Annotated in this window: 50 protein-coding genes and 1 riboswitch (1 of these 51 only partly in view); of the genes, 17 read left to right on the plus strand and 33 right to left on the minus strand. The window is 59.2% G+C overall.

Annotation, left to right across the window (positions count from 1 at the left end; all coding sequences use genetic code 11):
* Nucleotides 1-104: riboswitch (TPP riboswitch) on the minus strand; it reaches 1 nt to the left of the window's first position.
* A gap of 302 nt (nt 105-406) precedes the next feature.
* Both QN370_RS04475 and QN370_RS04480 read right to left on the minus strand, forming a co-directional pair.
* A complete protein-coding gene (locus QN370_RS04475; RefSeq protein ID WP_322126415.1) occupies nt 407-1,195 on the minus strand; it encodes a glycosyltransferase family 32 protein in 789 nt (262 codons plus the stop codon).
* A gap of 91 nt (nt 1,196-1,286) precedes the next feature.
* Nucleotides 1,287-2,240 (minus strand): glycosyltransferase family 2 protein, encoded by a 954-nt coding sequence (locus tag QN370_RS04480; RefSeq protein WP_322126414.1) that lies wholly within the window; start codon nt 2,238-2,240, stop codon nt 1,287-1,289.
* 121 nt (nt 2,241-2,361) lie between these two features.
* Between QN370_RS04480 and QN370_RS04485 the strand changes: the two genes are divergently transcribed.
* Together QN370_RS04485 and QN370_RS04490 are read left to right on the plus strand one after the other, a co-directional pair.
* A complete protein-coding gene (locus QN370_RS04485; RefSeq protein ID WP_322126413.1) occupies nt 2,362-5,175 on the plus strand; it encodes a valine--tRNA ligase in 2,814 nt (937 codons plus the stop codon).
* A gap of 24 nt (nt 5,176-5,199) precedes the next feature.
* Complete coding sequence (locus tag QN370_RS04490) at nt 5,200-5,643, plus strand: DUF2147 domain-containing protein (protein ID WP_322126412.1); 444 nt, start codon at nt 5,200-5,202, stop codon at nt 5,641-5,643.
* A gap of 452 nt (nt 5,644-6,095) precedes the next feature.
* Here the strand turns inward: QN370_RS04490 and waaF are convergent, their stop codons facing one another.
* Together waaF and msbA are read right to left on the minus strand one after the other, a co-directional pair.
* Nucleotides 6,096-7,130: a lipopolysaccharide heptosyltransferase II gene (gene waaF / locus QN370_RS04495; protein WP_322127208.1), complete on the minus strand. Its 1,035-nt coding sequence runs from the start codon at nt 7,128-7,130 to the stop codon at nt 6,096-6,098.
* A 70-nt stretch (nt 7,131-7,200) separates the two neighbouring features.
* Nucleotides 7,201-8,937, minus strand: coding sequence for a lipid A export permease/ATP-binding protein MsbA (msbA, locus tag QN370_RS04500; RefSeq protein WP_322126411.1), 1,737 nt, complete (start codon nt 8,935-8,937; stop codon nt 7,201-7,203).
* Between the two features lie 162 nt (nt 8,938-9,099).
* On the opposite strand from msbA, the gene QN370_RS04505 reads away from it, so the two are divergent.
* On the plus strand, nt 9,100-9,915 hold the full coding sequence (locus QN370_RS04505; protein WP_322126410.1) for a glycosyltransferase family 2 protein: 816 nt from the start codon (nt 9,100-9,102) through the stop codon (nt 9,913-9,915).
* Here the strand turns inward: QN370_RS04505 and QN370_RS04510 are convergent.
* The gene (locus QN370_RS04510; RefSeq protein WP_322126409.1) at nt 9,912-10,547 is read right to left on the minus strand and encodes a TetR family transcriptional regulator; all 636 of its coding nucleotides are present in this window, start codon (nt 10,545-10,547) and stop codon (nt 9,912-9,914) included. The genes QN370_RS04505 and QN370_RS04510 overlap by 4 nt on opposite strands.
* Nucleotides 10,548-10,742: 195 nt before the next feature.
* On the opposite strand from QN370_RS04510, the gene QN370_RS04515 reads away from it, so the two are divergent.
* From QN370_RS04515 to QN370_RS04530, 4 genes are all read left to right on the plus strand, one after another.
* Complete coding sequence (locus tag QN370_RS04515) at nt 10,743-11,984, plus strand: efflux RND transporter periplasmic adaptor subunit (protein WP_322126408.1); 1,242 nt, start codon at nt 10,743-10,745, stop codon at nt 11,982-11,984.
* 12 nt (nt 11,985-11,996) lie between these two features.
* Nucleotides 11,997-15,149, plus strand: a complete 3,153-nt coding sequence (locus QN370_RS04520; protein WP_322126407.1) for an efflux RND transporter permease subunit — start codon at nt 11,997-11,999, stop codon at nt 15,147-15,149.
* Complete coding sequence (locus QN370_RS04525) at nt 15,146-16,549, plus strand: efflux transporter outer membrane subunit (protein WP_322126406.1); 1,404 nt, start codon at nt 15,146-15,148, stop codon at nt 16,547-16,549. Before QN370_RS04520 ends, QN370_RS04525 begins: the two co-directional genes overlap by 4 nt.
* Before the next feature lie 186 nt (nt 16,550-16,735).
* Nucleotides 16,736-18,532 (plus strand): bifunctional metallophosphatase/5'-nucleotidase, encoded by a 1,797-nt coding sequence (locus tag QN370_RS04530; protein ID WP_323581680.1) that lies wholly within the window; start codon nt 16,736-16,738, stop codon nt 18,530-18,532.
* Between the two features lie 29 nt (nt 18,533-18,561).
* Here the strand turns inward: QN370_RS04530 and QN370_RS04535 are convergent, their stop codons facing one another.
* The 4 genes from QN370_RS04535 to QN370_RS04550 form a co-directional block, all read right to left on the minus strand.
* Entirely contained in the window at nt 18,562-19,227 is a 666-nt protein-coding gene (locus QN370_RS04535) for a MotA/TolQ/ExbB proton channel family protein (RefSeq protein ID WP_322126404.1), read from the minus strand.
* Between the two features lie 80 nt (nt 19,228-19,307).
* A complete protein-coding gene (locus QN370_RS04540) occupies nt 19,308-21,698 on the minus strand; it encodes a TonB-dependent receptor (protein ID WP_322126403.1) in 2,391 nt (796 codons plus the stop codon).
* Between the two features lie 63 nt (nt 21,699-21,761).
* Entirely contained in the window at nt 21,762-22,502 is a 741-nt protein-coding gene (locus tag QN370_RS04545) for a TonB family protein (RefSeq protein WP_322126402.1), read from the minus strand.
* A gap of 3 nt (nt 22,503-22,505) precedes the next feature.
* Nucleotides 22,506-22,913, minus strand: a complete 408-nt coding sequence (locus QN370_RS04550) for a biopolymer transporter ExbD (RefSeq protein ID WP_322126401.1) — start codon at nt 22,911-22,913, stop codon at nt 22,506-22,508.
* On the opposite strand from QN370_RS04550, the gene QN370_RS04555 reads away from it, so the two are divergent.
* Both QN370_RS04555 and QN370_RS04560 read left to right on the plus strand, forming a co-directional pair.
* Nucleotides 22,912-23,268: a hypothetical protein gene (locus tag QN370_RS04555; protein ID WP_323581681.1), complete on the plus strand. Its 357-nt coding sequence runs from the start codon at nt 22,912-22,914 to the stop codon at nt 23,266-23,268. The two genes, QN370_RS04550 and QN370_RS04555, sit on opposite strands and share 2 nt — an antisense overlap.
* 38 nt (nt 23,269-23,306) lie before the next feature.
* On the plus strand, nt 23,307-23,528 hold the full coding sequence (locus QN370_RS04560; RefSeq protein ID WP_322126399.1) for an AbrB/MazE/SpoVT family DNA-binding domain-containing protein: 222 nt from the start codon (nt 23,307-23,309) through the stop codon (nt 23,526-23,528).
* 128 nt (nt 23,529-23,656) lie between these two features.
* On the opposite strand, the gene QN370_RS04565 is transcribed toward QN370_RS04560, so the two are convergent.
* The 5 genes from QN370_RS04565 to QN370_RS04585 form a co-directional block, all read right to left on the minus strand.
* The gene (locus QN370_RS04565; protein ID WP_322126398.1) at nt 23,657-23,974 is read right to left on the minus strand and encodes a CcdB family protein; all 318 of its coding nucleotides are present in this window, start codon (nt 23,972-23,974) and stop codon (nt 23,657-23,659) included.
* Nucleotide 23,975: 1 nt separating this feature from the next.
* A complete protein-coding gene (locus QN370_RS04570) occupies nt 23,976-24,221 on the minus strand; it encodes a type II toxin-antitoxin system CcdA family antitoxin (protein ID WP_322126397.1) in 246 nt (81 codons plus the stop codon).
* A gap of 69 nt (nt 24,222-24,290) precedes the next feature.
* Nucleotides 24,291-25,574 carry a lipid IV(A) 3-deoxy-D-manno-octulosonic acid transferase gene (gene waaA / locus QN370_RS04575; RefSeq protein WP_322127207.1) on the minus strand — a complete coding sequence of 428 codons (1,284 nt, stop codon included), beginning with the start codon at nt 25,572-25,574 and terminating at the stop codon, nt 24,291-24,293.
* A complete protein-coding gene (gene waaC, locus QN370_RS04580; RefSeq protein ID WP_322126396.1) occupies nt 25,574-26,560 on the minus strand; it encodes a lipopolysaccharide heptosyltransferase I in 987 nt (328 codons plus the stop codon). Before waaC ends, waaA begins: the two co-directional genes overlap by 1 nt.
* Before the next feature lie 13 nt (nt 26,561-26,573).
* Nucleotides 26,574-27,950: a phosphomannomutase/phosphoglucomutase gene (locus QN370_RS04585; protein WP_322126395.1), complete on the minus strand. Its 1,377-nt coding sequence runs from the start codon at nt 27,948-27,950 to the stop codon at nt 26,574-26,576.
* Between the two features lie 118 nt (nt 27,951-28,068).
* Between QN370_RS04585 and QN370_RS04590 the strand changes: the two genes are divergently transcribed.
* Entirely contained in the window at nt 28,069-28,911 is an 843-nt protein-coding gene (locus tag QN370_RS04590) for a symmetrical bis(5'-nucleosyl)-tetraphosphatase (protein ID WP_322126394.1), read from the plus strand.
* Here QN370_RS04590 and QN370_RS04595 read toward each other — a convergent pair whose 3' ends face one another.
* Genes QN370_RS04595 through QN370_RS04620 form a run of 6 tightly spaced genes read right to left on the minus strand, consistent with a single transcriptional unit; the run spans nt 28,912 to nt 33,478 of the window.
* A complete protein-coding gene (locus QN370_RS04595) occupies nt 28,912-29,646 on the minus strand; it encodes a lysophospholipid acyltransferase family protein (protein WP_322126393.1) in 735 nt (244 codons plus the stop codon).
* A complete protein-coding gene (locus tag QN370_RS04600) occupies nt 29,643-30,944 on the minus strand; it encodes a dihydroorotase (protein ID WP_322126392.1) in 1,302 nt (433 codons plus the stop codon). Before QN370_RS04600 ends, QN370_RS04595 begins: the two co-directional genes overlap by 4 nt.
* Before the next feature lie 3 nt (nt 30,945-30,947).
* A complete protein-coding gene (locus tag QN370_RS04605; RefSeq protein WP_322126391.1) occupies nt 30,948-31,907 on the minus strand; it encodes an aspartate carbamoyltransferase catalytic subunit in 960 nt (319 codons plus the stop codon).
* A complete protein-coding gene (gene pyrR, locus QN370_RS04610) occupies nt 31,900-32,412 on the minus strand; it encodes a bifunctional pyr operon transcriptional regulator/uracil phosphoribosyltransferase PyrR (RefSeq protein ID WP_322126390.1) in 513 nt (170 codons plus the stop codon). The genes QN370_RS04605 and pyrR overlap by 8 nt, the downstream gene beginning before the upstream one ends.
* The gene (ruvX, locus tag QN370_RS04615) at nt 32,393-32,794 is read right to left on the minus strand and encodes a Holliday junction resolvase RuvX (protein WP_322126389.1); all 402 of its coding nucleotides are present in this window, start codon (nt 32,792-32,794) and stop codon (nt 32,393-32,395) included. The genes pyrR and ruvX overlap by 20 nt, the downstream gene beginning before the upstream one ends.
* Before the next feature lie 24 nt (nt 32,795-32,818).
* Nucleotides 32,819-33,478: a YqgE/AlgH family protein gene (locus QN370_RS04620; RefSeq protein ID WP_416172113.1), complete on the minus strand. Its 660-nt coding sequence runs from the start codon at nt 33,476-33,478 to the stop codon at nt 32,819-32,821.
* A 125-nt stretch (nt 33,479-33,603) separates the two neighbouring features.
* Between QN370_RS04620 and QN370_RS04625 the strand changes: the two genes are divergently transcribed.
* Nucleotides 33,604-35,118, plus strand: coding sequence for a deoxyribodipyrimidine photo-lyase (locus tag QN370_RS04625; protein WP_322126388.1), 1,515 nt, complete (start codon nt 33,604-33,606; stop codon nt 35,116-35,118).
* 211 nt (nt 35,119-35,329) lie between these two features.
* Here QN370_RS04625 and QN370_RS04630 read toward each other — a convergent pair whose 3' ends face one another.
* The 6 genes from QN370_RS04630 to QN370_RS04655 form a co-directional block, all read right to left on the minus strand.
* Nucleotides 35,330-40,909, minus strand: a complete 5,580-nt coding sequence (locus QN370_RS04630) for an Hpt domain-containing protein (RefSeq protein WP_322126387.1) — start codon at nt 40,907-40,909, stop codon at nt 35,330-35,332.
* Nucleotides 40,910-40,984: 75 nt separating this feature from the next.
* Complete coding sequence (locus QN370_RS04635) at nt 40,985-43,204, minus strand: methyl-accepting chemotaxis protein (protein WP_416172112.1); 2,220 nt, start codon at nt 43,202-43,204, stop codon at nt 40,985-40,987.
* A 52-nt stretch (nt 43,205-43,256) separates the two neighbouring features.
* Nucleotides 43,257-43,886, minus strand: a complete 630-nt coding sequence (locus tag QN370_RS04640; RefSeq protein ID WP_322126386.1) for a chemotaxis protein CheW — start codon at nt 43,884-43,886, stop codon at nt 43,257-43,259.
* The gene (locus QN370_RS04645; RefSeq protein WP_322126385.1) at nt 43,852-44,217 is read right to left on the minus strand and encodes a response regulator transcription factor; all 366 of its coding nucleotides are present in this window, start codon (nt 44,215-44,217) and stop codon (nt 43,852-43,854) included. The genes QN370_RS04640 and QN370_RS04645 overlap by 35 nt, the downstream gene beginning before the upstream one ends.
* The gene (locus QN370_RS04650; protein WP_322126384.1) at nt 44,217-44,648 is read right to left on the minus strand and encodes a response regulator; all 432 of its coding nucleotides are present in this window, start codon (nt 44,646-44,648) and stop codon (nt 44,217-44,219) included. Before QN370_RS04650 ends, QN370_RS04645 begins: the two co-directional genes overlap by 1 nt.
* A 147-nt stretch (nt 44,649-44,795) precedes the next feature.
* A complete protein-coding gene (locus QN370_RS04655) occupies nt 44,796-44,948 on the minus strand; it encodes a rubredoxin (RefSeq protein ID WP_322127204.1) in 153 nt (50 codons plus the stop codon).
* A 110-nt stretch (nt 44,949-45,058) separates the two neighbouring features.
* Here QN370_RS04655 and QN370_RS04660 point away from each other — a divergent pair, with 110 nt between their 5' ends.
* The 6 genes from QN370_RS04660 to QN370_RS04685 all read left to right on the plus strand — a co-directional run bounded on the left by QN370_RS04660 (nt 45,059) and on the right by QN370_RS04685 (nt 50,376).
* Complete coding sequence (locus QN370_RS04660; protein WP_322126383.1) at nt 45,059-45,949, plus strand: hydroxymethylpyrimidine/phosphomethylpyrimidine kinase; 891 nt, start codon at nt 45,059-45,061, stop codon at nt 45,947-45,949.
* Nucleotides 45,950-45,975: 26 nt separating this feature from the next.
* On the plus strand, nt 45,976-47,265 hold the full coding sequence (gene hemL / locus QN370_RS04665) for a glutamate-1-semialdehyde 2,1-aminomutase (protein ID WP_322126382.1): 1,290 nt from the start codon (nt 45,976-45,978) through the stop codon (nt 47,263-47,265).
* Nucleotides 47,266-47,397: 132 nt separating this feature from the next.
* On the plus strand, nt 47,398-47,718 hold the full coding sequence (locus QN370_RS04670; protein WP_322126381.1) for a hypothetical protein: 321 nt from the start codon (nt 47,398-47,400) through the stop codon (nt 47,716-47,718).
* A 67-nt stretch (nt 47,719-47,785) separates the two neighbouring features.
* Complete coding sequence (locus QN370_RS04675) at nt 47,786-49,342, plus strand: TerC family protein (RefSeq protein WP_322126380.1); 1,557 nt, start codon at nt 47,786-47,788, stop codon at nt 49,340-49,342.
* A gap of 67 nt (nt 49,343-49,409) precedes the next feature.
* Complete coding sequence (locus QN370_RS04680) at nt 49,410-49,730, plus strand: helix-turn-helix transcriptional regulator (protein ID WP_322126379.1); 321 nt, start codon at nt 49,410-49,412, stop codon at nt 49,728-49,730.
* A 43-nt stretch (nt 49,731-49,773) separates the two neighbouring features.
* Entirely contained in the window at nt 49,774-50,376 is a 603-nt protein-coding gene (locus QN370_RS04685) for a HipA domain-containing protein (RefSeq protein WP_323581683.1), read from the plus strand.
* Nucleotides 50,377-50,424: 48 nt separating this feature from the next.
* Here the strand turns inward: QN370_RS04685 and mtgA are convergent, their stop codons facing one another.
* Genes mtgA through mpl form a run of 7 tightly spaced genes read right to left on the minus strand, consistent with a single transcriptional unit; the run spans nt 50,425 to nt 57,555 of the window.
* Nucleotides 50,425-51,120: a monofunctional biosynthetic peptidoglycan transglycosylase gene (mtgA, locus tag QN370_RS04690; protein ID WP_323581682.1), complete on the minus strand. Its 696-nt coding sequence runs from the start codon at nt 51,118-51,120 to the stop codon at nt 50,425-50,427.
* Nucleotides 51,117-51,956, minus strand: a complete 840-nt coding sequence (aroE, locus tag QN370_RS04695; protein WP_322126378.1) for a shikimate dehydrogenase — start codon at nt 51,954-51,956, stop codon at nt 51,117-51,119. The genes mtgA and aroE overlap by 4 nt, the downstream gene beginning before the upstream one ends.
* A gap of 11 nt (nt 51,957-51,967) precedes the next feature.
* Complete coding sequence (locus tag QN370_RS04700; RefSeq protein WP_322126377.1) at nt 51,968-52,861, minus strand: TonB family protein; 894 nt, start codon at nt 52,859-52,861, stop codon at nt 51,968-51,970.
* A 35-nt stretch (nt 52,862-52,896) separates the two neighbouring features.
* Complete coding sequence (locus QN370_RS04705; RefSeq protein WP_322126376.1) at nt 52,897-54,957, minus strand: ribonuclease catalytic domain-containing protein; 2,061 nt, start codon at nt 54,955-54,957, stop codon at nt 52,897-52,899.
* Between the two features lie 59 nt (nt 54,958-55,016).
* The gene (locus QN370_RS04710) at nt 55,017-55,586 is read right to left on the minus strand and encodes a chorismate--pyruvate lyase family protein (protein WP_322126375.1); all 570 of its coding nucleotides are present in this window, start codon (nt 55,584-55,586) and stop codon (nt 55,017-55,019) included.
* Nucleotides 55,583-56,164 (minus strand): YqiA/YcfP family alpha/beta fold hydrolase, encoded by a 582-nt coding sequence (locus tag QN370_RS04715; protein WP_322126374.1) that lies wholly within the window; start codon nt 56,162-56,164, stop codon nt 55,583-55,585. Before QN370_RS04715 ends, QN370_RS04710 begins: the two co-directional genes overlap by 4 nt.
* Complete coding sequence (gene mpl / locus QN370_RS04720) at nt 56,161-57,555, minus strand: UDP-N-acetylmuramate:L-alanyl-gamma-D-glutamyl-meso-diaminopimelate ligase (protein WP_322126373.1); 1,395 nt, start codon at nt 57,553-57,555, stop codon at nt 56,161-56,163. Before mpl ends, QN370_RS04715 begins: the two co-directional genes overlap by 4 nt.
* Nucleotides 57,556-57,671: the final 116 nt, after the last annotated feature.

The following is a 57,671-nucleotide window of genomic DNA, read 5'->3' on the forward strand; positions in this document are numbered from 1 at the left end:
TGTGTGTTCCGTAGCTTCCCTTCGCTGGCATTATCCAGATCAGGTTCAAGGGTATTTCTCACCCGAGCGCGAATGGATTGCGCTCAGGACCCCTAGCTTGGTGTTGATGTGTTGCTACCGTGTGATACGGCGTGGCTGGATTCTACCTGCAAAATCAGACCTTAACCATCCGCTGCGAAATCATTCTTGTTTGATTACGCCTTTCAAGCAAGTCAACTGCCATCGTTGAGATTTACTTTACCTGCCATGACGGATAAACATTATCGCCCACTCGCTCATTTCATGTCCCTTTTCCAATTATTCAAAATAACCGGCATTACAATAGCCGCCATTTTAAATAAAACCAGTCAGAATTGAAGCATAAGCATTCCTTTACCAACCGTACTGATTACCCATAAAGATATTTCTACTGCCCTATAATTATTGGTTCTATTTGGTAACGATAATCCGCATCTCCAAATAACTCATTATGGGACTGCCACGTTTTTTCAAAAATGCTGTAGACGAGACCGAGTTCGAACTGGCTATCGACAAGTCGATATGGAAATTTCTCAAGTAGTGGCCAGATAGCCAAGGTGTAGGGAATACCACTGGCAAGTCGCATTACGCCATGAAATCCGACCCCATTGGTACTGCTCTTGTATTGGTCAATATTCGATATGACGCGCTCAATCACCGCTCTCAAAAATGGATGACCGGGTTCGGCAATAATATGCCACTGCTGAAATTCTCCTGCACCAGTAAAACTTATTTCACCGTGCATTCCCCAGTCATGAAATTTTTCTCCTTGTTTGTTTCTCCAGTGAGAAAGCAAATAATGATCGTCGCTTTTTACGATATCATTCAATGGTACGCTGAGCGTACTTTTTATATCCAGATAAACGCCACCGCACTGGTACATCATCAAATAACGAAATAAATCCGCCTTGACAGCGCCATATTTCGGGCTAATGCGCAAAAAATAACTCAACATTCGCTCACCATAATGCATGAGGATAAAATCAACCATCCGGTCCATGTCGTATAGCCGATGCTCCCATTCCGGATTCATTATTTGCAAACGTGCCGTGTTATTTTTAAGATTTTCCGGCATGGCATTTTTTGAAAAATAGATTTGATGAATAATTTTTGGAATAACTTTTCCGGCAGGTAAGAGGAGTACCCAATTATATGATGCGGCATCTTTCGAAACCATAATTTTATCCTTTAATTGGGCTGCCAATTAGCAAGAAATAAAAATTAACTCCCCTTTTTACCTGCCAAATACAGATTTTTTATGAACGGCCTCACAGCACTTTACTAATAGTATTTAAATAGTTATCTTTATGAAAATTACATTCGGAAGATTTATTATTTTCTGCGAATACATCAAAAGACAATAACTTTCCTTTTTTTATCAATTCCTTTGCATCTGATTCAGAAATTAAAAATCGACGATAAAAATCACTCGCCATTTTCCAATCACCAGATTGCTTTGCATAACGGTAGATATCACGACTTAAAACTAAAAATGTCCCGTTCATAGGCCGCTGCAAATCATCACGCCAGAAAGAGGGAAAATCACCCAGTTCAGCGCATTTTTTCAGCCAATCATTATACGTAGCACTCATATAATGAAGAATACAGATTCCCTCTTCAAGTATCACCTCACCATCCATTACTTTAAATTCATGAGGACCTTTCGGGCATATGCACTTCTCGACTCGTACGGCAGACTTTCCATTCATATAACCCAGAAATAAACAATCCTTATCAACTGGAGGGGCATCATCCGGCATCCTGAAGTCCTGATTTTTCTTGAATAATTTCTGCTCCTTGAACAGATTTTTAGCTTCATAGGTACTGACCGCCTCATGATTAATGAATCGGACACAGCTAACCTTTGAATCGACCTGATAAAAATATTTTTTCAGATTCTGTTCCGGCGAATAAATCAACTCGTCGGAATCAATGTGAATCAACCAGTCAATCCCATCGATCACGCACTTCGTCAATGCATGCAGTACGTTCTTGCATTGGCGCTGCATCACACCAGATGGCCCCGAAAAATCGCTCTTCCGTGCACCCGTCGAAGTGCACACCGCGGGATCGGCCGGGACCGCCGAAAAATCGGCTTCGGTCGGACTATCCAGGTAGATATACAACCGATCGACCAGTTGGCAATGGTGATGAACCCAGGTAGTAAAAGACGGACTCGGGTTACGTACAGTGCAAACAATGGCAATGGTTGGCGGCGTCATTGCGGTGCTCCTTCACGTAGGATTGCAAGGGATTACGGACCGTTTTTTGCCGCCTGTGACAATGGGTTCAGGGGCATCGCTGCTTTATAATGCGGGCTCAGTTCACCCTCAGAGAATTTTCATGGAATTAGCCAAGTCGTTCGAGCCCGCCGAAATTGAAAAGCACTGGCGTACCACGTGGGAAGAGCGCGGTTATTACGGTGCCACCCTCGACGCAGACAAACCCGCCTTCAGCATTCAATTGCCGCCACCGAACGTCACCGGCACGCTGCACATGGGTCACGCTTTCAATCAAACCATCATGGATGGCCTGACCCGTTTTCATAGGATGAGTGGTTTTAATACCCTTTGGGTTCCCGGCACCGACCACGCTGGTATCGCCACACAGATCGTCGTCGAACGCCAACTCGATGCCCAAAAACTCTCACGCCATGACCTCGGCCGCGAAAAATTCGTCGAGAAAGTCTGGGAGTGGAAAGAACAATCCGGCTCGACCATCACCGGGCAGATGCGCCGGATGGGTGCCTCGACCGACTGGAACCGCGAATACTTCACGATGGACCCGAAACTCTCGGGCACCGTCACTGAAGTGTTCGTACGGCTGTTCGAGCAGGGCCTGATCTATCGCGGCAAGCGACTGGTGCACTGGGATCCGGTACTGGGGACGGCGGTATCAGACCTCGAAGTCGTGTCGGAGGAAGAAGACGGTTTCATGTGGCATATCCGTTATCCGCTGGCTGATGGCAGCGGGCATTTGACGGTGGCGACGACGCGTCCCGAAACCCTGCTCGGCGACAGCGCCGTCGCGGTCGATCCAACCGATGTGCGCTATGCGCACCTGATCGGCAAAATGCTTACGCTGCCGCTGTGCGATCGCGAGATTCCGATCATCGCCGACAGCTATGTCGACAAGGAATTCGGCACCGGTTGCGTGAAGATCACGCCGGCGCATGACAACAACGACTATGCCGTGGGTCAGCGCCATCAACTGGCGATGATTAACATCTTCACGCTGGACGCAAAGATCAACGAGAACAGCCCGGCCAAATATCAGGGCATGGACCGCTTCGTGGCACGCAAGGAAATCGTGGCTGACCTTGATGCGCAAGGATTGCTCGATAGTGTCAAGCCGCACAAGCTGATGGTGCCGCGCGGCGACCGTACCGGCGTGGTGATCGAGCCAATGCTGACCGATCAATGGTTCGTGGCGATGTCGAAGCCGGCACCGGAAGGCACGCATTTTCCGGGCAAATCGATCGCCGAAGTCGCGCTGGAGAAAGTCGCCAGCGGCGAAGTGAAGATGATTCCCGAGAACTGGACCAGCACCTATAACCAGTGGCTCAACAATATCCAGGACTGGTGTATTTCGCGTCAGCTCTGGTGGGGCCATCAAATCCCGGCCTGGTATGACGAGGACGGCAAGATCTATGTCGCCCGCACCGAAGCCGAGGCGCAGGCACAAGCGCCAGGCAAGACGCTGCGCCGTGATGCCGATGTACTCGACACCTGGTTTTCGTCGGCGCTGGTGCCGTTCTCGACACTGGGCTGGCCAGAAGAAACGCCCGACTACAAGATGTTCCTGCCCTCGACGGTACTGGTGACCGGCTTTGACATTATCTTTTTCTGGGTTGCGCGAATGGTGATGATGACCACGCACTTCACTGGCAAGGTGCCATTTGACACGGTCTACGTGCATGGTCTGGTGCGCGATGGCAGTGGCCAGAAAATGTCCAAGTCGAAGGGCAATACGCTGGACCCGATCGACCTGATTGATGGCATAGCCCTCGACGCACTGGTCGCCAAGCGCACCACGGGCCTGATGAATCCGCGTGACGCAACCAAGATCGAAAAAGCTACCCGCAAGGAATTCCCGGATGGCATTCCGGCTTTCGGCACCGATGCGCTGCGCTTCACGATGGCCAGTTATGCCTCGCTCGGTCGCAACATCAACTTTGATCTGGCGCGCTGCGAGGGCTATCGCAACTTCGGCAACAAACTGTGGAATGCCACGCGCTTCGTGCTGATGAATACGGTCGACAAGGATTGTGGCGTCGAAGAACGCGATGACCCCGACTACCTCGAGTTTTCACAAGCGGATCGCTGGATCGTGTCGCAACTGCAGCGCACCGAAGCCGACGTCGCCAAGGGTTTTGCCGACTACCGCTTCGACAATATCGCGTCGTCGATCTACAAGTTCATCTGGGACGAGTACTGCGACTGGTACCTTGAACTGGCCAAGGTGCAGATTCAGCACGGCAATGACGCGCAACAGCGCGGCACCCGTCGCACGCTGTTGAAGGTACTCGAAACCACGCTGCGCCTGGCCCATCCGATCATCCCGTTCATCACCGAAGAACTGTGGCAAACCGTTGCGCCGCTGTCGGGCAAGGTGCTCGACCCGGCCGGTGATTCGATCATGATGCAGGCCTATCCGGTCGCAGCGCCAGACAAGATCGACGAAGCCGCCGAAGGCTGGATGTCGCAACTCAAGACGATGACCGATGCCTGCCGCAACCTGCGCGGCGAGATGCAGTTGTCCCCTGCGGTACGGGTGCCGCTGATCTTGGAGACCGCTGCCGGTGCCGAGGCGGCACAACTGCAATCGTTCGCACCCTTCCTGCAGGCGCTGGCCAAACTGTCGGAGGTGCAGGTGGTTGATGCGCTGCCGGAATCACCGGCACCGGTATCCATCGTTGGCAATGCGCGGATGATGCTCAAGGTTGAAATCGATGTGGCGGCCGAACGCGAGCGTCTGCTCAAGGAAATTACTCGTCTCGAAGGCGAGATCACCAAGGGCCATGCCAAACTGGGCAACGAAGCCTTTGTGGCGCGGGCACCGGCAGCGGTCGTGCAAGGCGAACAGGACCGACTGGCTGGCTTCATCAGCACGCTGGAAAAACTCCGTGAACAGTTTGCCAAATTGCCGGTAACCTGAGTGCTCCACCACAAGGAGACACGCATGTTCAAGACAAAAAACCTGGCGGCACTGACCGTCGGACTGTTGCTGGCTGCTGGCGCACTAGCCCAGAGTTCGCCGGTCGGACTCTGGAAAAGCATCGACGACGGCAATGGCAAACCGAAAGCGCTGATCCGCATCAGCGACAGCAACGGCGAACTGAAAGGCAAGATCGAAAAAATCTTCCCGTCGACCGACGACAACAATCCGAACTGCGACAAATGCGAAGGCGCCAACAAGGGCCAACCCATCCTTGGCATGACAATCATCAACGGCATGCGCGCCGAAGGCAGCGAATTCAGCGGCGGCACCATTCTTGATCCGGGCAATGGCAAGGTCTACAAGAGCAAGATGACACTCAGCGACGAAGGCAAAAAACTCAATGTGCGCGGGTACATCGGCATGCCGCTGCTGGGGCGCACGCAGGTGTGGTTGCGGGAGGAGTGATTCGGGGGGATGTTCGGGGCAAGCGGTTGAGGTTGATGTTGATGTTGATGTTGATGTTGATGTTGATGTTGATGTTGACGTGGCAGTTGACGTTGACCTGTTCCGCATTGAGACAGCTGCCAAAAACGGTAGTCAGGCAAGGGATAAGAGGGGCGCATGTCTGAGCGAAGCGAGTTTGCGACCCTCCCCTTGCCTGACTACCGTTTTTGGGAACCCGAAGGGCAGCAGTCTCGCGGTCGCCTTTTTCTTGGTTACTTCTTTTTGGCGAAGCAAAAAGAAGTGACCGGCTGCCGGGCCGCCCCCGGCTTGGTCGTGGCGGAGCACATACAGAATCATCAACCGCAGTCAGCGCATTCGGTGCAATGCCCTTCGGTTATTGCACCCTACGTCCTGGCGGAGCGCCTAAAATTTCAACATCCGACGGCCATGACGGAGCGGCCGCACGGCGCGTCTTACGCCGCCACCGCTGCCCCATCCATCTCCCGCAACGCCTCCAACACCACCTCCGCAGAAATATCCTTCATGCACCGATGATGCCCCAGCGGACATTCCCGCTGCTTGCAAGGCGCGCACTCCAGCGCCAGATAAATCGTACGAACCACATCGGCGAACGGCGGCGCATGGGCCGGGTCCGTCGGTCCGTACAGCGCCACAATCTTGCGGTTGAGTGCCGAGGCAATATGCAGCAAGCCAGAGTCGTTGCTGATCACCGCATCGGCCTTCGCGATCAAGGCAATCGCCTCCTCCAGCGCGGTGCTGCCGGCCAGATTGGTGACGAACGGCGCGATGGTCGTGATCGCATCACCGACCGCACGATCTTTTTCCGAACCGAGAATGACGACCTGCACATCAGGAATGGCCTGCTGCAGCATCACGGCCAGCTCGGCAAAATGCGTGATCGGCCAGCGCTTGGCCGAACCGAATTCGGCTCCCGGCGCAAACACCACCAGTGGTCTTGCGGCATCCAGTTTCGCCGCTTGTACCACCGCGGCCACTCGCGCTGTATCCACAGTGAGCTTCGGCCGTGGCAATTCGGACGGCTGCGGGACCGATGGTGCCGGCGAGTTGGCTAATGCCGCATAAAACGCCACCATCGGTCGCGGCAGCTGCTTGTCGTCACGATGCAGCATGTTGAGCAATCCGTAGCGCGATTCACCGACATAGCCGATCCGCTGCGCGATGCCAGACAGCCACGGGATCAGTGCGAACTTGAACGTATTGGGCAGCACGTAAGCCGCGGCGTAATCGCGCTCACGCAGTTGGCGCGCACAACGCCAGCGTTCGCGTAGCTGCAGCGCACCGTGCCGAAAAGAGGTGTCGATCACGCTATCAACTTCCGCCATCGCACGCCATACCGGCGCGACCCAGGCCGGGGCCAGCACATCGATGGGCCGTTCCGGATGGGCCAGCTTGAGCAGTGTGAGCAGCGGCTGCGCCATCACGGCGTCGCCGATCCAGTTGGGGGAAATAATCAGCGTGCGGGTCACTTGCGCGCCGCGCAAGCTGAAACCAAACCAGTGGCGGCACAACTAAATAAGGTCGGTCTTTGCAGGTTTTTCAAGCGACTTCCTTTTCAAACTGCAAATGGTGCAGGCTAGCGTAGACGCCATCGCGCGCCAGAAGTTCGGCGTGCGTACCTAATTCGACAATATGACCGCTGACCAGCACGACGATGCGGTCAGCCCGTTCGATGGTCGACAGCCGATGCGCAATGACCAGCGTGGTGCGATTCTGCATCAGGTCGACCAGGGCCGACTGGACGGCGCGTTCGGATTCGTTATCGAGCGCCGAGGTCGCTTCGTCGAGGATCAGGATCGGGGCGTCCTTGTAGATCGCGCGGGCAATTGCCATGCGCTGGCGCTGGCCACCGGACAAACGACTGCCGTTGTCGCCTATCGGCGTATCGAAGCCCTTCGGCAACGCTGCAATCATCTCGGTCAGATGGGCTGCACTGGCCGCCGCTTCAACGCGTTCGCGATCAGGTGCCGGATCACCGTAGGCGATATTGGCCGCTACCGTATCGTCAAACAGCACGACATTCTGGCTGACCATCGCCATCTGCGAGCGCAGGCTATGCAGCGACAGGCTTTCGAGCGGTGCGCCATCGAGCAGGATCTGGCCCGATTGCGGGGTATGGAAACCCGGCACCAGATTGACCAGTGTCGATTTGCCGCCACCCGAGATACCGACGAAAGCAATTGTTTCGCCGGGATGAATGGTCAGCTGGATGTTGGCCAGCGCCGGCAACGTCTGCTCGGGATAGGCAAAGCAGACATCCTTAAATTCAATGTGACCAACCGAACGACCAACCAGCGCGACGCCGCTGGTGCGCTCAGGCGGCGTGTCGATCAGCGCGAAGACCGCTTCGGCAGCAGCGATGCCGCGTTGCAGCGGACCGTTGACTTCGGCCAGATGCTTGAGCGGCGTGAGCAGCATCAGCATGGCGGTGATGAACGACACGAAACCACCGGCGGTAATCTGGTTCTGGCCGGACTGCAACAGCGCAATCACGATCACCACCGAAACCGCGCACGACGCCATGACCTGCGTGATCGGCACGGTCGCGGCGAAGGTACTGGCCATGCGCATCGAATAATTGCGCAGCTTGATGGCGCGCTGCTCGAAGCGGTTTTTTTCATAGTCATGACCACCAAAAATCTTGATGACCTGCTGGGCGCGGGTGGTTTCTTCGATGACCTGGGTCAGCTCGGCATTGACGTCGAGGAAGTCGCGCGTGAGCTTGCGCAGCCGCTTGCCGGTCAGGCGCACGACGATGGCCATCAGCGGCAGCAACACCAGCGCAACGATGGTCAGACGCCAGTTCAGCCACAGCAAAAATGCCAGCAACACCATCACGGTCAGGCTGTCGCGGATCAGCGATGTGAAGACTTTGGTCACCATTTCGATGATTTGCTGGACCTCGAACATCATCGAGTTGATGACCCGACCGACTGAGGTGCGCTCATAGAATTGCGCCGGCACATCGAGCAGGCGGCTAAACATCTGGCGTCGCAGGATGTTGAGCAGATGGGTCGAGACCCAGGTCATCATGTAGGTGGTCAGGAAAGTCGAAATACCGCGCAGTACGAACATGCCGATCACGGCGACAGGAACCGTCCACAACGGGATGGTCGACTTGCCGACGAAGCCATTGTCGAGCAGGGTTTTCATGACAGCCGGGAACATCGGTTCGGTCGACGCGGTCACGGCCATACCCAGGAAAGCCAGCCCGAGGCGGCCTCTGAATGGTTTGAGCATGCGCGCCAGGCGCAGCAGGTGAGGTGAAAATTTCATCGGGGACTTTGCAAAATGAGCTGGCAGGAATGGCCGGCGAAAGCGTTTACAATCCGTCGGACCGGTTGCCGCCGTGGCAGCACGCCGGGATGTGTCCTGATAGCCATTACTGGCACCGGACAACCACTCTGCGCAGAAATGTGCGATCCCACTTTAGGCGTTATGAAACTCTCTGTCATTGTCATCACAAAAAATGAGGCACGCAATATCGGCGCCTGCATGGACAGCGTCGGATTTGCAAACCAGTGGATTATAGTGGATTCAGGTAGCACGGACGGCACTGTCGGCCTGGCCCGCACCGCGGGTGCCAGTGTCATCGAGACCACCGACTGGCCCGGTTTCGGTCCACAAAAAAATCGCGCCCTGGCCGCCGCCGAAGGGGACTGGATTCTGTCGCTGGATGCCGACGAGCGTATCACGCCGGCGCTGCGCGACGAAATATTGGCCATCATCGCCGCCCCGCAACACGATGCGTACGCGCTGCCGAGACTGTCCAGTTTCTGTGGTCAGTTCATCCGCCACTCGGGCTGGTACCCGGATCACGTGGTGCGGTTATGGCGACGTGGCAGCGGGCGCTTTTCGGATAGCCTGGTACATGAACGGGTACTGGTCAACGGCGGCAAGATCGGTTACCTGCACAATCCGATCATCCATTACAGCTACCGTGACGACGGCGATTTCTTGCGCAAGCTCGAACACTACTCGGAGCTCGGTGCACGCCAGGCCTTTGCTGCCGGCAAACGCGGCACGCTGCGCAAGGCCTTCGCCCACGCGCTATCAGCATTTTTGCGCTCATTTGTATTCAAACGCGGTTTTCTTGATGGCCGTGCGGGACTCATTGTTGCACTGTGCGCGGCCGAAACCACCTATCACAAGTATTTCAAGCTGATGCTGCTGACCCAGTATGAAAACGGTTCCGTGCGCGATGCCGACGTCTTTGAACGCGCCAGCACGCCACCGCCGCCATCAGAGGATTAAACAGTCCGCAGCGATGGCGCGCAGCGCAACATCTCAAAGCAGGCATCCACCAGCCGTCCTACCTGACCACCAAGATCAAAACTCTGCGGCGAAAACAGCCAGTTATTGATCAGGCCATCGAGCATCGCATGCAGGCTGACGGTGGCCAGATGGGTATCAAGACTTTCCGGCAACTGACCTTGCACGCAGGCCAGCTTCAACAAGCGTTCGATATTGTGCATGCAGTCATCGAAGCCTTCGTGCTGGCGCACCCGGATCGGGTCATCCACATGGACCAGCTCGCACTTGTGAAAGATCACTTCGAATACCCGCCGCGTCTGCGGATTGTGAACGATGTCATTGATCGCAAACACGATACTGGCACGCAACTGGGCTAGCGGTTCCCGGTCGGGACGATCCGCGGTTTCCAGCACCATTGCTTCGAGCGGTAAGTGCGCTCGCTCACACATGGCATTAAACAAATCCCCCTTGTTCTTGAAATGCCAGTAAATTGCTCCACGGGTAACTTTTGCGGCTAGCGCCACATCCGCCAGCGAGGTACGGGTCACGCCTTGGGCGTGAAAAACATGTTCAGCGGCATCAAGGATGCGGCTGCGGGTTTCCAGTGCTTCTTCTTTGGTCGATCGGGACATGATTGCCTGGATAAAATAGTGCGCATTGCGCCGCACAATACATACATCATTGAATGTATGTATACTACCATCCAACTAGAATTGGCAGGCACGCATGAATCAGAGCGCGATGTCATGCACTGCACCATTCTTAGCGACCCATGCCACACCCGCACTTACACCTTAAACAGCAACACCTTCCATTGCGAGAATTCCATGCGTCTATCCCGACCTGATTCCACGTTGCGCTTGAGCGCTTCCCTGTTGCTGCTCGCGGCGCTTGCCGCCTGCGGCGAAAAATCTCCGGCCAAAACGGCTGCGGCTCCACCACCCACCGAAGTGGCCATCGTCACGGTCACGCCGGGCAGCATGGCCGTGACCACCGAACTGCCAGGCCGCGTCGAAGCCAGCCGCATCGCCGAAGTGCGTGCCCGCGCTGCGGGGATCGTTCAGAAACGGGTGTTCCGGGAAGGCAGTGAAGTCAAGGCTGGCGACGTGTTGTACCGGATCGATCCGGCACCGTTCAAGGCCGCCTACGACAGCGCTCAGGCAGTGGTCGCCAAGGCCGATGCGAACCTGGCACAAACAACATTGAAAGTGCAACGCTACGAACCGCTGGTCAAAACCAACGCCATCAGCAAGCAGGAATACGATGATGCCGTGACGGCAAAAACACAAGCCAGTGCCGACCTCGCCGCCGGCAAGGCCGCACGCCAGGTCGCCAGTCTGAATCTGGGCTACGCCACGGTGACCGCACCGATTTCCGGCCGTATCGGCCGTGCACTGGTGACCGAAGGCGCGTTGGTCGGCCTGGGTGAAGCAACACCGCTGGCGATGGTCCAGCAAGTCGATCCGGTCTACGTCAACATGACGCAGTCGAGCATCGAAGTGCTGCGCCTGCAACGTGCAATGGCCAGCGGCCAGTTGCAAAGCGCCGGCAAGGGACTGGCTAAAGTGACGCTGATGACCGAAGACGGCAAAACGTACTCGCAAACGGGCAAGCTGCTGTTTTCCGACCTGAGCGTCGATGCAAGCTCGGGTGCCATCACGCTGCGCGCCGAATTCCCGAACCCGGACCGACTGCTGCTGCCGGGCATGTACGTCCGTGCCAAGATCGAACAAGCCATTAACGAATCCACCATCACGGTGCCGCAACAAGCCGTTCAGCGCACGGGCAAGGAATCGACCGTGATGCTGGTCGGAGCCGAAGACAAAGTGGTCGTGCAACCAGTCAAGACGAGTACTTCGCAAGGCAATCTCTGGATCGTTACCGACGGCCTGAAGGCCGGCGACAAGGTCATCGTCGAAGGCTTCCAGAAAGTCAAACCCGGCGCGGTCGTGAAAGCAGTCCAGTGGAAAGAACCTGCCGCCGCTGATGCCGCTCCTGCCGCTCCTGCCACGCCAGATGCCCCGGCCGCCGGAGCCAAGCCGGCACCGGCTGCCGCTGCAGCGAAATAAGGAGCCCTCCGAATGGCACAATTTTTCATTGACCGACCGGTCTTCGCCTGGATGCTGGCACTGTTCATCGTGCTGGCGGGTGCGCTCTCCATCACGACGCTGCCCGTATCGCAATACCCTTCCATCGCTCCACCTTCTGTCGTCATCGCTGCGACCTACCCGGGTGCGTCTGCCCAGTTACTCGATGACAGCGTCACCAGCCTGATCGAACAGGAAATGAATGGTGCCGAGGGCTTGAAGTACATGGAATCGCAAAGCCAGGCCAATGGCCAGGTCCGCATTACCGTGTCGTTCGAGCCGGGCATTGATCCCAATCTGGCAGCAGTCGATGTCCAGAACCGCCTGAAACGGGTCGAGGCACGCTTGCCGCAAGTCGTCACGCAGCAGGGTGTGCAGGTCACCAAATCACGCAGCAACATCCTGCTGTTTGCGTCCCTGTCGTCGACCGACGGCAAGACCGATCCGATTGCACTGGGTGACTACATCTCGCGCAACATCCTCAATGAGATCAAACGCGTACCGGGCGTCGGCGAAGCCCAGCTGTTCGGCACCGAACAGGCCATGCGCATCTGGCTCGACCCGGCCAAGCTGATCGGCTACAAGCTGACCACCGCCGATGTCACCAACGCCGTACGTGCACAAAATGCCCAGGTCACCGCCGGTACGCTGGGCGAATTGCCCAGCCCCACCACGCAACAGTATTCGGCACCGATCATCGTCACTGGCCAGCTGGAAACGCCGGAAGAATTCGGCAAGATCGTTCTGCGCGCCAATCCGGACGGTTCGACAGTGCTGCTGCGCGATGTGGCTCGCATCGATATCGGTGGCCAGGCCTACGGTACATCGGCGCGCCTGAACGGCAAGCCGACCGCCGCGATCGCGGTGCAGTTATCACCATCCGGCAATGCCCTCGGCACCGCCACGGCCGTGATCGCCAAGATGGAAGAACTGTCGAAGTTCTTCCCGGAAGGCATTCGCTACGACATTCCGTATGACACCTCGACCTTCGTCAAGATTTCGATCGAAGAAGTCGTCAAGACACTCGTCGAGGCCATCATATTGGTGTTCCTGGTGATGTATCTGTTCCTGCAAAATTTCCGCGCCACGCTGATCCCGACCATCGTCGTGCCAATTGCCCTGATGGGGACGTTCGGCGTGATGGCGCTATTCGGCTTTTCGATCAATGTGCTGACGATGTTCGGTATGGTGCTGGCCATCGGTATTCTGGTCGATGACGCGATCGTGGTGGTTGAAAACGTCGAGCGCATCATGAGCGAAGAAGGCCTGTCGGCGCGCGACGCCACCCGCAAGGCCATGGGCCAGATCACCGGTGCCATCATCGGTATCACCTTGGTCCTGATTGCCGTGTTCCTGCCAATGGCACTGTTCGGCGGCGCGGTCGGGGCGATTTACCGGCAATTTTCATTGTCGATGGTGTCCTCGATGGCATTCTCCGCACTGCTGGCGCTGACACTGACGCCGGCACTCTGCGCGGCCATCCTGAAGCCGGTCGAAGCCGGTCATCACGCCGAAAAGAAAGGTTTCTTCGGGTGGTTCAATCGTGGCTTTGGCCGCACTGCCAAGGGTTACCAGGGTTTTGTCGGCAAGATGCTCAACGGCACATTGCGCTACATGCTGATCTATGGCGTCATCCTGCTGGTCGTCGGTTTCCTGTACACCCGTCTGCCATCGGCGTTTCTGCCGACCGAAGATCAGGGCTACATCGTTACCAACGTCGTGTTGCCAGCCGGTGCCAGTACTGGACGGACCTTGAAAGTACTTGAAGAAGTCGAAAACTTTTACCTCAAGCAGCCTGAAGTGGCCCGTACCGTCGCCGTCGCCGGATACAGTTTTTCGGGTAATGGCCAGAATGCCGGTCTGGTATTCGTGCCGATGAAAGACTGGAGCGAGCGTAATGCCGACCAGTCAGCCAGTGCACTGGCCGCCCGCGCGCTGGGCGAATTCTCGAAGATCAAGGATGCCATCGTATTCCCGGTCACGCCGCCACCCATTCCCGAACTGGGCAACGGCACCGGCTTCACGTTCCGTCTGCAGGATCGCGCCGGTCTCGGCCATGCTGCGCTGGTCGATGCGCGTAACCAGTTGCTCGGCCTCGCGGGCCAGAGCAAGGTACTGGCTGGCGTACGTCCGGAAGGACTGGACGATGCGCCACAACTGCAACTCGACATCGACCGCGACAAGGCCAATGCCCTTGGCGTCGCGTTTGCCGACATCAACACCACGTTGTCGACCGCACTCGGCTCGTCGTACATCAACGACTTCCCGAGCAGAGGTCGCCAGCAACGCGTGATCGTGCAAGCCGATGCGCCGGAACGCCAGCAACCGTCCGACCTGCTCAAGCTGTATGTCCGTAGCAGCAGCGGTGCCATGGTGCCGATGTCGTCGTTCGCGACCTCGCACTGGATCGTCGGTCCGGTGCAACTGGTGCGCTACAACGGCTATCCGGCCATGAAGATTTCGGGCGATGCAGCACCGGGTCGCAGTTCCGGTGAAGCACTGATCGAGATGGAAAGTCTGATGAGCCAATTGCCAGCCGGCTTCGGTTACGAATGGACCGGTCAGTCACTGGAAGAAAAAACTTCCGGTTCGCAAGCGCCGGCACTGTTCGCGCTGTCGCTGCTGATCGTCTTCATGGTGCTCGCTGCGCTTTATGAAAGCACCACGATCCCGATCGCGGTCTTGCTGGTGGTGCCACTCGGGGTGCTCGGTGCGCTGCTCGGTGCCAGCATCCGCGGCTTGCCCAACGATGTGTATTTCAAGGTGGGCCTGATCGCCACGATCGGCCTGTCGGCCAAGAACGCGATTCTGATCATTGAGTTCGCCAAGGACCTGCAGGCGCAGGGCAAGAGTGTCATCGATGCGACGCTGGAAGCCGTCCACCTGCGCTTCCGTCCGATCATCATGACCTCGCTGGCGTTCATCCTTGGTGTGCTGCCGCTGGTGCTGGCATCCGGTGCCGGTTCGGCCGGTCAACGCGCCATCGGTACCGGCGTGATGGGCGGGATGATTACCGCGACGGTATTGGCCGTGTTCTTTGTGCCCGTATTCTTCGTGATCATCCGTACCTTCTTCAAGGGCAGCGAGCGTGAGCGCAAGCTGGCACTGGCCGCCCACCATGAATCCAAGCAGGGAGAACAAGAATGACCCGGTTGACTTTACTACTGCTCGCCGCCGGCCTGCTGAGCGCGTGCTCGCTGGCACCGCTGTATGTGCAGCCTGCCGCGCCGGTGGCGGCCACGTTTGTCGGCGACGCCGACGGCTCGGCGATTGCGGCCGACACCGGCTGGCGCACGTTTTTCCCGGATCAGCGGCTGCAAGCGCTGATCACGGCCGCACTGATCGACAACCGCGACCTGCGCACTGCAGCGCTGCGCATCGAAGAAGCACGTGCGCTGTACAACGTGCAGTCGGCCGACTTGCTGCCAAACATCAACGGCACGGCCAGCGGTGCGCGCGCCCGCGTCCCGGGTTCGCTCTCGATGACCGGGCAACCGACCACCGGCGGCACCTATCAGATCGGCTTTGGCCTGGCCTCATTCGAGCTGGACTTCTTTGGTCGGGTACGCAGCCTCAACGACGCGGCACTGGCGCAATACCTGGCCACCTCCGAAGCGCGGCTGTCGGTGCAGATCAGTCTGGTGTCCGAAGTCGCCAAGGCCTATCTGGCCGAACGCGGCTATGACGAACAGCTGACGCTGGCGCGACAAACGCTTGAAGGTCGCTTGCAAGCCTACCAACTGGCGCAACAGCGCTATGACGTCGGTGCCTCGTCGGAACTCGACTTGCGCCTGTCCGAAACACTGGTGCAAACAGCCCGCGTGTCGCAACTGACGCTGCAACGCCAGCGCGCCCAGGCCAGCAACGCCCTGACGCTGCTGGTCGGCCGCGCCACCACCGACCTGCCGCCTGCGACCTTGCTGTCCGAAGAAAACATCACCACCAGGATCGCCGCCGGCCTGCCCTCCGACCTGATGATGCGCCGGCCCGATATCCGTGCCGCAGAACAGCGCCTGAAGTCGGCCAATGCCAACATCGGTGCGGCGCGTGCGGCCTTCTTCCCGCGCATTTCGCTGACCGCCGCCGCCGGATCGAGCAGCAATGCGCTGTCGGGTCTGTTCGATGCCGGTTCCGGCAGCTGGTCGTTTGCACCGCAACTGGTGCTGCCGATCTTTGATGCCGGACGCAATCGCAGCAATCTGACACTGGCACAGGTCCGTACCGACCTCGCCGTGGTCGATTACGAAAAGGTCATCCAGATCGCTTTCCGTGAAGTCTCGGATGCACTGGTAGCCCGAGGATTGCTGGACGAGCAGGTCGGTGCCCAGCAAGCTGTCGTGTCGGCCCAGACCGTGCGACTGACGCTGGCGCAACAGCGCTTTGACAACGGCATCGCCAGCGCCCTCGACGTCGTCGATGCGCAGCGCGAGCTATTCATTGCGCAGCAAGGGCTGGTCCAGATCCGCCAGCTCAGGTTGACCAATGCAGTGGACTTGTACCGCTCGTTGGGTGGCGGGTTGACGGAGACGACAGGCCAGCCAGGATAATCATGGCGCGGCAAGCCTGAACAGCTTGCTGCACCATGCGCGACATCCTCACCCCGACGCCCGGACTTACCTCCGGGCGTTTCTACGATACCTGTCCGCACGGCACCACTTGTCATACCAACGTCACTGATCAAAACTACACTCCCACTTTTTGGTGAGTGCCAGCTGGCACAAGAGGACAGACGGATGACACAACGCATTTTTTTTCGCATCAGCCAACTGGCGATCGCGGTTTCGCTGGCTGCCTGCAGCAGCAGCGGCACGGACCAGCTATCGGCACCGGTGCGGGTCTCGCTTATTGGACTCAATGACTTTCACGGTAACCTGCAACCACCACCGGGGACCGTGCCCGTCAGGGCCGAGGGCAAAGATGACAGCAGCCAGGTTGCGGCAGGCGGTGCCGCGTATCTGGCGTCGCTGGTGGCCAGTCTCAAGGCACAGAATCCCGGCAATACCCTCGTCGTCGGTGCCGGCGACATGATCGGCGGGTCGCCGCTGGTGTCGAGCCTGTTCCATGATGAACCGACCATTGATGTGCTTGGCGCTATCGGACTGGATCTGTCGTCGGTCGGCAATCACGAATTCGACAAGGGACGCAACGAGCTGTTGCGCATGCAGCATGGCGGATGCTACCCACGCTCAGCCGATGGCAGTCGCGGCGTGGTTGGCGTCGATACCTGCATGACCGATGGCCGCTTTGACGGCGCAAAATTCCAGTATCTGGCCGCCAACGTCATCGACCAGAAGACCGGCGCGACGCTGTTTCCGGCCTATCACATCAAGACCGTCGGTGGCGTGAAGGTCGGTTTCATTGGACTGACACTGAAGGACACGCCGTCGGTAGTCACGCCAGCCGGTGTCGCCGGCCTGCGCTTTAATGATGAAGTCGCCACCATCAACGCACTGATCCCGACCCTCAAGCAACAAGGCACGTCGGCCATCGTCGTACTGATTCATCAGGGCGGTGCCACTACCGCGACGACCATCAACGACAAGACCTGCCCGGGCTTTGCCGGCGACATCGTCGACATTGCCGACCGGCTCGACCCCGCAGTCGATGTCATCATCAGCGCCCACACGCACCAGGAATATGTCTGCTTCCGTCCCGATGGCAAGCTGGTGACCCAGGCCGGATTTTATGGACGGATCGCGACCAGCATCGAACTGATGATTGATCCGGCCAGCAAAAAAGTGATCCGCAAGGACGCCAACAATGTCGCCACCATCAATGACGTCGGGGCCAGAGATGCCGCTGGCGCACTGATCCCGCTGCCAGTTGGCTACGCCGCACAAAAGAGCGATCGCGCCACCAGCGCACTGATACAGCGCTATGTCGACCTGACCGCTCCGATCACCAGCGCCGTCGTCGGCAAGATCAGCGGCGCACTCAATCGCAAGACCAGCAGCGCCGGCGAAAGTACGCTGGGCAATGTCGTCGCCGATGCCTTCCTGGCCGCCAGCTCGGACAGCACCTATGGGACGAAGCCGGCGCAAATCGCCTTCACCAATCCGGGCGGAGTCCGGGCGGATCTCGACGGTGGATTGCAGATCACGTTTGGCCAGCTGTATGCGGTCCAGCCCTTCGGCAATAATCTGGTGACGATGGATATCACTGGCGCGCAATTGCGGCGCTTGCTTGAGCAGCAGTGGGAAGGCAAGTCAGGCGGTGGCCGCGTGCTCCCTGTTTCGGCCGGCTTTACCTACAGCTGGGATGCCAGCGTGCCAGCCGGTGCGGCACCCGGCACCGGCAACCGGGTGGTTCCCGGCTCGATGAAACTGCAGGGCGTGCCCATCGATGCAGCAACGACCTATCGCATTACGGTCAACAACTTCATGGCCTCTGGTGGCGATAATTTCTCGGTCCTCAACCACGGCACCCACGTGCAGCAAGGCATCTCGGACGTCGATGCCACCAGTGCTTATTTCAAGGGACGCGACATGGTCACGGTGCCACGCCTTGATCGGATTACCCGACTGAACTGACGGCCACAGGCCAGGCCGCCGCGCTCACATCAGGCGGCCTGCAACTTGCCTGTTTCGATCAGGGTACGGGATGCAGCGGCGGACGTGGTCGTTGCCGGTCCGACGAAGCGACCGACGCAGGCGCGCAGCATCAATACTTTCAGATGGTCATTGATACGCTCGATGCGCTCCTGATACAGGTTGAAAAAAAACATCCCGACGACGGCAATGCCAATACCCAGCGCGGTCGCATACAGCGCCGTGCCGATGCCTTGCGACACCGCGCCCGGATCAGAAACGCCCGACACGGCCAGCGCCTTGAAGGTGTCAATGATGCCGAGAATCGTGCCCAGCAATCCCAGCAGCGGCGCGGCGGTGACGATGGTGTCGAGAATCCACAGCCGGTGCTGGACTGCGCCGCGATTGGCGATGTACACCGACTCACTGAAATCTTCCAGATCCTTGTCGGTAGCGAGTTCATGCTTGACCGACAGAATGTCCGAGACCAGCGTCATCGGCAGGCTGGGACGCGCCGTCAATTCCGCAGGTAATTCACGCACGTGCTGCACCGCATGCGTCATGGCTTTTTCCAGCTTGACGGCCTGGCGCAACGTATAGTCAAAAAACAGACCGCGTTCGACAATGACAAACAGCGCCAGCGCAGCACAGCCGTACATCAGATAAAACGCGATATCGTGAAATAGTTGCATGTTCATGGAACGACTTTCAACGCCCGCAGGCGATGGAGGGTGAAGATCGCGGCGCACCGAAGCCCGCCGCGATCGGGGAACGACCGTTAGAAATCTGCCGTCAGGGCCAGACTGAGACTGCGCGGTGCGCTCACGTACAACGACGGTGCCTTCGCCGTGATCGCACCGATGGCGACCGCGTTGGTGGTGAAGGCGCTACCGCTACCCGAATTGAGGCTCAGGTACTGCTGCTGAAAAACGTTGTTGACGTTAAAACGCAGCATCGGTTTTTTCAGCCAGTTCGTTGACGGGAAGGTATAACCGGCACCCGCATTGACCACCGTGTAGCCAGCGAGACTATCGTCATTGACCAGCGTGCTGTAACGCTTGCCGGTGTACTTGGCCTGACTGAACACGTACCAGCTATCCTGCGCGTACTGCACGCTCAGGCCGCTCAGCCAGTTCGGGGTATCCGGGAATTCCTTGCCGGAGGTTGGCAACGCGGTAGTCGCCGATACCGGCAAGTCTTTTTTCATCTTGCTCTTGATGTAGGACAGCGAACCATAGACGCTCAGGTTCTTGTTCAGTGCATAGCCCGATTCCAGTTCCAGTCCCTTCGAGCTGGCATCACCGACATTGATGTCGACGGTGGTGGCGGTATCCGGGTTGAACGCCGAGGAGATACGGTTGCGATAGTCAATGAAGAAGGCCGATCCGGACAGCGTCAACCGGTCATTGACGTAGCGGTAACCGAGGTCATAGTTGACGGAGGTTTCCTTGTCGACCGGCACATTGCGCACCGACCCGCCGGTGTAGACACCGTTGACGACAGTGCCGCCGGAGAGCAGACCGAAGTACGAAAAATTACCCGGTGCCTTGAAGTTTTTCGCGGCATTGAAGAAGACCGAATCGGTTGTCGACAATTGATAACGCACACCCACACTTGGCAACAGATCCGAATAGGATTTCTTCAGGGTGTAAAAGCCCTGCGCCGACTGACTCGGATTATTGGTGAAATCGCGATCGATACTCGAATAGCGGGCACCGAGTTGCAACGTCAATTTATCTTGCAGCAGACTGATGCTGTCCTGGGCGAATAACGACTTGCCCGTGCTGATGGTCAGCGTGTCACGACTCTGGACGGTGCTGCCATCCTGATTCTTGAGCCACTGGCTAGAGTTCTCGAGCCAGACATCGGCGTTGCCGTTGTTGTCGGTCGGGGTGAACGGACCGGTCTGCTGATGGCGCGCGCGCTCGTACCAGTAACCGACCATCAGGCGATGGTTATCCAGTTGCTGGTTGAACTTGACCGTCACGCCAGGACGATAGGTGCGGGTCACGCTGCCGTTGTAGGCAAAGACGGTATCGCGGGTATCGGCATCGCCGTTGGCATCACGGATGCCACCACCCAGCTGATTCCCGGCGCTGCCTTCGGCAACGGTTTTCAATTCATTACCGCCCGTGCCATAGCCGTACCACATGTAGGGATTGACATCCACGCTGGAGGTTGGTGTCAGAACAAAATGCGCGTTCATCGTGGCCAGCCAGTTCTTGAACGGATTCAGGTTATAGCCGTAGTACCCATTATTGTCGCCCACATTGATGCCGGCATTCGGTGCAAAGGTCGAATCGTTTTGGACGCCGACGCCGCCAGGCTGATGGATCGGTGCCACGGTACCGAAGTCGAGGTTGCGTCCGAACTGGGCAATCTGGCTCTTGGTCAGCGTGCGATAGTTGTTGTTGAGTGCCTTGTTGTACATGAACGAGGCATCGATAAAGCTGCCGCCGTTCAACGTGAGCTTGCTGTTGAAATCAACGTGCTCTTTTACCGCACCGCCCAGGCCCTTGAACTTGTCTGCCTCGGCCTTCGAGTACGAAATGAAAAATTTGAAGCGATCGTCAAACAGCTTGCCGGAATCGACGCGCAGATAACCACGGCGCAAATTATTCGACCCCACACTGAGCGAGGTCCGCACGCGCTGCAGGTCTTCCGGCGTACACATGGTCATGCCGATATTGCCGCCGGTGGCGCCGACGTGCGGCGCTTCGGTGTCGGTCGAACCTTGCGTGACAAAAATATCGCAGAGGTTTTCGGTATCGGTATATTCCTGCGGGTAGACTGCGAAACTGCCGGAATCGTTGACCGGCGCACCATTGATCGTGAAGCCAAGCTGGTCGCTGTTAAAGCCGCGCACACGGATGGTGCCGCCGAACAGACCAGTGCCATCGACATCAAACGTATTGACGCCTGGCAGCAAACTGAGCATCTGGAACGGATTGCTGGTCGCGCCCTGCTTTTCCATGTAGGTGCGATTGACCGAACTGCGTGCCTTGGACGAATCTTCCTGCTGGATCAAGCCAGTGCTCTGCGCACTGCCCGCCTCATCCTGCACCGTGACCTTGCCCACGTCAGTGGTGTCGGCTGCAAAGACCATCGGACTGGTCGCGATGAAGAGACCGGAAATCAGCAACGAGAGCTGAGTTGTCTTGTAACGCATGGTGTTACTCCCTGAGAGTTTTTGGTTTGAAATCAACGATGAAAAAGAAATCGGTACGACAGATCAGGCAGCAGGGACGAATTCCAGCTCGGCGCTGAAGCGGTGGCTCGCCTCACCCGCCCAGCTCGCCTCCGGAAACGCTGCAAAGGTGGCGCGGTTGATGGTCTTGCGGGCGGCATCATCGAGCAGCATCGAATTCGAGGATTGCTCCAGACCGACCTCGACCACGCTGCCATCGCGCCGCAGCACGAACCAGAGCTTCACCTTGCCAACCGGCCGAAGCTGGCTGGCCTCGCGACCGGTGGGATAGCGCTTGATGCGATTGAGATGGGCGTGCAATGTCGCGATGTAGTCGGCATCGGGGCTCACCGCTCTGGCTTTGACCGCGACTTCGGTTGGCACCACGGCCGCCTTGGTTACCACGGCGGGCTCTGCGGGAACGACTGGCGCGACCGCTTGCGCGGTGGCTTTTGACGGTGCGGAAACCACCGGCAAATCGCTTGGCGCAGCGCTGGTTAGCGTCGGCGTCGCAGGTCGTGCTGGTGTGACGGGCGGGGTCACAGGTGGGGTCACAGGTGGGGTCACAGGTGGGATCACAACGGGACGCGGGATGGGCGCAGGTGCAGGTGCAGGCACGACCGGCTCCGGCGCGACCAGCGCAATCTGCACGAGTGACTCATCGTGCGGCGGCGAGATCGCTGGCGTCTTGCTCATGCCAACAAGTATCAGCAGCAGCAGGATACCCAGCGACGGCAGCGTGGCGACGGTGTCTCTGAAGCGGAAAAAAAACGGTGTCGTGTTCACGCGTCAGGGCTTGCGGGTGGCAATGGAGATCGATTCAAAGCCGTTCTGTTTCAGAGTATCCATCACCTCGACGAGTCGCTGCACCTCCACGCCACGGTCACTGTTGACGATGACGTTGAGCTTGTCGCCAGATTTTTTTTGCTGGTTCAATCGTGCTGCCAGTGCAGTAATCGGCGTATCGACCCCATCGACTTGCAATGCATCCTGCAGCCCGATCGTGATGATGGCTTTTTTCTGCGGCGTCAGATCTTGCGAACTGCTGGCACTAGGCAGGTTGGTTTTCAAGCCCAGCGCCGGGATCACATTCAGACTGATGAGCACAAAAAATACCATCAGAAACATCATCACGTCGATCATCGGAATGATTTCAACACGCGCCTTGCGCTTCTTCGGTTCGTCCCAGCTCCGCATGTTCCTGCTCCGATTAAGTCCCTGCCCTCAGCAACGAAATTTGCTAACTGGCATAACTTATATTTTCGGACTGGATAGTAACGACGAATTATTTCGTCAACATTACACAGATGGTGACCTTGGCACAGAAACTGATTGGGTCAACCAGGGATCCTGCGGCATGGCACTTGACCGGCATAACAGTATCTACGCGCTGGTGCGGCCGATCTTTGATGCCGAACGCAATCGCACCAACCTGACGTTGGCGCAAGTGCGCACCGATCTCGCCGTGATCGATTACAAAAAAGTCATTCAGGTTGTTGCAAGTGCGGTTCCGCCAAAAGCACGAGGAGGGTTTGACGACACATCGCGGTGAGGTAAGATCAAAACACTTCCCTCTTCGTGAACAACACCATGGAAACAGTCAAACTCTCCAGCAAAGGTCAGATCGTTATTCCGAAAGCGATGCGGGATGACTTGCACTGGCCTGCCGGCACGGAACTTATTATCAGGTCGACGGCAACCGGACTGACACTGACGCCCTCCACGCACTTCCCGAAAACGATTTCAGCGGAAGTCCGTGGTTTCCTGGCGAAACCAGGACGGACCTTACCCAACGACGATGCCAGCAAATAAACACACCTCAGCGTGTAGGGTGCAATAACCGAAGGGCATTGCACCCTACGCGCTAGCGGGGGACAGGATCAGAGCAAGCGCTGCAAGGCTCAATCGCATCACCGACCTGCCCGCTGAACCTTCTCAAACTAAAAGCCGCCAAACAGTCGGTCTAGCGACACCATGATCGCGGACTGGCTGAGTGAAAGCGACGTCACGGATGTCTTCAGTACATTGCTCGGTATCGCAGCAAGTTGCGGCGTATCGAGCAGGCAAGCAATGCCTTCAATGACAAAAACCGGAATCAAATCTTTTGGCAAGGCGACCGGCGGAAATGCATCAATACGCCGCAGCGGAATAACGATGCGCGTGTGCAGCGCATCAAGATAATTGCTCTGTACATCCAGCAGGTAAGGAACTGAGACTTGGTGATTGCCTGGGTTGCGATACACGTCAAAGCGCGGCATTTTAAAAAGCGCGCCACTTTGTCAAGGGTAATCCTTCGGCATCGACGGTCTGGTTATAGGCCCGTACGAAATCGGCGTTATCCACCGCCCAGCACCGTTTGCGCTCGACACGGATCGCGTCCTGGAGCAAGCGTTCGCAAGTTTGCGAAACATTCATTCCCAACGCCATGGCTTCGTTGACTACCGCAAGTGACAGAGTGATATGCGTGGCTGGTTCGGTAACGTTTTTTGGTGAGGCAGGGCTCATGGCAATTCCTTGTGAGTCAACCAACGCACATCATAAATCAATATAAACAAGTCGCCCACCGCCGACACCTCAGCGTCGGTTTGACGCATCACCCGGAATCACCGCTCCCACCACAACCATCGTCCGCCGCGTCGCCCCGCGATGCTGCTGCGCAAATTGCAGCGCACTCTCGCCCATCGCTAGTCGCACAGCGTCATCGCGCAGCAGCATCGCGGCCGCACGGAACAAGGCATCGGCGTGGTCCACCCGCATCGCGGCACCGGCCGCGATCGCTTCTTCGCTGGCCTGCGCGAAATTAAACGTATGCGGACCGAGCAGGACCGGCTTGCCAACAGCGCAGGCTTCGATCAGGTTTTGTCCGCCCAACGGCAACAGGCTGCCGCCTATCCACGCGATATCGCAGGCGGTGTAGTAAGTGAACATCTCGCCCATCGTATCGCCCAGCAGCACCCTGGCATCCGCGATGTCCGTGCCGATCACCGAACGCCGCTGCATGTCGATGCCGTGCTCGGCGATCAGCATGGCGACGTCATTGAAGCGTTGCGGATGACGCGGCACCAGCAGCACCAGCGTATCGACGGGCAAGTCGCTACGCGCCAGCGCGTCGAGGATCAGTTCTTCTTCGCCGGCACGGGTGCTGGCGCACAGCAGGACCGGCCGCAGGCCGATCTGATGACGCAGTTGCGCACCGGCCTGCAGGGCCATCGGTGGCGGCGTGACATCGAACTTGATGCTGCCGGTGACATGCACGTCGCGCACACCCAGGCTGCGGATCCGCGTCGCATCGGCAGCAGTCTGGGCGGCCACGCTGGTCAATTGCGCTGCCGCATCGACAATGAGCTTGCCAAGCCGCAGCGCCTTCGCCAGCGAGCGTTCCGACAGGCGCGCATTGACCAGCACGACCGGCACGTCGCGTGCCGTGCAACACGCCATCACGTTGGGCCATAGTTCGGTCTCCATCAGGATGCAGATGCACGGCGAAAAATTATCGAGGAAGCGTCCGACCATCGTGCCGGTGTCATATGGCAGGTAGGCTTGCTGCAGCCGATCACCGTAATGACCAAACAGGGCGGCACCGGTCGCGCGGCCGGTTGGCGTCATGTGCGTGAGCAGCAGGTCGTGTTGCGGATAGGCCAGCAGCAATGCCTCGATCAACGGTTCAGCCGCACGGGTTTCACCGACCGACACCGCATGCAGCCACAACAACGGTGCCGTACGGGTGCGACGCCGGGCCAGCCCGAAACGCTCGGCGATGTGTTGCCGGTAGCCCGGCTCCTGCCGCCCGCGCCACCACAAGCGCACCAGCACCAGCGGTACGGCCAGCCACCACGCCATCGAATACAGCGTCCGAATCACGGCGCACCCATCAGGTCGGTAATCGCACCGCGCACTTCATCGACCGTCGGCGCGTGTCCTTCATCACCGAGATTGATGATGTTGCTCGACCAGTTGCCTTCGGTTTTCCAGCGCGGCGAATCGATGTACAACTCGATGGTCGGCCGGTTGAAAGCGGCGGCGATATGCGTGAGGCCGGTATCGACACCGATCGCCAGCGCGGCTTCGTGTGCCAGCAAGACCGCGTCCATCATCGACAGTTTCGGCAGTACCTGCGCATTCGGTATCTGCGCGGCAAGCTGCCCGGCGGCGATTTTTTCAGCCGGACTGCCCCACGGCAGCAACACCGGCATGCCGCGTGCAGCGAGGTCGGTAGCAATCGTGACCCAGTGCGCGACCGGCCATTGCTTGGCCGCGCGCGCGGTCGCATGAAAAAATACCGCGAAGGGTTGCGCCGGCAACCAGTGCGGACGCGGCGTGGCCGGCGGTGCCGACAAATTGAAATCGGCCGGCCTGTCGAGCGCATACCCGAGCGCCGTCGCCACCACCACGCGGCCACGTTCAACCGCATGCGTGCGCACGCCAACCGGCACGCTCATTGTATGGAAGATCCGCGAGATCGCTTCGTAGCCCGACCCGTCGGTAGCATTGGCCAGGCCGATGCGCTGGCCGGCCGGAGTCAGCCGGGCCAGTCGCATGACGATGGCGGTTTTCAGCAAGCCTTGCGTATCGAAGACGAAGTCATACTCGACCTCACGCAGACGACGCCGGAACGCGCTTATCTCGGCGCGTGTCGCCGCCTGCATCAGGCTCTTGCGCCAGCGCCGCAACGCGAACGGAATCACGTTGCGCACGCCCGGATTGAGGCGCACCAGCGCGGTGTAGCCTTCTTCGACGACCCAGTCGATCTGCGCATGCGGCACGTGACGCAAGATGTCCGCCACGATCGGCATGTTGTGAACGACATCGCCCAAAGACGATACGCGCACCAGCAAGATATTCAATGCAGTATCGAGGTCAGAACGGCAGTTCGGCGTCCGGCTTGGCGGCCAGGATCACGCGCTTGAATTCTGACTGGATATGGGCCAGCGCGGCCGGCGTTTCGGCTTCAAAACGCATGACCACGACCGGTGTCGTATTCGACGCACGCGCCAGTCCGAAGCCGTCCGGATATTCGACCCGCAAGCCATCGATGGTGATCAGTTCATCCGAACCGGGGAAGGTGGCCTCGGCTTTGAGCTGGTCGATTAATGCAAAGCTTTCGCCTTCCTTGAGTGAGAGTTGCAGTTCGGGCGTACTGGTCGATTGCGGCAAGGCGTTCAGGATGGCCGACGGATCGCTCATCCGGCTCAGCAATTCGAGCATGCGCGCACCGGCATACAGGCCGTCGTCAAAACCGTACCAGCGATCCTTGATGAAGATGTGGCCGCTCATTTCACCACCAATCGGGGCGCCGGTTTCACGCATCTTGGCTTTCACCAGCGAGTGCCCGGTCTTCCACATCAGCGGCACGCCGCCGCGCGCGGTAATCCACGGTGCCAGATGACGCGTGCACTTGACGTCGTAAAGCACCTGCTCGCCCGGATGGCGCGTGAGCACGTCTTCGGCCAGCAGCATCAATTGACGATCTGGATAAATGATCTGTCCATCCTTGGTCACCAGTCCGAGGCGGTCGCCATCGCCATCGAAAGCCAGGCCGATTTCGGCATCGCCGGATTGCAGGGCGCGAATCAGGTCCTGCAGGTTTTCCGGATGGGCCGGATCGGGATGATGGTTCGGGAACGTGCCATCGACTTCGCAGAACAGTTCGGTGACTTCGCAACCCATGCCGCGATACAGGTCGCCGGCAAAGGCACCCGCGACGCCATTGCCGCAATCGACGACGATCTTCATCGGGCGGGCCAGCTTGACGTCGCCGAGAATACGTTCGAGGTAGGCTTGATTGATGTTGTGGGTGCGGTAGCTGCCAGCCCCGGTGCGCAGGTCCTTGGCGACGATGGCGTCATGCAGCGCGAGGATGGTGTCGCCATAGATCGCTTCGCCGGCCAGGACCATCTTGAAGCCGTTGTAGTCCGGAGGATTGTGGCTGCCGGTGACCATGATGCCTGAGCGTGTTTCGAGTACGTTGGTGCCGAAATAGACCATCGGCGTGGCGACGATACCGAGGTCGATGACATCGACTCCGGCCGCTTGCAAACCCTTGGCCAGGGCAGCGGTCAATTCAGGGCCTGACAAGCGACCGTCGCGGCCGATGACAGCGACGGTTTCGCCTTTGGCCAGCATCGCGCTGCCGAAGGCCTGGCCGATGCTGTGGGCAATGCCGGTATCGAGCGTGGTGCCCACGATGCCGCGGATGTCATAGGCTTTGAAGATGTTTTTCGAGAGTGGCAACATGGTGGAAACTCTTTCAGTGAATTCAAAAATGCGAAGCGTGCGGTGGGCATGACAAAATGCTGCTGCGTGATTTTAAAGGCAAATGCCCGCCCTTCCCTCTTATTGCTAGAACGCTTACATGATTTCGACAAATAATTCGTCCGCCCTGACCTCTCTGTACGCCATCGGTGACCTCCAGGGCTGCGCCAGCCAGCTCGAATCGCTGATGGAAAAAGTCTTGCGCGAAGATGCCGACGCGCGCTGGTTCTTTATCGGCGACCTGGTCAATCGCGGCCCGCGTTCGCTGGACACCTTGCGTCTGATCCGCCGTCTTGGCGAACGCGCCAGCTGCGTGCTCGGCAACCACGACCTGCATTTGCTGGCGGTGGCAAACGGAATCCGCAAGACGAGCCGCTCCGATACCCTCGACGACATCCTGCAAGCGCCCGACCGCGACGAATTGCTCGACTGGCTGCGCCGGCAAGCGCTGGCGCAATGGATAGACGGACATCTGCTGGTCCATGCCGGCGTCCCGGCGCAATGGACGCAGGCGCAAACACTGGCATTGGCAAGCGAAGTCGAAACCGCATTGCGCGGTCAGGACTGGGTGGACTTCCTGCGCGAGATGTATGGCAATGCGCCAGCGCGCTGGGATGATGCGCTGACCGGCACCGAGCGCTTGCGCTGCATCGTCAATGGCCTCACGCGAATGCGCTTGTGCACCGCTGACGGCAGCATGGTCCTGAAAAATCCCGAGGAGTCGGCGCAGCTACTGGTGCCGTGGTTTGATGTACCGGGTCGTCTGAGCGCCGACGTGACGGTAGTCTATGGCCACTGGTCGGCACGCGGACTGACGCTACGACCCAACCTGATCGGACTCGACAGCGGTTGCCTGTGGGGTGGACAACTGAGCGCCGTGCGCCTGTCGGACCGCAAGCTGGTGCAGGTCAGTTGTCCGCAATTTCAGGTGCCGGATGAATAGTCAGTGTTCGTATCCCAGCGCCTCCGCAATCGCGGTCCGCGCTGCCGGTGCCAGTTCACGCCGGTGCGCTCCGGTGCTGTCGATCAACGGCAGCACGATTAGCTCGGCGGTAAGGCGCGGCGCTTTCAGGATCACCATCATGCTTTCGGCGAAGGTCATTTCGCCAATGAAATCGGCATGCGGCGCGAGTGCGCCGCTGGCATCGAGATAGCGTAGCGCCATCGGCTGAATCGACACGCCGGCATCAATGGCTGCCTCGAACAGGTTGGCGTGGAACGGCAACAACGACCCTTGCGCAGAGGTCGTCCCTTCCGGAAAAAACGCCACATGCTCGCCGTTGCGAATGCTGTCGACAAGATCCTGAAAAATCCGCCGCACGTCGCGCACCCGGCCACGGGCAATGAAAATTGTCCCCGAGCGGGCGCACAAGTATCCCAGCAACGGCCAGCTTCGGATATCCGACTTGGCCACGAAGCGACAAGGCTGCATTGCATTGATGACGAAGATATCGAGCCACGAGACATGGTTGGCGACGATCAGCGCACGCGGTGCCAGCGCACCGCTGCCGGTATGCCTGACCACGACGGTCAGACGAAAAATCGCCAGCAAGTCAACGGACCAGTTACGGATGCGGCGCGCCCGTCCGTCGGCATCGACCAGCGGAAACACCAGCGCACACGTCAGCAAGCCGCGCAGCAAGTGCAGGACGATGCGCAATATGCTCAGCGCGATCATGCGCCGTGCGGGTGGCGCAGATACGCCAGACGTCCCGACACCACGGTCGCCATCACGCATGCTCCGAGTTCATAACCGAGGAACGGCGTGTGCTTGCCCTGACTGGCAAGCGCGCTGGCCTCGACTTTCCAGCGCGCAGCCGGATCGAAGAGGCACAGGTCGGCAATGCTGCCGACACCGAGCTGCCCGGCCGGCAAACCGGCCACGCGGGCCGCATCGACGGTTACCTTGGCCAGCGCGCGTGAGACCGCCCCGGCTTTCGGTCCAATGTCTTCGTCGGCCCATTTCAGCGCCAGCGAGAGCAGGAGCTCAAGGCCCGTGGCCCCCGGCGACGCTTCGCCGAACGGCATCAGTTTTTCATCGTCATCGACCGGCGCATGGTCGGAACAGATCGCATCGACGGTGCCGTCGAGCAGACCGGCGCGCAGCGCATCGCGGTCGCGCTGCGAACGCAGCGGTGGTGACAGGCGGGCATTTGAATCGAAAAAACCAATATCGAGATCGGTCAGGTGCAGGTAATGTGCACCGACGTCGCAGGTCACCGGCAAGCCTTCTTTCTTGGCGGCGCGTACCAGTTCGATACCGGCCGCCGAGGAAATCCGGCACAGGTGGACCCGTGCGCGGGTCGCGCGCACCAGTTCAAAGATGGTTTGCAGCGCAATGGTCTCGGCCATCACCGGCACGCCCGACAAGCCCAGTCGCGAGGCGATCGGTCCGCTGTGCGCGATACCGTGTATGCCGAGATGCGGATCTTGCGGCCGCAGCCAGACCGTGTAACCGAAGGTCTGCGCATATTGCAAGGCGCGCAGCAGCACGTTGGTATCGAGGATCGGTTCATCGGCTTGCGAAAAGCCGATGCAACCGGCTTCGGTCAATTCAAACATTTCGCTCAGCGCATGACCTTTCAGCCCGCGCGTCAATGCGCCCAGCGGATAGACATGCGACTGGTTCAGGATGCGGGCGCGGTGCTTGAGCATTTCGACCAGACCGGGCTCGTCGAGCACCGGATCGGTGTCGGGCGGACAGACCAGACTGGTCACGCCGCCCTGCAAGGCGGCCTGCATTTCGGATTCGAGGGTGGCCTTGTATTCGTAACCTGGCTCGCGCAAGCGCACGCTCAGGTCGACCAGGCCGGGCGCGACAATCAGGCCGGTGGCGTCGAACACGCGGGCATCGTCGAAGCCGTCGGGCTGCTGGCCGATGCCGACGATGATGCCGGAATCAATGAAGACGTCGTGGGGTGCGTCGATACCGTTGGCCGGATCGATCAGATGGCCGTGCTGGATATGCAGTTTCATGGTTTATTTACTCGCCAGTATGCTCATGACTGCCATCCGGACTGCGATGCCAAACGTGACTTGCGGCAGGATTACGGCCTGCTTGCCGTCGGCCACGGCCGAGTCGATTTCGACACCCCGGTTCATTGGCCCCGGATGCATCACGATGGCGTCCGGCTTGGCCAGCGCGAGACGCTCGGGTGTCAGGCCGTAGCTCTTGAAAAACTCTTGTGCCGACGGCAGCAACGCACCACTCATGCGCTCGTTTTGCAGGCGCAGCATGATGATCACGTCGACGCCTTTCAAGCCTTCGTTGATGTCCGTAAAGACCCGTACACCCATCTGATCGAGCCCGGTCGGCAGCAGTGTGCGCGGCGCGATCGCGCGGATTTCCGGCACGCCCAGTGTGGTCAGCGCATGGATGTCCGAGCGCGCCACACGGCTGTGCAGGATGTCGCCGACGATGGCGACAGTCAGGTTGGTGAAGTCTTTTTTGTAGTGCCGGATCGTGTACATGTCCAACAAGCCCTGGGTCGGATGGGCATGGCGGCCATCGCCGGCATTGACGACATGGACGTGCGACTGGCCGGTCTCGACCAGATGGCGGGCGATCAGGTGCGGCGCGCCGGAGGATGCGTGGCGCACGACGAACATGTCGGCGTGCATCGCGGCGAGGTTGTCGATGGTATCAAGCAGCGATTCACCCTTGGTCGCGCTGGAAGCCTGGATGTTGAGGTTGATGACGTCGGCCGACAAGCGCTTCGAGGCGATCTCGAAGGTGGTGCGGGTACGCGTCGAGTTCTCGAAAAACAGATTGAAGACGCTCTTGCCGCGCATCAGCGGGACCTTCTTGACTTCGCGATCGCTGATACCGACGAACGATTGTGCGGTGTCGAGGATATCCATGACGATGCGTTTGGGCAGGCCTTCGATGGTCAGCAGGTGCTGCAAATCGCCATCCTTGTTCAGTTGCGGGTTATGCATGGTTCACCGTAAAGGAGAGCGCGCCATCGGCGCCTTGTTGCAGGGTCAGAATCTGGTCGGCTGCGAGCGTGACCGTGGCACCGACGAAGTCCGGTGCGACTGGCAGTTCGCGCGCGCCACGGTCGACCAGCGTTGCCAGCAGGATGCGTGCCGGGCGGCCATAGTCGAACAATTCATTGATCGCCGCGCGCGTGGTGCGTCCGGTGTAGAGCACATCATCGACGAGCAGGATGGTGGCACCTTCGACGTCGAAGCTGATCTGGCTCGGCCTGACCGCTGCGTGCAGCCCTTTTTCGGCAACGTCGTCGCGGTAAAACGAGACATCGATATAGCCGAGCCGGTCTTCGATCTTCAGGGCTTTCGCCAGCCGCTCGGCCAGCCAGGCACCGCCGGAATAAATTCCGGCCAGCGCGAGATGTTCGGTGCTGCCGAGAACGGCAACAATCTGGCGCTCAAGGTCGGCATACAGCGCCTCGGCGTCGAGTTCATGGGGAAGAATGGGCATCGGTAGGATCGTCAAAGTATTGTTGCAAAATCAGCGCGGCGGCACGATCGTCGATCCGTTCGCCGCGCTGCTGGACAAGGACTGCCGAGGTATAACGTTCGTCGACCAGCACGGTGGGCAAGCCATAGCGGCCATGCAATTGGTTGGCGAAACGGCGGCAGCGCACCGACATCTCGTGTTCGGCACCATCCGGATGAAACGGCATGCCAACGATACAGCGCGCCGGTTGCCAGCTGGCCACCAGCGCGGCAATGGCAGCAAACTTGGCGTCGTTGGTGGCAGCGTCGATGATGGTCAGTGCTTGCGCCTGCCGGATCACCGTATTGCCAACGGCCACACCGATGCGCTTGAGGCCGAAGTCGAAACCCAGCACCGTCTCCATCAATGCGCGCCTGCAGAGACCGGCTCAGGCATGCCCGGCCTCGGCATTGAGCATGCTTGGATCGATACCGAGCAGGCGGATTGCCGCTGCGAAGCGCTGCTCGACCGGCAAGTCGAACATGACGACCGGATCGGCCTCGACGGTGAGCCAGCCATTGCGGATGATTTCATCCTCAAGCTGGCCAGCACTCCAGCCGGCGCATCCCAGCGTGACGAGCAACTGCCCCGGTCCCTTGCCACCCGCCACCGCTTCGAGGATATCTTTCGAGGTGGTCAGCGCGATGTCATCGGTGACTTTCATCATCGATGAAAAGGGACCCAGCGGCGCGTGCAACACGAAGCCGCGCTCGAGCTGGACCGGCCCGCCGAACATCACCGGATAGGCGGGCAAGGTCGGGTGCTGCGGATTGATTTCGAGTTTCAGATCGACACGCTCAAACAGGACTTCGAGCGTCATGTCGGTGGGCTTGTTGATGATCACGCCAAGGGCACCGCGGGCATTGTGCTCACAGAGATAAATCACGGTACCGCCAAAGACCGGATCGGCCATCGCCGGCATTGCAATGAGGAAGTGATTGGTCAGGTCCATGCCCAACGGCGCATCATCGATATCAGCCAGTCCGGCCGGGTCTTGATGCGAGTCGTCGCCAGGGGTCGTGCGGGGGGTCTTTTTGTGCGTCGCCATAGGCGGCATTTTAGCAGCTTTGATGGGGAGTCAATCCGGGAAAGCGCAAGCGCTGCCTGCACGCAGGACGCGCTCGCGCAGAACAACGATAATGTCGCCAGCCCTTTATTCCCGCCTGGACCTCCATGACCACTGACACGCTCTCCGACTTGCCGTATTCCCGTTCACTACTTTGGTTTCGGCGTGACCTGCGCGTCTTTGACCAGGCTGCGCTGCATTACGCCCTCACCCAAAGCCGCGCGGTTTTTTGTGTTTTCATTTTCGACAGCGACATCCTGCAGCACTTGCCCGAGCAAGATCGCCGCATCGAATTCCTGCATGCCAGCCTGATCGAATTGCACGAGGAACTGGTCAAGCTCGGCGGCGCGCTGATCGTGCGCCATGCCCGTGCCGCCGATGCGATTCCCGCACTGGCGCGCGAACTGGAGGTGGACGCGGTCTTCATCAATCACGACTATGAACCGCAAGCGATCGCGCGCGATGCCGCCATCGCCAGCGCGCTGCAGCAGCACGACATTGCGCTGCACAGTTACAAGGATCAGGTGGTGTTTGAAAAGGATGAAGTTCTGTCGCTGGCCGGCAAACCGTTCTCGGTCTTCACACCGTACAAGAATGCCTGGCTCAGGCAATTGCAATTCGATAGCTCCGATGTGCACGTCCGCGCCTATCCGGTCGAGTCGTTGGCCGACCGCCTTGCCGTCAGCCCGATCGCGCACACGATGCCGACGCTGGCCGAACTCGGTTTTGCGCCATCGAATTTTGCACAATTGACTATCCCGATCGGCATGCACGGTGGTCAGCAGCTGGTCGACAATTTCATGGAGCGCATCGATAAATACAAGCAGACACGGGATTTTCCAGCCATCAAGGGACCGTCTTACTTGTCGGTACACTTGCGCTTTGGGACGGTGTCGATCCGCCATCTGGCCCGACGTGCCTGTGAAGCGGCACGCGTTGCAGCCGATGCCAGCGGTGCCAACACGTGGCTGGCCGAACTGGTCTGGCGTGATTTCTACTTCATGATTTTGCAGCATCATCCGCACGTCGTGCGCGGCGCGTTCAAACCTGACTACGACGCGATCCAATGGGAAACTGGCCCGGCTGCCGATGCACTTTTTGAGGCGTGGTGTACCGGTCGCACCGGCTATCCGCTCGTCGATGCGGCCATGGCGCAGATTAATCAGACCGGTTACATGCACAATCGCCTGCGCATGGTCACTGCCTGTTTTTTAATCAAGGATCTCGGCATCGACTGGCGTCGCGGCGAAGCTTATTTCGCCGAAAAACTGATTGACTTCGACCTCTCGGCCAACAATGGCGGCTGGCAGTGGGCATCGTCATCGGGCTGCGACGCGCAACCGTATTTCCGTATTTTTAATCCGATCACGCAATCCGAAAAATTCGATACCGACGGTCGGTTTATCCGACGCTACCTCCCGCAACTGGCGCAGCTCGGCAACAAGCAACTGCATGCACCTTGGCTGCTGACAAAGATGGAACTCGATCACGCGGGGGTCGAACTGGGCGTCAATTATCCGCTGCCCGTGGTCGCGCATGATGTGGCGCGCAAGCAGACGCTCGCGCGTTATGCCGTGGTCAAGAAGGTTGCGGTCACGGAGGCGGAGCCGGACGCTGATTGATCGCGGGAAAAATTTGATTGGGCTTGGCGATGGTGGCCAGTGCGCGCGGTGCAATGCCCTTTGGTTATTGCACCCTACGTGAAAAGTCATCAATAAATATATCGTGGGGGGGGGCAATAACCAAAGCGCATTGCACCACCTCAAAAAACCGTAGGGTGCAATAACCGAAGGGCATTGCACCGGATGCGCCTCTGCAATTCAATACAACGCATCAACCGCCCACCACTTTGCGCTCAATGAACGCATGAATTTCCGCCAGCAAATCGGTTTCCCGATACGGCTTGCCCAGATACGCATCGACACCCAGTTCGATCGCGTAGTTGCGGTGCTTGGCTGCCGTGCGCGAGGTGATCATGATGATCGGGATGTGGCGGGTCCGTTCATCGCCGCGGACATTGCGGGTCAGGTCGAAGCCGTCCATGCGCGGCATCTCGATATCGACCAGCATGATGTCCGGCGTAATCGACTGTAGTTTTTCAAGCGCATCGATGCCATCCTTGGCCAGTACCACCTGATAACTTTCGCGCTCCAGCAAACGCTGCGTAACACGCCGCACGGTCAACGAATCATCGACCACCATGACAATAGGCTGCGACTGCAAACCCTGCACCGCCTGACGCGTATCGGCAACGGCACCCACGCCGTCGATGACAGCCGCACGTGCGGAGTCAAGCAACACGCGTTGCGCCAGCGGCACCGGGTTGAGGATCAGGACGATCTCGCCGGAACCGAGCACCGTGGCACCGGCGATGCCAACCATGCGCGCCAGTTGCGGACCGATGTTCTTGACGACAACCTCACGATTACCCTGGATGTCATCAACATGGATGGCGACCCGGTCGTTCCCGCTGCGCAAAATGATCAGCGGTGCGTATTGCTGGGTCACCGCGACGGTCTGGCGATCCCCCAGCAACGTCGGCAAATAGAACAGCGGCACACGCTGACCTTGCCATTGGACCGCTCCGTCGTTGTAGGCACTGGCCAGCGCGGTTGACTTGAGCTGCTGCACCTGCTCAACCAGCACCGATGGCACCGCATAAATTTTCTCGCCGGTCCGTACGATGACGACTTGTGTTACCGCCAGGGTCAGTGGCAGATGAATCGTGAATTGCGCGCCCTGCCCTGCCTGCGAGTCGATCGCGATCCGACCGCCAAGACTGCCGGCTTCGGAACGCACCACGTCCATGCCAATTCCGCGTCCGGCCAGCTCGGTGACTTCCGCTGCCGTTGAAAAACCCGGATTAAAAATCAAGTCCGTCAATTCGGCCTCGGCGAGGTCACGCTCGAGTGGCAGCAAGCCAGTCTCCTGTGCTCTGTTGCGGATACGTTGCAGGTCAAGCCCGCGACCATCATCGGAAAATTCCAGCACGACCTCATTGCCTTCTTGCCGGATTTCGACGCGCAACTCTCCGACTTCATTCTTGCCGGCGGCCTGGCGCTGTTCGCGACTTTCGATGCCATGCACGATGGCATTGCGCAACAGATGTTCAAACGGGCCCGCCATTTTTTCCAGCACACCGCGATCGATCTCGACGTTTCCGCCACGAATATCGAGGTTGATGCGCTTGTCGACTTCCTTCGATGCCTGGCGTGTCACACGGTAGAGTCGCTCGGAGATGCTGGAAAAGGGCACCATGCGCACCCGCATCAGATCTTGCTGCAACTCGCGCGTGAGGCGTGCCTGCGTGACCAGGTCGACGCTGGCCTGATCGACGGTACGATTCAGATTTTGCTGGACCGAGGCGACATCACCGACGCTCTCGGCCATCATCCGGGTGAGCTCCTGCAACCGCGTGTAGCGGTCAAATTCGAGCGGATCAAATACGCCGTCGGTCGATTGCGCCATCTTTGAGGCAATCTGGCTATCGGCCTGCAATTCGATTTCGCGCAATTGTTGACGCAAGCGCCCGACGTTGTCGGTCAGTTCACCCAGCGACTGACGCAAGGTATCGACTTCGGTTTCGAGTCGGGAACGCGAGATCGATACTTCACCAGCCTGATTCACCAGGCGGTCGAGGATATCGGCACGTACCCGCACCATCGGTGCGGTAGCGGCACCGAGCGCAGACGGCAATGCCACCTGATCGGGCCCGGACAACGGCAACAACGTCGGTACAAACGCATCGGGTACGCCCCGTTCCGGGATTGGCTGCGCGGCCAATGACGCTGTTGCCGGATCCTGCAACAGCTCGAACAACGACAAGCTGACATCGTGCCGCGCCAGCAGCGCATCGAGTGCAGCGGAATCCGGGCTGCCATCATGCAGCAGTACCTCGACCTGGCTTTCGGTGTCGTGCAGGTACTGCCCCAGCTGCATCGCCCCAGCCATTCGGGCACTGCCTTTGATCGTGTGGAGCAGGCGCAGCAGCGATTGCGGCAGCGCGGTGCTGGTCAGCGACTCTTGCCAGGCGCGCAGCGCAGTGCCCATTTGCGGCAAGATATCCTTTCCTTCTTCGATGAAAACCGGCAGCAAATCAGCATCCAGTTCGTCGGTGACTTGCGCGGTAACAGCAAGCACTGAAGGAAGCACTGCAGTGCTGCCCGCAGCAACCACTTCGTTCGTCTTGCTGGCCAACTCTTTGACAGGGGTATCAACCGGAACAGCCGCACTGATACGGGTATCGAGATCCTGCAACAACGCCGCCAATAAGTTGAGCTGGACCGGCTGCGGCAAGGGCAGCTCGCCCAGCGCAAACTCTTGCAGCATGCTTTTCATCAAACCCAGACATTGGGCGATCTGGTCGAAATCAGCGGGTTCCAGCACCACGGTTTTACGCGCCAGCAGTTGCAGGATATTTTCCAGTCCGTGCGCCAGTTCCTGCATCGCCTTGAAGCCGACCGTGGCAGAACTGCCCGCCAGCGAGTGGGCGGCATGCACCGAATGGACCGAAACGCGGCGCTCTGGTTCATGCCGCCATTCGCCGAGATCCTGTGACAGCACGCGCACCAGTTCATCGGTTTCAGCCAGATAGATGCTGTGCAGATTCAGGCTGATCTCGAGGTCGCCAATGCGACGGATACTGTCGTCACGCGTTGGTGCCTGTGCACCCGGAAAGACAATGACTTCGGCACCGCTGTCAGGCGTGACCGGCGCTGCCGGCACATCGGACAGGTCGTCAACCGGGACCATTCCGTCGTTCTCCGGTACCGCTTCGGCAACGATCACCTCGTCCTCGCCAGAGAGCACATCGGTCGGCAAGGGCGTGCCGTCCAGCAGTCGCTGTGCGGCAGCGATCAGTGCCAGGCCATCACGTTCCGAATGACCGTCGGCACTGAGTTCGCCGACCCATGCAGTGAGCAGTTGTTCTGCCTCGTCGACGAGTCCGAGCGTGTCAGGGATGCAGCCAGTTTCGTCGGCAATACAGCGATTGAGGACTTTCTCGATGCTCCACGCGGCATTGCCGAGTGCATCCAGGCCGACCATGCGACCGCTGCCCTTGAGCGTATGAAAACCACGCCGCAAGGTTGCCAGCTGGCGGTTATCGTGCGGATCGGCGTGGAGATACGGAAGCGTGGCGCGGACTGCTCCCAGCACCTCAACGGCTTCGCCAAGAAATATTTCCAGCAGTTCGGCATCGTCGGCCTCCCCGGTCTCTTGCGCAGGTTCAGCCGCAACAAGGGGTTTAACGGCTGCAACGGTTGTCACTGAATCCACTGATATCGCTACACCGCCAGGCAACAACCCGGCCAACGCGCCGGAAGCGGCGATAAAGTCGGGTTGCCCCAGCAACGCGATCACCGCGCCAGCCTGGGCACCGGCCTCATGATGATCGAGCAGACGGGCATCACGCTGGACCTGCTGCAGCACATCGTGCAACTTTTTCTGAAGTGCAGAATCGTCCGGTTGCCCGATCAGCAGTGCGGCCAGGTTGGCCGCATGCTGCTGGTGCTGGCGCATTTCTTCTTCGACCGAAACAGGTTCCGGCGCGGCGCGCCGGCCGTCGACACCATGCTGACCGTCGCGACCGTTGGCATGGAAGCTAGCCTGAGCGAAGGCATGATCGGGATGCAATGAGACACCCTCTTCATGTGCCGATGCCTGCTCAGGCACTGGCTTTTTTCCGGATTTTTCGGCACGGAATACACCTTGCTCGTCATCAAACCGGAAACCACCCTTCGCCGCACCGGAATGCAATTGCAGTGTTTCGATAAAAAAACTCAACGCGCCAATGTTTTGTGCCACGGCCGAATACGCCGCGACGTCCGGCTCGGCCTCGGCGGGACTGTTGACAAAAGCCTGTACTGCTCGTTCGACATGCTGCACGGCTCGGGTCGCTTCAGGTTGATCGAGCACGGCCAGCGCACCGCCGATCTGGTGCAACAGGGGACCAAGCGACGGCAGGCTGGCTCTTTCACGCGGGTCCCGAAAATAATCTTCGAGGGTCTTTTCGACCTGCCGCAGATTCGATTGCATCTCGACCGCCAGCACGGCCATGGTCTGCCGCTGTTGCGCCTGACGCGATATATCGGCGAGCCAGCCATCGGCGGGAAGTGGCGCATCGCCCGCCACCAGCGATAGCAAACGCGCGCTCAGCGCATCGGCGCGCACTGCAAAGTGTTCATCAAGGCAAGTCAGGTTGGTCAGCGCGTTATCGACGAACAGCAAACAGGTTGCCACGTCAAGACCAAGCTGGTCACCTGGCCGGCTGTGCGCGGCATGCCGCGTAATGCCACTGACTTCACCCAGAAACTTGGCAAGCGCGGGGGCACCCAAGCGGCTTCCAGCCACTGCCAGATGATGCATGTCGGCTTCGAATGCCGTCGCCATGCTGGCATCGCCGGCAGCGAGTCGATTCCATAATTGCTTGGCATGAGTCAGGTGTTCACGCGCCTGCTGCAAGGCATCGCTGTCAACGGCGTTGTAGCGCGGCCGGGCGTAGTCCTGCGGCACCCGCCCCGCGAGTTGGTATGCCTCGCGGACCTGTTGCGCCAGCGCCGACGGTCGCTCGATGCGGGCAAGGAAGAACAGCGCATCACACAACAGGCGTTCAGCAAGACTGGTCGAGCCTTCGCTGAGGCGACGAATTTGCAGGTTAATCCGCGCAAAGAGTTGTTTCACATATCGTTCGGCCGGAATCTGGCCCGTCGCCACCTCCTCGGCAAGTGCCCGCAGCACCCACCAGAAATTGCGCGTCTGCGGCGTGAGCTGCGCCTGCTCGACCAGGGCGATGATCTCCAGCAGGTCGGGCACGCTCGCCAGCGCCTGCTCGTCGGATTTTTTCAGGAATGACAGCAAAGCGATCTCGAAACGCTTGCGCAGTTTGAGGTAATTGACCGGTGCCACATCGGTAGCGCTAACCGGCTCCGGTTGCGGACACACCGCCAGGTTCGGGAAGAACAGGTCGGCAGGATGGATCCGTTCGGCGCCGCGCAATTCGAGCAACGCGCGGTAATACGGGAACAGCCGCACCGGCTGTTGCGGCACGCCCGTCAGCAATTCATCGAGATAGGCCAGCAAGGCCTGATAGGCATTATCGAGCGCCTGTGCCGCTTGCGGCGTCACTCCTATCTGGCCGGACTCCATACGCTCAAGTACGTCTTCGGCCGTTTCAGTAATCAGGGTGACGCCTTCAATATCGACGATCTGCAAGGCACCATGGGCCTGATGCAGGAAGGCGCGCGCGTGACGCAGCGTGACCAGGCGCGCTTCGTCGTCCTGACGGATAGCCTCGACCAGCGCAGCCTTTGATTTGTCCAGCGCTTCGCGGATTTCCGCCATGATCCAGGACAGCGATCCGGCATCGAAGTTGTCCCGCACGACTTGTGCAGTGACGCTATTTGGGGGACTCATGACTACCTCGCGGGGATTCAAAAAGCGATCCGTCCCGTGAAGGACGTCTCGTCAACATCGTTGATTCGGAGTCGCTCAGGACGTGACCCTGAAACGTGACACTGAATTTTTAAGTTCTTCGGCCAATCTTGCCAGTTCGCGGATCGATGCGGCAGTTTGTTGCGTACCATGCTGGGTCTGCTCGGTCACATTCAGGATGTTCTGGATCGTCTGCGCCACGCCATTGGCCGAGGTCGCCTGCAGCCCGGTTGATACCGAAATGCCCTGAATCAGTTCTGCCAACCGGTTCGAGACGCGCCGGATGTCGGACAAGGCGGCACCGGCCGCATCCGACAGTCGCGCTCCCTCGACGACACCCTGAGTCGACTTCTCCATGGCAGCGACCGCATCATGGGTATCGGTCTGAATGGTCCGCACCAGCGCACCAATCTGCTTGGTCGCTTCGCCCGAGCGTTCCGCGAGGCGCTGCACTTCTTCGGCCACGACTGAAAAACCTCGTCCGGCCTCGCCAGCCGAGGCCGCCTGAATTGCCGCATTGAGCGCCAGCACGTTGGTCTGTTCGGTAATGTCCGAAATCAGTTCGGTGATTTCGCCGATTTCTTGCGATGACTCGCCGAGACGCTTGATGCGCTTCGAGGTCTCCTGGATTTGCTCGCGGATTTCGTGCATGCCCTTGATCGCATTCTCGACCGCTTGCGCACCTTCGTCGGCGGCGCTCACCGACTGCCGTGCCACGTCAGCGGACTCATTGGCCGATTTCGAGACGTCGGTAATTTGCGATGCCATGTCGAGCACTGCCTGGCCCGTATCCTGAATCTCGCGCGACTGGCGTTGGGATGCACTCAACAAGGCAGTCGAAATTTTCTGGGCCTGGTTCGATGCCGAGGTCACTTGTTCTGCGGTGTCAGTGACGCGTCCGACCAGTCCACGCAGTTCTTCCACGGTGTAATTGACTGAGTCGGCAATGGCACCGGTAATGTCTTCGGAGACGGTGGCCTGGACGGTCAGGTCGCCATCGGCAACTTCCTGCAGTTCATTCATCAGACGCAAAATGGCAGCCTGGTTCTGATCGTTGGTACTGCGGGCTTCGTTCTGCTGCCGTTCTGCTTCAAAGCGCTGCAATTCAGCTTGCCGGCGCTGTACATCGGAGTCTTTACGCCTGTTTCGGCTGTCCTGCAGCAGTACCAGCGCAATCCCGGTCGCCGCCGTCAATGCCACTAATGCGCTCAAGGCCATCGCATAGAGTGGCCACGCCTGCGCGTCCTGCCGCTCACGGTAGGACTGCTGCAGCGTACTGACGCGCTGCCGGAGATTTTCGTTTTCATTGAAGATCAATTGCTCGGCCTGCTTGGCGGCGACGAAATTTTGCAAGTTGGCGAGCACCGTGGAGACTGCGCCCTGATAGGTCACGAACATCGTCTGCAGTTCAAGCAATTTGTCGCGCGCATCCTTGTCGCGGGCCACGCTAAGACGCAGTACCTCGCTGCCATTGAGAAAGCCCTCGATGATGTCGTGAAACGTATTGACGTCCTTGCCAAGCAGGAATGCAGTTTCTGGGTTGACGCCTTCGGAGGTCAGGAATTCATTGGCACTTCGACCCAGACGTTGCGTCAGCATGACCAGTTGACCGGAGGCAGAGATTTCGCGTGGAGCAGCACCGCCCTGCACCTTCAGCGACGCAATCTGTTCGGTCAGTTCGAGCAGGCCCGGCGACAGCGTATTGAGTTGCCTGAGCGTCGCGCCAAATCCGGACAACTCTTTCTTGAGCTTGAGGATAGTGGCCGCCGCTTTGTCGGTATTGCTCCAGAGCTGCCTGGTCTGGCCGAGAAGTGCTGCCATCACTGCATCCGGCGCATGGATACTGTGCCCCTGAAACTGCCCGCCATGACTTAGCACGTCAAGGTCGCGGTTGAACTCGGCGCGCGACTCGTCGAGCTGAGTGAATGCCTGGGGATTACCCTGAATAGCATTCGGAGCGGCCTTGCCCAAGCGCTGGGTATGCATCAGCGCATCGCCGGCGATCTGATTCTGCGTCGAGGTCTGGATCGCGTAGCTGGAATTAAGGAATACGAATATCCCGATGGCCACCAGTGCCCCCGCCATCAGCAGGAACAGCACACGAACCTGTTCTTGCAGCGGCAAGTTGCCAATTAACGGCAACGAAATGTCGCCACGACTTTCGAGTACATCGCCGATAAAGGTCGCGTTTTGACCGGAATCCCGGGATGTGGTTGGCTGGGTTAGCGGGTCTGCACCGGCTGTCGCACCAGAAAATAAGGGAAGCTTGAATGCCATTAACGGTTCTCCTGAATCCTGTTGTAGAAACGGTGCGCCTATGCCCTGACCATCATGTGCCAACTTGAAGAAACTGCGGGTCCGCGATGAGCAAGGACACATCGAGCTGTCGCCACACGATGCCATCGGCATCGTGGTAGCGGCACGCCGCTTGCTGACCGACGGGATCGCCGTGCAATGTCATCGCGCCGACATCGCGCAAACCCATCACGCGCGACACCAGTACCGCACCGTTGAAAGAGAACGACGGTCCGAAAGCGATGATGCGTGCCTGTTTGTCGATGACCGTGGCCGCCTGGCCGTACCATTGCGCCAGGTCCACCACACTCATCAGGCTGCCACGCACATTGACCAATCCGAGAAACCACGACTGCGTCAGCGGAACCGGGGCGATCGCACCGACAGCCACGATCTCCCCGGCCTCACGCAAGCTCAACAGACAATGCTCGGACCCGATCTGCACACCTAGCTGGCGGGTCTGTTCGTGCTCTCCAGTGCGAGCCTCCTCCATCCGCACCGCCAGTTGCGACTGGAAATCGCGCATGCGTTGACGCCGCGCTGCCGCATCCGGTTTTCGATAACTACGCTCGATGCGATCCGGTGCCTTGGGTATCAACTCGATATCGGACATGATCATGACTTCCGGGCTAGCCAAGCGCTGCAATTTTAGCCAGCAGCTCATGCGGATCAATCGGCTTGACGATGTAGTCGCGTGCGCCCTGGCGCAATCCCCAGATGCGGTCAGTTTCCTGACCTTTGCTGGTACAAATGATGATCGGCACGTCCTTGGTTTCCGGATCGCGTGAAATCGAGCGAGTCACCTGAAAGCCATTTTGGCCAGGCATCACGATATCCATCAGGATCAGTTGCGGCTTGTCGACCTTGATCTTGAGCAGCGCTTCTTCGCCATTTTCGGCTGTTGCAACTGAAAATCCGCTTTTTACCAGCACTTCGGTCAGGAAGTAACGTTCAGTCGGGGAATCATCAACGATCAGGATTTTGTGGATGGCCATTAGCGACTTTCAGGTAGAACCAGAACTGGTTGACCAGACGCGGCAAATTCACGCACGATTTTCAGCAAGCTGTCTTTAGTAAATGGTTTGGTCAGGTACGCATCGGAACCGACCAGTGTGCCGCGGGCCCGATCAAATAAACCATCCTTGGAGGACAGCATGATGACCGGCGTGGCATGGAATCGCGCACTCTTTTTGATCAATGCGCAGGTCTGATAACCGTCTAGACGAGGCATCAAGATATCGCAGAAGATTAGTGCGGGCCGGGTATCGCTCATCTTGGCCAGCGCATCGAAACCGTCTTCGGCGAGTACTACCTGGTAACCGGCCTGTCCAAGGAAAATTTCGGCAGAACGCCTGATCGTGCTGCTGTCATCAATCACCATGATTTTGAGACTGGCGTTTTCCGGCGATTCGGGAGCTGTTGTCATGGTGTGATCTCAATTAACTTGGACCAATATAAATCGCAACTCAACGAAAAAGCAAGATGCTTTTGACCAACTTTTAACATAGCTTGCCGATTATCAAATTGCGCCCCGCAGAGGCAGCGCAACTGTCTGCAACTAGTCACATACTGATCAGATTGTCACCATCTCGAAATCCTCCTTGCGGGCACCGCACTCCGGGCAGGTCCAGTTCATTGGCACATCGGCCCAACGGGTTCCTGCTGCGATACCTTCTTCGGGCAAACCTGCCTCCTCGTCATACACCCATCCACAAATCAGGCACATCCATGTCTGATAGTCCTGCTTTGCTGCCTCGTCCGGCGTTGCGTTGTTACTCACAGTTGGCTGCCCTTCAATCAAGTAAAATGCGAAGTCGCCATCTTAATCTACCCGCCGTGCAAATCCAAACTTCTCCCATTGTCCTTTCCTTCGGTGCCGCCGATCCCATTGGTGCCATCGGCATTCAGGCCGACATTGCCGCGTTCGCTGCAATGGGCTGTCATGGCTTGTCAGTGGTCACTGCGCTGATCATCAGCGACACCACCAAAATCGAAGACATGGAGATCACCGAATCGGACTGGGTCTCCGATCAGGCCCGCGTCGTCCTCGAAGACATGGCGGTGGCCGCCTTCAAGGTCGGGGCTGTCGGCAGTATCGAAAACGTCTCGGTCATCGCCGAGATCGTGTCCGACTATCCGGAAATCCCGCTCATCCTCGATCCGTTCATCACCGCCATCCCCGATGATGTGCAGGACGGTGACGATGTCGTGATGGCCATCCGCGAGTTACTGCTGCCGCAAGCGACGCTGCTGCTGCTGTCGGCCGGCGAGCTCGACCAACTGGCCGAAACCTGGCGCGAACCGACCAGCGAAGACACCCTCGAGATCGATGCGCTGCACGTCATCGAGCTGGGTTGCGCCTTCCTGCTGGTGACTGGCACGCCGGGTGCGGTCAATGAAGTAACCAATACGCTTTACAGCGACGGCGGCGTGATCCGGCAGGACAGCTGGCCGCGTCTGCCGGGCGCGTTCACCGGTGCCGGCTCGACCATGTCGGCAGCTATTGCCGCGCTGATGGCAAATGGACTGGAAGCCCCGGAAGCGGTTTTCGAGGCGCAGGAATTCACCCATGCTGCCCTGCTCGGTGCCCAGCGCCTGGGCATGGGCAAGCTGATTCCGGACCGCTATTTCTGGGCGCGCGAAACGACGCAGGATATCGACGTTGATGCCGACGCTTCTGCCAACGCTTCTGCCAGCGTTGATGCCGACGCAGCGCCCCCACACTGATTTTTTACTGAATGCCGATGCCACTGATGAGTTCCAATAACGACACCCTGTTCGCCCGCGCACAACTGACCACGCCAGGCGGCGTGAATTCGCCGGTACGCGCCTTTCGTTCGGTCGGCGGTACGCCGCGCTTCGTTACCCGCGCCAGCGGCCCGTATTTCTGGGATGCCGACGACAGGCGCTACACCGACTACATCGGCTCATGGGGCCCGGCCATCGTCGGCCATGCCCATCCGGTCGTGATCAAGGCGGTGCAGGATGCCGCCGCGCTGGGCCTGAGTTTCGGCGCGCCCACCGAAGGCGAAGTGCTGATGGCAGAAGAAATCTGCCGGCTGGTGCCGTCGATCGAACAAGTCCGGCTGGTCTCCAGCGGCACCGAAGCAACGATGAGTGCGTTACGTCTGGCACGCGGCGCAACCGGTCGCGACAAGATCATCAAATTCGAGGGCTGTTATCACGGCCATGCCGATTCGCTGCTGGTGAAAGCCGGCAGTGGCTTGCTGACCTTCGGCAATCCGACCTCGGCCGGCGTGCCGCAGGACTTCGTCAAGCACACGCTGGTCCTCGACTACAACAATCCGGAACAACTCGAACAGGCTTTCCGCGACATGGGTAACGAGATCGCCTGCGTGATCGTCGAACCGGTTGCCGGCAACATGAACCTGATCAAGGCCACGCCGGAATTCCTGTCGACGATGCGCCGGCTTTGCACCGAATACGGCACCGTGCTGATTTTCGATGAGGTGATGTCCGGATTCCGGGTCGCACTCGGTGGCGCGCAGTCAATCTACGGCATCGTGCCGGACCTGACGGCGCTGGGCAAGGTCATCGGCGGCGGCTTGCCGGTGGCGGCGTTCGGTGGACGGGCCGATCTGATGCAACAGATGTCACCGGTTGGCGCGGTCTATCAGGCCGGCACGCTGTCGGGCAACCCGGTGGCCGTGGCCGCCGGGATGGCGACGCTCAAGCTGATTCAGGTGCCGGGCTTTTACGAAGGACTGTCCGCACAAACGCTGCGTCTGGTACAAGGCCTGACGGCCGCCGCCGCCGAACACGGCATCGCGTTTTGCGCCGATTCTATCGGCGGCATGTTCGGCATGTATTTTTCAGCCCAGGTACCGGACAGTTTTGCCGCGATGATGGCCACCGACAAGACCCGGTTCAATACGTTTTTCCATCGCATGCTGGACCACGGCGTGTATTTTGCCCCGGCCGCGTTTGAAGCCGGCTTTGTGTCGGCGCAGCACGACGATGCGGTCATTGACGAGACCATCGCCGCAGCGCGCATCGTCTTCGAAGACCTGGCCCTGAGCTAATCGGCCGAGCTTCCGGTGGTGCCGAAACTTGCGACGGGATCGGTACCGAACCACCGGGCGCTGGAAAACGCAATCAAAGCTCAGGCCGCAATTGTGGTTATACTCATTGCCTCCTTAACCCCGCCAGAGTTTATGCGACGAGTATTCGTCCTGTGCCTGATGTGCCTGCTTCCGTTGCAATTGCTCGCCGACGGATTCAACTTCCCCGCCCCTGCTCATCTGCCTGCAGTCGAGAATGCTTCGTCCTGCCCGCAGCTTGTTGTCGACGACGATGCCAACCTGCCCCTTGCCAGCGCTGACCTGAGTGCAGTAACCAGTCCGACTACTTCCTGCCTGCGCAGCGCCGAGACCGTGACGCGCTCGCCGGCCTATGTACCGACGACACCGCGCGATCTGTTTTTCCCGGTACCGAAACCGCCGCCACGGCGCACCCTCCTCCGCTTCAAACTCTGACTTCCGGACTGCTCCGGTCTGCGCCAGCGCGCGCATTATTTCTCTCTCTTATTGCACAAGGCATCACATGGAATGGCTTTTCGACCCCACTATCTGGGTAGGCTTGTTGACGCTTGTCGTTCTTGAAATCGTACTCGGCATCGACAACCTGATTTTTATCGCGATCCTGGCGGACAAGGTTCCGCCGCACCAGCGCGACAAGGCACGCCTGATCGGCCTGTCACTGGCGATGATCATGCGCCTCGGTTTGCTGACAATGATTTCCTGGCTGGTGACACTAACCACGCCGCTGTTTTCGCTCGGCCCGCTGGCCTTCTCCGGACGCGACCTGATCCTGCTGCTGGGTGGTCTGTTTCTGCTTTTCAAGGCCACCATGGAATTACATGAGCGCCTCGAAGGGGTCACCCATGTGCAAAGCGGCCCGCGAGTCTATGTCAGCCTCGGCGTGGTCATTGCCCAGATCGTCGTGCTCGATGCGGTGTTCTCGCTCGATGCCGTTATTACCGCCGTCGGCATGGTCGACGAACTCGGCGTGATGATGGCCGCCGTCGTCATTTCGATGGCCATCATGATTCTGGCGTCGAAGCCACTGACCCGCTTCGTCAATGCGCATCCGACCGTGGTCGTGTTATGCCTGAGCTTTTTGCTGATGATCGGCCTGAGCCTGGTCGCCGAAGGTCTCGGCTTCAAGATTCCGAAAGGTTATTTGTATGCGGCGATCGGTTTCTCGATCGTGATCGAATTTTTCAACCAGCTCATGCAGCGTAACTACATGCGCAAGGCAGCGCACCTGACCTTGCGTGACCGCACCGCCGAAGCAATCCTGCGCTTGCTGGGCAGCCGCACCCGCGCTGAACAGAGCGAGCAGGCTGCCAGCACCGAACAGGTCACCGAACCGGCGACCTTCGGTGCCGAAGAACGCAACATGGTCAGCGGTGTACTGAGTCTGGCTGAACGTTCAATCCGCTCAATCATGACGCCACGCTCGGAGATGTCGTGGATTAACCTCGATGAAGACGCCGAGGCAATCCGGCGCCAGATCCTCGACACCCCGCACAGCACCTTCCCGGTATCGCGCGGTGAAATGGATAACATCATCGGCGTTGCCCGCGCCAAGGATCTGATCGGTGACCTCGATCTCAACGGCAGGATCGACGAACACAGCAGCGTGCACCCGCCTATCATCCTGCCGGACTCGGTCGGCGTGATGAAGGCCATGGAAGAACTCAAGCGTTCGTCCGGGAAACTGATTGTGGTGACGGATGAATACGGCACCCTGCAGGGACTGGTCACACCACACGACATCCTCGAAGCCATTGCTGGCGAATTCCCTGACGAAGACGAGCAACCGACCGTGCAACTGCTGGCCGACAACCACTGGCAGGTCGCCGGCAGCGCCGATTTGCGCTACCTCGAACAGGTACTGGAAACGAATGTACTTGTCACCGCCGACGACGACTACACGTCAATCGCCGGCTTCCTGCTGGCGCGCTTTGCGACTTTGCCGGCGATTGGCGACGCGATCGAACTCGATCGCCTGCGCTTTGAGATTGCGGCAATGCTGGACCGCCGGATTGCGACGGTGCTGATCAGCCGGGTGGAAATGAGTCCGCTATCAGGTTGACCAAGAGCCTGTATCGAAATAGCAAACTATAATTGCTTTTTTCGACGAAATAGACAATTCTGGTTACATGTCTACACAACGTCCCGTCGCCTCCCCACTACCGGCCGTCGTCGCGCGCAACCTGCGCCAGCTCGGCGAACATCTGCGCATTGCACGCAAGCGTCGCAAGCAATCGCTGGCGGCATTTGCCGAACGCATGCAAGTCTCGATCCCGACCTTGCGCAAGCTCGAAGCAGGCGATCCGGCAGTATCGATGGCGTCCTATGCGACCGCGTTATGGCTGGTTGGGCGGGTCCAGTATCTGGGGGAGATTGCCAATCCGGAAGCCGACGAGACAGCCCTGCTGACGGAATTGCGGACAATCAAAAAGGGAAAGGCAGGGGCGTGATGACAGCCTGGAAACCGGATGGGGATGTGCTGCATGTCTGGGTCTGAAGTACGCCAGCCTGTGTGGCATTACCGTTGCGGCTTCCGAATTGATCACCCTGGCCGGTCAGCATGTGCTTCTGGTCCGACGCTTTGACCGGGATGCCGGTACACGTATCCATTTCGCCAGTGCCAGGACCCTGCTCATCGCCGACGGACTCCGGAAAGGCGACATGGGGTATGCCGATCTGGCCGACGTGTTGCGCCGCGAGGCACGCGCACCGCAAGCCAACTGCCAGCAACTGTTCCGGCGCATGGTCTTCAACCTCCTGATCGAAAACACCGATGATCATGAAAAGAACCACGCGCTGCTGTTCCAGCAAGGTCATTGGAATTTATCCCCGGCATTTGACTTGCAACCGCAATTACTGGGAGTGGGATACCAGTCGCTACGACTGGGCAAACAGGGTGCGCAAGCGCTGCTGTCAAACGCGCTGTCCGATTGCGGACGTTTCATGCTGACGTCCGATGAAGCAAGCCACATCGCGCATGACGTGCTGGCGCAGGTGCGGCAGTGGGAACAGGTGTTTGTGCGCTGTGGCGTGAGCAATGCAGACATCAATGCCTGCCGCAGCTTTATCTTGCGTGCGTCGGTGTTGGCGGGATAGCGAACAAAAACCTGCCATAAAACGATTACAGCGTCCGACAACTACCACTCAAGGCAACTCCGCCGACCCCATCCGCCGCAAGATCAACCCGGTCCGTCCAGCCAGATAACCGGAACCGCGATTCTTGTCGTAGAACCTTGGCCGTGGCAGCATGCCGGCCAGCCGCGCGGCCTGGCTGGCACCGAGGCCGGCTGCCGACACGCGAAAATAATGCTGCGATGCCGCTTCGGCACCGAACACGCCCACACCCAGCTCGATGACGTTCAGATAAATTTCAAAAATGCGCTCCTTGTCCATCAGGAACTCGAGCATGTAGGTAATGAGCAGTTCCTGACCCTTGCGCACATAGCTGCGCTCGCCCGACAGGAACAGGTTCTTGGCCAGTTGCTGGGTAATGGTCGAGCCACCGGAGACGACTCTGCCTTTGCGGGTGTTTTTTTCGTAGGCTTTTTGCAAGGCGTCCCAATCGACGCCCTCGTGTTCGGAGAAATGGGCATCTTCCGAGGCGATGATTGCGCGCTTGAGATTGTTCGAGATGCGGTTGTACGGCACCCATGTGTACTGGATCTTGAAGTCGGGGTTTTTTTCGCGCAGCGCTGATTCCTGCTCGCGCATGAAACTGGTCGAACCGGGGTTGTGGTCAACCCACCACCAGATTTGCAGGAAAAAATACGCCTGGATTGCCAGCACCATGATCAGCGGCACAACGACCAGCAACAGAATGAACTTGCGCAACGTCTTCATGTGCCAAGCGCCGAACGCAAATCCGCCAGTACGCTAGCCGTGTCGGGACGCACGCCACGCCAGAGCAGGAACGATTCAGCGGCTTGCTCGACCAGCATGCCGAGGCCATCACGCACCGTCGCGCCGTGCCGGGCCGCAAAGTGCAGGAAGATAGTCGGTTGGGCACCGTACATCATGTCGTAGGCCAGTGTGTGTGGCCCGAACAGGCTGCCGGCAATCGGCGGCAACGCGTCGGCCAGACTCGCCGCCGTCGCATTGATCACGAGATCAAACTGACCGTCGAGGGCGTCGAATGTCTGCGCCACAATCGGTCCCTGTGAGGCGAATTGCCCGGCCAGCGTGACGGCTTTGTCGCTGCTGCGGTTGGCAATCACCAGTTGCGCCGGTTGCTCTGCCAGCAGCGGCAAGATAACGCCGCGCGCGGCACCGCCGGCACCCAGCAGCAAGACTCGCTTGCCCTGCACCGCGACACCCGCATTGACGACAATATCGGTGACCAGGCCGGCACCGTCGGTGTTGTCGCCAAAGATACCCGCGGCGTCAAAGCGTAGCGTGTTGACGGCACCAGAGGCCCGGGCCCGCTCGCTCAGAATCGTCGCCAGGGAAAATGCCTCAATCTTGAATGGCACGGTCACGTTGGCACCCCGGCCACCCTGCGCCATCAGCGCACGCACCGTCGCCTCGAAGCCATCGAGCGGTGCCAGCAGCGGCTCGTAGGTCAACTCCTGCTGCGTCTGGCGGGCGAAGGCCACGTGGATGTCAGGCGATTTGCTGTGGGCAATCGGATGGCCGATGACGGCGTAACGCTCTGCGGCGCGAATGGGAGAGGGAGTCAACGGGAAAATCCTTAATTGTTGCCACCGCGTAGTTCTGCCTCAAGCGAGTCTTCACGGGTGAATTTAAAGCGGGTGATGATCTCCCAGACATCGTCCTTGCCGGAAGAACGCATGTTGGGCGGGAATTGTCCGAACGGTGCCGCACGCCGCACGATGCGCAGTGCCGCATTGTCCAGATCAGGATTGCCCGAGGACCGTTCGACCCGCGGGCCGCCGTCGCGCTCGTAGATCGTGCCATCCTGATAGACGGGGATATACAGCACCAGTTCGCCGTACAGTTTCTTGCCATCCTTCTGCGGAAAATTGAATGTGCCCCGCTTTTCGACCCGATCCTGCAATGCCTTGTAGTACATGGCATAACCGACTTCACGGGTATTGGGCGTGATCTGGGTTTTTTTCGGACGCTTGTTGTACTCCTCGATATTGCGGGCGATTTCGGCTTCACGCCGGGCGATCGCCTTGCTGCTGTCCTGCTGGTCAGTGCCGTCCGGTTGCGGTGGCCGCTTGAGTTGTTCAAGATCGGACAAGGACGGAATGACCAGCGCGGTCGGCTTGTTGATCTGCGTGAGCAATTTACGTTGTGCCTGTTCGAGCTCGGCAGCACGACGTCGGGTTGCCTGCACGCTATCGCCATCCTGGGTGCGACGCAAATCAGGCAATGGCGACTTGGTGCGCCCGGACTCGGCATTGCCACCCCCATCGAGATTGGCTTGCGCCAGCACGTCGGCTTGCAGCGGCGGCTTCTTGTGCTTGGCATTGACCAGAATGACCTCAAGGCCCGGGTCATCCGGCTTTTGCCGGAGCAACTCGGGTGCAGTGAAACGCACGGCCAACAATGCGCCATGCACCAGCACCGAAATGGCGATGGCGATGGTCAGGATAGGATTGCGCAGAGGTAGCTTCACAGGCAGTCGGGCAGTGATATCAGTAAGAAATGATTCTACGGTAAAGGTTGCGCATCGCCGGGCACGATTCCATCGACCAGTGGTGCCGCATCGACAATCGTCACCAGATCGGTCGCGATGCCGGACTCGGCTTCTGCTTCGGCATTGACCTCATCGGCATTCTCTTCGACTTCTTCATCACCCAGATCGTCGACTACGGTGGGCACCACTTCGATCAGCCGCGCCTCGACACTCAGATCCACTTCATCCCAGCGCGCCAGATCGAGCACGACTTGCGTTCCGCGCGGCAGCACCTGCATGCCGGGCAGCTTGATGACCAGCGGCAGATCGGCCAGTCGCAGGATTTCATCCTTGAGCACCACCGCATCAAGCCGGTGTGACGCTTGCTGGGCGAGCCAGCGCAGGCACCAGTAGCGCTCCATGTTTGACTGGAACTCGTTGTAGGCACCGTAGGCGGCATCGAAGGCCGAGACGATGGCAAACAGATCGGCATCACGCGGCTTGAACGGTGCTGCCAGGGGTGCCATGACGCCGTGTTCGACGCAGGCCAGAATTTGCCACTGGTTGACGAGGTCGGTGTAGCGGCGCAGCGGTGACGTGCTCCATGCGTACTGATCGACGCCCAGACCCTGATGCGGTGCCGCGTGCGTGACCATGCGAACCGCCATCTTGGTAGCCCAGCCGCCGCTGCCGCCACCTTGCGCGCGGTAGATACCGGGCACGCCGCTGTCGTTCATCAGCTTGCCCCAGGTGCTGTTGGCAAAGATCATCAGTTCGGCGACCAGCTTGTCGAGCGGCGCACCACGCTTGCGTTTGGAAATCGTGACCACATCGTCATCGACGTAAAAATTGAAATCTACCCGGTTGTTCTGCTCGGGCCGCAAACCGAAGCCTTCGCGCTTGGCCATCCGGCCCTGCTCCAGCACCAGCGCCCATTGCCAGATCAGCGCGATGTCGGCCTTGTGCGGATACTCGCCAGTGCCTGCCGCCAGATTTTCTTCGGTAACGAATTCATCGAGCGTGTTGTGACGCAGGTTGGCGGCGATCGGCACAGCCTCGGCAAGGGTTTCGGTCTTGATGACCGACCAGTCGGCCGGGTTCAGTGTCGCGTACAGCGAGACGGCCGGACAGGTTTTGCCCTCGGCCAGCGTGAATGATTGCACCAGATCGTCCGGCAGCATCGTGATTTTGTCGCCGGGCATGTAGACCGTCGACATCCGTGCGCGGGCGATCGCATCAATCGCATCGTCGCGCTGGATACCGAGCGCTGGCGCAGCGATGTGGATACCGATTCGCACGGTGCCATCAGCCAGCGTCGTGACCGAGAACGCATCATCGATTTCGGTGGTGGTGACATCATCGATCGAAAAAGCCTGCACGTCCGCCACCGGCAGCTTGGGCGCAGCGGGAATCGTGAAGGCCGGGAACGCCAGCCCCTTCGGAAATTGCTCGAACAGGAAGCGCTCGAAGTGCAACTGCTTGGCGGATTCCAGCCCGCCACAAGCCAGCATCAGCCGTGGCGCGGTAGTTTGCAGTTCGTTGCAAGCTGCTTCGAGCGCCTTGTATTCGAGGCTGTTCTTGTCGGGCTTGAACAGTAATTGCCGTACCAGCGGCCGCATTGATTCGGGCAGCGTCTGCGCCTTGAGCTGCTCGACGAACTGCGCTTGCACGATGGCCTGCTGCTTTTTCTTTTCGATCCCGGCTTGCGCGGCTTTCAGGGCCGTTTCAGGCGCGGCCTTGTAGCGGCCCTTGCCCTTCTTGTAGAAATAGATCGGCGAGCTATGCAACAGAAACAGCAACCCGGCAGATTGCTCCGGTTGCGGTGCCTTGCCGAAGTATTCGACGGCCAGGTCGGCAAAGCCGAATTCTTCTTCGCCGGCCACTTCCCACAGAAAATCGAGATCGATCTCGTCACACACGCCTTTGGCGGCGACGATCAGTTCTTGCGGTGCCGGAGCGGCGAACTGCAACAGCACGTCGCGGACCTTGACCTTGGTGCGCTTGCCCGATTGCATCTCGACCTGATAGGCCTCGCCGGCTTGCGACATCATCACACCGGCCTTGAAATCGCCGGATTCTTCAAAAAATAAATTCATTAATCACTTTGCGTAGAGAAGCGGGAATGTCTGCGCGATCTGGCGCGGGCCGAAATCGGCTAAACCGTTATTGTGCCATCGCCGACCGGCACCAGCCCAACAATCGCCGGCAAGAAAATTTCGCAGACCAGCAGGATGCCGTGCCGGCGCCGGTACAGACAACGCCGCGCCAGCAAGTCCGGTTGCGCACCGAGCGTCGCCACCAGCCGGCGCATCAGCGGATGACGTGACGACAAGCGGGCAAATTCCAGCGCGCCGCGCTGCACCAGCGGATCGCCAAACAGCGTGCTGCCAAGCGAGCGTTCGCCCAGACTGCCGAACAGTGGCCAGTCGCTTGCCGTCGCCGTCAGCGGCACGCTGGTATGCGCAAATACCACCGGCTGGCCATCGCATTCGAGCACCACATTGCGCTGCTGCACCAGTACCCGGCGCGGCAATTGCAGGATGCGCTGCTCGTCGAGCGCCACCAGTCCGCGCGCCTGCCGGATCCGGCGCACCCGAAAATACCGGCTGTGCGCGATCAGCTGCGCCGTCAGCGAACCGGACTCGGTCAGCCACGTGCGCTGTTGCGGTGTCGGGTCGAGTGCATTGACATGCGTCGACCACTGGGCCAGCGCGACCGCAGTCACGCCGATCCTGGACGACGGTCGCAAAAAGCCAGTACTGCATCGACATAATCGGCAAACTCGCTGATGCCATGGTCGCTGCCCTCGATCACATGCTGCATGGCACCCGGATAGTGGGCCACCATCTGGTGCCAGTCGAGCACCTCATCGCCGGTCGCCGCCAGCAACAGGTAGCGCGAGGGCTGCGTGATCTGCGCGACGCCAATGGCCTCGAGCTCGTCGATGTACTCGGGCTTGAACTCGAACGGTTCATCCGAATGGAACTGGGTCGTGCTGCCGATGTACTTGCCAAGATCGTGCAACGGCGTAACTGCAGGGTTGAGCAGGACAGCGCGGCAACCCAGCTGTTCGGCCAGCTTGGTCGCATAGAATCCGCCGAGCGACGAGCCGATCACGCTCAATGTAGCCGGGTCCATCCCGGCGACAAGTTGCTGCGCGAGGTTGATCGCTGCGCGCGGCGAGGCCGGCAATTGCGGACAAATGAACTCGGCGGAGCGACCGAGCGCTTGCAGGCGCTGCGCCATCACGCGTGCCTTGAATGACTGCGGCGACGAGCGAAATCCGTGCAGGTACAGAATCATCGCGGCACCAGCGCCAGCGCATCCAGGATTTTCTGGTGGATACCACCGAAACCGCCGTTACTCATCACCAGAATCTGGTCACCGGGACGCGCCGCCGCGACGATCGCCGCGACCAGTTCGGGCAAGTCGTCGAACGCCTGCGCCTTCTGGCCCAGCGGTGCGAGGGCCTCGGCCAGATTCCAGCCGAGCGCGTTCTTGCCGTCACCTTTGGCACCGTAGCCGAACACCAGATCGGCTTCGGACAGACTGCCGGGCAGCGCACTTTTCATGGTGCCGAGCTTCATCGTGTTCGAGCGTGGCTCCAGTACGGCAAGGATGCGCGCCGCACCGACGGCCTGCCGCAAGCCAGCCACCGTGGTCGTGATCGCCGTCGGGTGATGGGCGAAGTCATCGAAGACCCGGATCGCATTGACTTCGCCGCGCAACTCCATGCGCCGGCGCACGTTCTGGAACGCTCCCAGCGAAGCAATTGCCTGCGCAATCGGCACGCCGACATGGCGCGCCGCCGCAATCGCTGCCAGCGCATTCATGCGGTTGTGTTCGCCATTGAGCATCCAGTGCACAGTGCCTTGCGGCTGGCCATTGAAGATGACCGTGAAGCTGCCGTCGCCGTGCTCCTCGATCTGCCAGCCCGTCGCGCTATCGACACTGCCGCCGAACCATTCGATCTCGCTCCAGCAGCCACGCTCGATCACCGTGTGCAGCGCCGCTTCGCGCTGGTTCACCAGCAGGCGACCGATGCGCGGCACGGTGCGCACGAGGTGATGGAACTGGGTTTCGATGGCACCAAGATCAGGGAAGATATCGGCATGATCGTATTCGAGATTGTTGAGTACGACGGTGCGGGCGCGGTAATGAACAAACTTGCTGCGCTTGTCGAAAAATGCGGTGTCGTATTCATCGGCTTCGATGACGAAGAACGCCGAGTCGCCACCGTCACCGGCCAGGCGTGCCGAAATACCGAAGTTCAGCGGCACGCCGCCGATCAGGAATCCCGGCTCGTAGCCAGCGTCTTCCAGAATCCAGGCCAGCATGGATGCAGTGGTGGTCTTGCCGTGCGTGCCGGCCACCGCCAGCACCCAGCGGTCCTTCAGAATATGTTCGCCGATCCATTGCGGGCCAGAGGTGTACGGCAGGCCGCGATCGAGGATGGCTTCCATCAGCGCGTTGCCGCGACTGACGACATTGCCGATGACAAACAGGTCGGGTTCCAGCGAGATCTGTTCCGGATCAAATCCTTCAATCAGTTCGATACCCTGCTCTTGCAATTGGGTGCTCATTGGCGGATAGACGTTGGTATCGCAACCCGTCACGCGATGGCCGGCTTGTCGCGCCAGGACTGCCAGGCCACCCATGAAGGTGCCGCAGATGCCGAGAATATGGATGTGCATGGGATCTCAACAAATTGGAATAAACCGATTTTACCCGACGCGCCACCCGCCAGGCCGACGACGATTAATCAGCGCGATGGCACAGGCTTTCGGTTATCCTCATGCCACAACAAAAT

Origin of the sequence: Actimicrobium sp. CCI2.3 (genome assembly GCF_035019065.1) — a bacterium.
GTDB lineage: Bacteria > Pseudomonadota > Gammaproteobacteria > Burkholderiales > Burkholderiaceae_D > Actimicrobium.

Bases quoted from the DNA above. Each gene is read 5' to 3' on its own strand.
- QN370_RS04505 (WP_322126410.1), top strand. From the start codon at position 9,100: ATGAAACTCTCTGTCATTGTCATCACAAAAAATGAGGCACGCAATATC.
- QN370_RS04570 (WP_322126397.1), bottom strand. From the start codon at position 24,221: ATGAGCCCTGCCTCACCAAAAAACGTTACCGAACCAGCCACGCATATC.
- QN370_RS04535 (WP_322126404.1), bottom strand. From the start codon at position 19,227: ATGAACATGCAACTATTTCACGATATCGCGTTTTATCTGATGTACGGC.
- msbA (WP_322126411.1), bottom strand. From the start codon at position 8,937: ATGAAATTTTCACCTCACCTGCTGCGCCTGGCGCGCATGCTCAAACCA.
- pyrR (WP_322126390.1), bottom strand. From the start codon at position 32,412: ATGCCCATTCTTCCCCATGAACTCGACGCCGAGGCGCTGTATGCCGAC.
- QN370_RS04705 (WP_322126376.1), bottom strand. From the start codon at position 54,957: ATGAATTTATTTTTTGAAGAATCCGGCGATTTCAAGGCCGGTGTGATG.
- QN370_RS04550 (WP_322126401.1), bottom strand. From the start codon at position 22,913: ATGCGGAGCTGGGACGAACCGAAGAAGCGCAAGGCGCGTGTTGAAATC.
- QN370_RS04515 (WP_322126408.1), top strand. From the start codon at position 10,743: ATGCGTCTATCCCGACCTGATTCCACGTTGCGCTTGAGCGCTTCCCTG.
- QN370_RS04520 (WP_322126407.1), top strand. From the start codon at position 11,997: ATGGCACAATTTTTCATTGACCGACCGGTCTTCGCCTGGATGCTGGCA.
- QN370_RS04480 (WP_322126414.1), bottom strand. From the start codon at position 2,240: ATGACGCCGCCAACCATTGCCATTGTTTGCACTGTACGTAACCCGAGT.
- QN370_RS04635 (WP_416172112.1), bottom strand. From the start codon at position 43,204: ATGGCATTCAAGCTTCCCTTATTTTCTGGTGCGACAGCCGGTGCAGAC.
- QN370_RS04585 (WP_322126395.1), bottom strand. From the start codon at position 27,950: ATGTTGCCACTCTCGAAAAACATCTTCAAAGCCTATGACATCCGCGGC.
- QN370_RS04650 (WP_322126384.1), bottom strand. From the start codon at position 44,648: ATGACAACAGCTCCCGAATCGCCGGAAAACGCCAGTCTCAAAATCATG.
- QN370_RS04565 (WP_322126398.1), bottom strand. From the start codon at position 23,974: ATGCCGCGCTTTGACGTGTATCGCAACCCAGGCAATCACCAAGTCTCA.
- QN370_RS04530 (WP_323581680.1), top strand. From the start codon at position 16,736: ATGACACAACGCATTTTTTTTCGCATCAGCCAACTGGCGATCGCGGTT.
- QN370_RS04510 (WP_322126409.1), bottom strand. From the start codon at position 10,547: ATGTCCCGATCGACCAAAGAAGAAGCACTGGAAACCCGCAGCCGCATC.
- QN370_RS04630 (WP_322126387.1), bottom strand. From the start codon at position 40,909: ATGAGTCCCCCAAATAGCGTCACTGCACAAGTCGTGCGGGACAACTTC.
- QN370_RS04605 (WP_322126391.1), bottom strand. From the start codon at position 31,907: ATGCATAACCCGCAACTGAACAAGGATGGCGATTTGCAGCACCTGCTG.
- mpl (WP_322126373.1), bottom strand. From the start codon at position 57,555: ATGCACATCCATATTCTCGGCATCTGCGGCACCTTCATGGGTGGCCTG.
- QN370_RS04600 (WP_322126392.1), bottom strand. From the start codon at position 30,944: ATGAAACTGCATATCCAGCACGGCCATCTGATCGATCCGGCCAACGGT.
- QN370_RS04625 (WP_322126388.1), top strand. From the start codon at position 33,604: ATGACCACTGACACGCTCTCCGACTTGCCGTATTCCCGTTCACTACTT.
- QN370_RS04540 (WP_322126403.1), bottom strand. From the start codon at position 21,698: ATGCGTTACAAGACAACTCAGCTCTCGTTGCTGATTTCCGGTCTCTTC.
- QN370_RS04640 (WP_322126386.1), bottom strand. From the start codon at position 43,886: ATGAGCTGCTGGCTAAAATTGCAGCGCTTGGCTAGCCCGGAAGTCATG.
- QN370_RS04655 (WP_322127204.1), bottom strand. From the start codon at position 44,948: ATGTGCCTGATTTGTGGATGGGTGTATGACGAGGAGGCAGGTTTGCCC.
- QN370_RS04715 (WP_322126374.1), bottom strand. From the start codon at position 56,164: ATGATTCTGTACCTGCACGGATTTCGCTCGTCGCCGCAGTCATTCAAG.
- QN370_RS04475 (WP_322126415.1), bottom strand. From the start codon at position 1,195: ATGGTTTCGAAAGATGCCGCATCATATAATTGGGTACTCCTCTTACCT.
- QN370_RS04560 (WP_322126399.1), top strand. From the start codon at position 23,307: ATGGAAACAGTCAAACTCTCCAGCAAAGGTCAGATCGTTATTCCGAAA.
- hemL (WP_322126382.1), top strand. From the start codon at position 45,976: ATGAGTTCCAATAACGACACCCTGTTCGCCCGCGCACAACTGACCACG.
- QN370_RS04675 (WP_322126380.1), top strand. From the start codon at position 47,786: ATGGAATGGCTTTTCGACCCCACTATCTGGGTAGGCTTGTTGACGCTT.
- QN370_RS04645 (WP_322126385.1), bottom strand. From the start codon at position 44,217: ATGGCCATCCACAAAATCCTGATCGTTGATGATTCCCCGACTGAACGT.
- QN370_RS04555 (WP_323581681.1), top strand. From the start codon at position 22,912: ATGTTCCTGCTCCGATTAAGTCCCTGCCCTCAGCAACGAAATTTGCTA.
- QN370_RS04620 (WP_416172113.1), bottom strand. From the start codon at position 33,478: ATGGCGACGCACAAAAAGACCCCCCGCACGACCCCTGGCGACGACTCG.
- QN370_RS04490 (WP_322126412.1), top strand. From the start codon at position 5,200: ATGTTCAAGACAAAAAACCTGGCGGCACTGACCGTCGGACTGTTGCTG.
- QN370_RS04595 (WP_322126393.1), bottom strand. From the start codon at position 29,646: ATGATCGCGCTGAGCATATTGCGCATCGTCCTGCACTTGCTGCGCGGC.
- mtgA (WP_323581682.1), bottom strand. From the start codon at position 51,120: ATGAAGACGTTGCGCAAGTTCATTCTGTTGCTGGTCGTTGTGCCGCTG.
- QN370_RS04590 (WP_322126394.1), top strand. From the start codon at position 28,069: ATGATTTCGACAAATAATTCGTCCGCCCTGACCTCTCTGTACGCCATC.
- QN370_RS04525 (WP_322126406.1), top strand. From the start codon at position 15,146: ATGACCCGGTTGACTTTACTACTGCTCGCCGCCGGCCTGCTGAGCGCG.
- QN370_RS04485 (WP_322126413.1), top strand. From the start codon at position 2,362: ATGGAATTAGCCAAGTCGTTCGAGCCCGCCGAAATTGAAAAGCACTGG.
- ruvX (WP_322126389.1), bottom strand. From the start codon at position 32,794: ATGGAGACGGTGCTGGGTTTCGACTTCGGCCTCAAGCGCATCGGTGTG.
- QN370_RS04670 (WP_322126381.1), top strand. From the start codon at position 47,398: ATGCGACGAGTATTCGTCCTGTGCCTGATGTGCCTGCTTCCGTTGCAA.
- QN370_RS04680 (WP_322126379.1), top strand. From the start codon at position 49,410: ATGTCTACACAACGTCCCGTCGCCTCCCCACTACCGGCCGTCGTCGCG.